General features: G+C 42.1%; 48 protein-coding genes, 1 tRNA gene and 2 pseudogenes (1 of these 51 only partly in view). 10 read left to right on the top strand and 41 right to left on the bottom strand.

Annotation, left to right across the window (positions count from 1 at the left end):
• Positions 1 to 27 precede the first annotated feature (27 nt).
• Positions 28 to 912 (top strand): endonuclease/exonuclease/phosphatase family protein, encoded by an 885-nt coding sequence (locus ACQY3F_RS00520; protein WP_428352988.1) that lies wholly within the window; start codon positions 28 to 30, stop codon positions 910 to 912.
• An 80-nt stretch (positions 913 to 992) separates the two neighbouring features.
• Here ACQY3F_RS00520 and ACQY3F_RS00515 read toward each other — a convergent pair whose 3' ends face one another.
• The 4 genes from ACQY3F_RS00515 to ACQY3F_RS00500 form a co-directional block, all read right to left on the bottom strand.
• A complete protein-coding gene (locus tag ACQY3F_RS00515; RefSeq protein WP_428352987.1) occupies positions 993 to 4,151 on the bottom strand; it encodes an efflux RND transporter permease subunit in 3,159 nt (1,052 codons plus the stop codon).
• Positions 4,145 to 5,611: an efflux RND transporter periplasmic adaptor subunit gene (locus ACQY3F_RS00510; protein ID WP_428352986.1), complete on the bottom strand. Its 1,467-nt coding sequence runs from the start codon at positions 5,609 to 5,611 to the stop codon at positions 4,145 to 4,147. The genes ACQY3F_RS00515 and ACQY3F_RS00510 overlap by 7 nt, the downstream gene beginning before the upstream one ends.
• Before the next feature lie 14 nt (positions 5,612 to 5,625).
• Positions 5,626 to 6,870, bottom strand: a complete 1,245-nt coding sequence (locus tag ACQY3F_RS00505; RefSeq protein WP_428352985.1) for a TolC family protein — start codon at positions 6,868 to 6,870, stop codon at positions 5,626 to 5,628.
• Between the two features lie 609 nt (positions 6,871 to 7,479).
• Positions 7,480 to 8,178, bottom strand: coding sequence for a urate hydroxylase PuuD (locus ACQY3F_RS00500; protein WP_428352984.1), 699 nt, complete (start codon positions 8,176 to 8,178; stop codon positions 7,480 to 7,482).
• A gap of 727 nt (positions 8,179 to 8,905) precedes the next feature.
• Between ACQY3F_RS00500 and ACQY3F_RS00495 the strand changes: the two genes are divergently transcribed.
• The 4 genes from ACQY3F_RS00495 to ACQY3F_RS00480 are packed head-to-tail and all read left to right on the top strand — an operon-like array spanning position 8,906 to position 14,559.
• The gene (locus ACQY3F_RS00495) at positions 8,906 to 9,736 is read left to right on the top strand and encodes a DUF4912 domain-containing protein (protein ID WP_428352983.1); all 831 of its coding nucleotides are present in this window, start codon (positions 8,906 to 8,908) and stop codon (positions 9,734 to 9,736) included.
• A complete protein-coding gene (locus tag ACQY3F_RS00490) occupies positions 9,736 to 11,361 on the top strand; it encodes a glycoside hydrolase family 57 protein (RefSeq protein WP_428352982.1) in 1,626 nt (541 codons plus the stop codon). The genes ACQY3F_RS00495 and ACQY3F_RS00490 overlap by 1 nt, the downstream gene beginning before the upstream one ends.
• Before the next feature lie 58 nt (positions 11,362 to 11,419).
• A complete protein-coding gene (locus ACQY3F_RS00485) occupies positions 11,420 to 12,925 on the top strand; it encodes an endonuclease/exonuclease/phosphatase family protein (protein WP_428352981.1) in 1,506 nt (501 codons plus the stop codon).
• Positions 12,926 to 12,957: 32 nt separating this feature from the next.
• The gene (locus ACQY3F_RS00480; RefSeq protein WP_428352980.1) at positions 12,958 to 14,559 is read left to right on the top strand and encodes a phospholipase D-like domain-containing protein; all 1,602 of its coding nucleotides are present in this window, start codon (positions 12,958 to 12,960) and stop codon (positions 14,557 to 14,559) included.
• Between the two features lie 79 nt (positions 14,560 to 14,638).
• On the opposite strand, the gene ACQY3F_RS00475 is transcribed toward ACQY3F_RS00480, so the two are convergent.
• The 34 genes and pseudogenes from ACQY3F_RS00475 to nrdR form a co-directional block, all read right to left on the bottom strand.
• Complete coding sequence (locus ACQY3F_RS00475; protein WP_428352979.1) at positions 14,639 to 15,370, bottom strand: hypothetical protein; 732 nt, start codon at positions 15,368 to 15,370, stop codon at positions 14,639 to 14,641.
• Between the two features lie 3 nt (positions 15,371 to 15,373).
• A complete protein-coding gene (gene rlmB / locus ACQY3F_RS00470) occupies positions 15,374 to 16,117 on the bottom strand; it encodes a 23S rRNA (guanosine(2251)-2'-O)-methyltransferase RlmB (protein WP_428352978.1) in 744 nt (247 codons plus the stop codon).
• Positions 16,118 to 18,454 carry a ribonuclease R gene (rnr, locus tag ACQY3F_RS00465; RefSeq protein WP_428352977.1) on the bottom strand — a complete coding sequence of 779 codons (2,337 nt, stop codon included), beginning with the start codon at positions 18,452 to 18,454 and terminating at the stop codon, positions 16,118 to 16,120.
• 403 nt (positions 18,455 to 18,857) lie between these two features.
• The gene (locus ACQY3F_RS00460; RefSeq protein WP_428352976.1) at positions 18,858 to 20,219 is read right to left on the bottom strand and encodes an IS1380 family transposase; all 1,362 of its coding nucleotides are present in this window, start codon (positions 20,217 to 20,219) and stop codon (positions 18,858 to 18,860) included.
• 370 nt (positions 20,220 to 20,589) lie between these two features.
• The gene (locus tag ACQY3F_RS00455) at positions 20,590 to 20,916 is read right to left on the bottom strand and encodes a hypothetical protein (protein WP_428352975.1); all 327 of its coding nucleotides are present in this window, start codon (positions 20,914 to 20,916) and stop codon (positions 20,590 to 20,592) included.
• Between the two features lie 330 nt (positions 20,917 to 21,246).
• The gene (locus ACQY3F_RS00450) at positions 21,247 to 21,858 is read right to left on the bottom strand and encodes a paraquat-inducible protein A (protein ID WP_428352974.1); all 612 of its coding nucleotides are present in this window, start codon (positions 21,856 to 21,858) and stop codon (positions 21,247 to 21,249) included.
• 280 nt (positions 21,859 to 22,138) lie between these two features.
• Positions 22,139 to 22,699 carry a hypothetical protein gene (locus ACQY3F_RS00445; RefSeq protein ID WP_428352973.1) on the bottom strand — a complete coding sequence of 187 codons (561 nt, stop codon included), beginning with the start codon at positions 22,697 to 22,699 and terminating at the stop codon, positions 22,139 to 22,141.
• A gap of 558 nt (positions 22,700 to 23,257) precedes the next feature.
• The gene (locus ACQY3F_RS00440) at positions 23,258 to 24,619 is read right to left on the bottom strand and encodes an IS1380 family transposase (protein ID WP_428352972.1); all 1,362 of its coding nucleotides are present in this window, start codon (positions 24,617 to 24,619) and stop codon (positions 23,258 to 23,260) included.
• Positions 24,620 to 24,689: 70 nt separating this feature from the next.
• Positions 24,690 to 26,828, bottom strand: coding sequence for a DEAD/DEAH box helicase family protein (locus tag ACQY3F_RS00435; RefSeq protein WP_428352971.1), 2,139 nt, complete (start codon positions 26,826 to 26,828; stop codon positions 24,690 to 24,692).
• 80 nt (positions 26,829 to 26,908) lie between these two features.
• Entirely contained in the window at positions 26,909 to 27,451 is a 543-nt protein-coding gene (locus ACQY3F_RS00430) for an REP-associated tyrosine transposase (protein WP_428357574.1), read from the bottom strand.
• A gap of 68 nt (positions 27,452 to 27,519) precedes the next feature.
• Positions 27,520 to 27,675, bottom strand: coding sequence for a type II toxin-antitoxin system VapC family toxin (locus ACQY3F_RS00425; RefSeq protein ID WP_428352970.1), 156 nt, complete (start codon positions 27,673 to 27,675; stop codon positions 27,520 to 27,522).
• A gap of 673 nt (positions 27,676 to 28,348) precedes the next feature.
• On the bottom strand, positions 28,349 to 29,110 hold the full coding sequence (locus tag ACQY3F_RS00420) for a Fic family protein (protein WP_428352969.1): 762 nt from the start codon (positions 29,108 to 29,110) through the stop codon (positions 28,349 to 28,351).
• 82 nt (positions 29,111 to 29,192) lie between these two features.
• Positions 29,193 to 29,795, bottom strand: coding sequence for a hypothetical protein (locus ACQY3F_RS00415; RefSeq protein ID WP_428352968.1), 603 nt, complete (start codon positions 29,793 to 29,795; stop codon positions 29,193 to 29,195).
• A 34-nt stretch (positions 29,796 to 29,829) separates the two neighbouring features.
• A pseudogene (locus ACQY3F_RS00410) lies at positions 29,830 to 31,435 on the bottom strand (putative transposase).
• A gap of 107 nt (positions 31,436 to 31,542) precedes the next feature.
• Complete coding sequence (locus ACQY3F_RS00405; protein ID WP_428352967.1) at positions 31,543 to 31,677, bottom strand: hypothetical protein; 135 nt, start codon at positions 31,675 to 31,677, stop codon at positions 31,543 to 31,545.
• Between the two features lie 182 nt (positions 31,678 to 31,859).
• Positions 31,860 to 32,060, bottom strand: coding sequence for a hypothetical protein (locus tag ACQY3F_RS00400; protein WP_428352966.1), 201 nt, complete (start codon positions 32,058 to 32,060; stop codon positions 31,860 to 31,862).
• A complete protein-coding gene (gene istB / locus ACQY3F_RS00395; protein ID WP_428352965.1) occupies positions 32,057 to 32,833 on the bottom strand; it encodes an IS21-like element helper ATPase IstB in 777 nt (258 codons plus the stop codon). The genes ACQY3F_RS00400 and istB overlap by 4 nt, the downstream gene beginning before the upstream one ends.
• Complete coding sequence (gene istA, locus ACQY3F_RS00390) at positions 32,830 to 34,356, bottom strand: IS21 family transposase (RefSeq protein ID WP_428352964.1); 1,527 nt, start codon at positions 34,354 to 34,356, stop codon at positions 32,830 to 32,832. The genes istB and istA overlap by 4 nt, the downstream gene beginning before the upstream one ends.
• A 49-nt stretch (positions 34,357 to 34,405) precedes the next feature.
• Positions 34,406 to 34,822, bottom strand: coding sequence for a hypothetical protein (locus ACQY3F_RS00385; RefSeq protein WP_428352963.1), 417 nt, complete (start codon positions 34,820 to 34,822; stop codon positions 34,406 to 34,408).
• Positions 34,823 to 35,134: 312 nt separating this feature from the next.
• Positions 35,135 to 35,383 (bottom strand): hypothetical protein, encoded by a 249-nt coding sequence (locus ACQY3F_RS00380; RefSeq protein WP_428352962.1) that lies wholly within the window; start codon positions 35,381 to 35,383, stop codon positions 35,135 to 35,137.
• 159 nt (positions 35,384 to 35,542) lie between these two features.
• A pseudogene (locus ACQY3F_RS00375) lies at positions 35,543 to 36,328 on the bottom strand (site-specific DNA-methyltransferase); the annotation flags it as partial.
• 60 nt (positions 36,329 to 36,388) lie between these two features.
• A complete protein-coding gene (locus tag ACQY3F_RS00370; RefSeq protein WP_428352961.1) occupies positions 36,389 to 36,835 on the bottom strand; it encodes a hypothetical protein in 447 nt (148 codons plus the stop codon).
• 945 nt (positions 36,836 to 37,780) lie between these two features.
• Positions 37,781 to 38,494 carry a TVP38/TMEM64 family protein gene (locus ACQY3F_RS00365; RefSeq protein WP_428352960.1) on the bottom strand — a complete coding sequence of 238 codons (714 nt, stop codon included), beginning with the start codon at positions 38,492 to 38,494 and terminating at the stop codon, positions 37,781 to 37,783.
• 57 nt (positions 38,495 to 38,551) lie between these two features.
• Positions 38,552 to 39,160: a DUF2780 domain-containing protein gene (locus ACQY3F_RS00360; protein WP_428352959.1), complete on the bottom strand. Its 609-nt coding sequence runs from the start codon at positions 39,158 to 39,160 to the stop codon at positions 38,552 to 38,554.
• A 159-nt stretch (positions 39,161 to 39,319) separates the two neighbouring features.
• The gene (locus ACQY3F_RS00355; protein ID WP_428352958.1) at positions 39,320 to 40,330 is read right to left on the bottom strand and encodes a rhodanese-related sulfurtransferase; all 1,011 of its coding nucleotides are present in this window, start codon (positions 40,328 to 40,330) and stop codon (positions 39,320 to 39,322) included.
• A 433-nt stretch (positions 40,331 to 40,763) separates the two neighbouring features.
• Positions 40,764 to 41,270 (bottom strand): hypothetical protein, encoded by a 507-nt coding sequence (locus tag ACQY3F_RS00350; RefSeq protein ID WP_428352957.1) that lies wholly within the window; start codon positions 41,268 to 41,270, stop codon positions 40,764 to 40,766.
• Between the two features lie 45 nt (positions 41,271 to 41,315).
• A complete protein-coding gene (locus ACQY3F_RS00345; protein WP_428352956.1) occupies positions 41,316 to 44,105 on the bottom strand; it encodes a DNA translocase FtsK in 2,790 nt (929 codons plus the stop codon).
• Positions 44,106 to 44,213: 108 nt separating this feature from the next.
• Positions 44,214 to 45,674 (bottom strand): phosphomannomutase, encoded by a 1,461-nt coding sequence (locus ACQY3F_RS00340; protein WP_428352955.1) that lies wholly within the window; start codon positions 45,672 to 45,674, stop codon positions 44,214 to 44,216.
• A 74-nt stretch (positions 45,675 to 45,748) separates the two neighbouring features.
• Positions 45,749 to 46,186 carry a transcription antitermination factor NusB gene (gene nusB, locus ACQY3F_RS00335; protein ID WP_428357573.1) on the bottom strand — a complete coding sequence of 146 codons (438 nt, stop codon included), beginning with the start codon at positions 46,184 to 46,186 and terminating at the stop codon, positions 45,749 to 45,751.
• The gene (gene ribH / locus ACQY3F_RS00330) at positions 46,186 to 46,662 is read right to left on the bottom strand and encodes a 6,7-dimethyl-8-ribityllumazine synthase (protein ID WP_428352954.1); all 477 of its coding nucleotides are present in this window, start codon (positions 46,660 to 46,662) and stop codon (positions 46,186 to 46,188) included. The genes nusB and ribH overlap by 1 nt, the downstream gene beginning before the upstream one ends.
• A gap of 66 nt (positions 46,663 to 46,728) precedes the next feature.
• Positions 46,729 to 47,835, bottom strand: a complete 1,107-nt coding sequence (gene ribBA / locus ACQY3F_RS00325) for a bifunctional 3,4-dihydroxy-2-butanone-4-phosphate synthase/GTP cyclohydrolase II (protein WP_428352953.1) — start codon at positions 47,833 to 47,835, stop codon at positions 46,729 to 46,731.
• Between the two features lie 4 nt (positions 47,836 to 47,839).
• Positions 47,840 to 48,493 (bottom strand): riboflavin synthase, encoded by a 654-nt coding sequence (locus ACQY3F_RS00320; protein WP_428352952.1) that lies wholly within the window; start codon positions 48,491 to 48,493, stop codon positions 47,840 to 47,842.
• A 24-nt stretch (positions 48,494 to 48,517) separates the two neighbouring features.
• Positions 48,518 to 49,624, bottom strand: coding sequence for a bifunctional diaminohydroxyphosphoribosylaminopyrimidine deaminase/5-amino-6-(5-phosphoribosylamino)uracil reductase RibD (gene ribD, locus ACQY3F_RS00315; protein WP_428352951.1), 1,107 nt, complete (start codon positions 49,622 to 49,624; stop codon positions 48,518 to 48,520).
• The gene (nrdR, locus tag ACQY3F_RS00310) at positions 49,617 to 50,081 is read right to left on the bottom strand and encodes a transcriptional regulator NrdR (protein ID WP_428352950.1); all 465 of its coding nucleotides are present in this window, start codon (positions 50,079 to 50,081) and stop codon (positions 49,617 to 49,619) included. The genes ribD and nrdR overlap by 8 nt, the downstream gene beginning before the upstream one ends.
• A gap of 110 nt (positions 50,082 to 50,191) precedes the next feature.
• Here nrdR and ACQY3F_RS00305 point away from each other — a divergent pair, with 110 nt between their 5' ends.
• The 4 genes from ACQY3F_RS00305 to ACQY3F_RS00290 all read left to right on the top strand — a co-directional run bounded on the left by ACQY3F_RS00305 (position 50,192) and on the right by ACQY3F_RS00290 (position 53,646).
• Positions 50,192 to 50,824 carry a class II aldolase/adducin family protein gene (locus ACQY3F_RS00305; protein WP_428352949.1) on the top strand — a complete coding sequence of 211 codons (633 nt, stop codon included), beginning with the start codon at positions 50,192 to 50,194 and terminating at the stop codon, positions 50,822 to 50,824.
• 78 nt (positions 50,825 to 50,902) lie between these two features.
• On the top strand, positions 50,903 to 51,409 hold the full coding sequence (locus ACQY3F_RS00300) for a cytochrome P460 family protein (protein WP_428352948.1): 507 nt from the start codon (positions 50,903 to 50,905) through the stop codon (positions 51,407 to 51,409).
• A gap of 400 nt (positions 51,410 to 51,809) precedes the next feature.
• On the top strand, positions 51,810 to 53,477 hold the full coding sequence (ettA, locus tag ACQY3F_RS00295) for an energy-dependent translational throttle protein EttA (protein WP_428352947.1): 1,668 nt from the start codon (positions 51,810 to 51,812) through the stop codon (positions 53,475 to 53,477).
• Between the two features lie 93 nt (positions 53,478 to 53,570).
• Positions 53,571 to 53,646 (top strand) — tRNA-Arg (locus ACQY3F_RS00290).
• Between the two features lie 427 nt (positions 53,647 to 54,073).
• Here ACQY3F_RS00290 and ACQY3F_RS00285 read toward each other — a convergent pair.
• Entirely contained in the window at positions 54,074 to 54,223 is a 150-nt protein-coding gene (locus ACQY3F_RS00285; RefSeq protein ID WP_428352946.1) for a hypothetical protein, read from the bottom strand.
• Between the two features lie 577 nt (positions 54,224 to 54,800).
• Between ACQY3F_RS00285 and ppnN the strand changes: the two genes are divergently transcribed.
• The gene (gene ppnN, locus ACQY3F_RS00280) at positions 54,801 to 56,171 is read left to right on the top strand and encodes a nucleotide 5'-monophosphate nucleosidase PpnN (RefSeq protein ID WP_428352945.1); all 1,371 of its coding nucleotides are present in this window, start codon (positions 54,801 to 54,803) and stop codon (positions 56,169 to 56,171) included.
• 110 nt (positions 56,172 to 56,281) lie between these two features.
• Here ppnN and ssb read toward each other — a convergent pair whose 3' ends face one another.
• Both ssb and ACQY3F_RS00270 read right to left on the bottom strand, forming a co-directional pair.
• Complete coding sequence (ssb, locus tag ACQY3F_RS00275) at positions 56,282 to 56,767, bottom strand: single-stranded DNA-binding protein (RefSeq protein ID WP_428352944.1); 486 nt, start codon at positions 56,765 to 56,767, stop codon at positions 56,282 to 56,284.
• A gap of 273 nt (positions 56,768 to 57,040) precedes the next feature.
• Positions 57,041 to 57,671 carry the 3' portion of a beta-propeller fold lactonase family protein gene (locus ACQY3F_RS00270; protein ID WP_428352943.1) on the bottom strand. It continues 329 nt past the right edge of the window, so only the last 631 of its 960 coding nucleotides appear in the window; the start codon falls outside the window, past its right edge; its stop codon occupies positions 57,041 to 57,043.

The raw sequence follows: 57,671 nt of genomic DNA, 5'->3' as shown, positions 1-57,671 counted from the left end.
CCTTAAACCTAGATAAATAGAAATAAAATGCTCAGGAAACACCTTCTCTTTAACTTAGTAGCTCTGGTCATACCGCTTCTTATCAGTGGATGTTTTTCTGTATCCGACCAGGAACAGCTACTATCTAGTTCAGGAATAATCCGCACTGATAATCCTGATTGCCTGGGTACAACGCTTTTACCAGAAACTCCTGAAACACTTGATAAACAGGGCTTTACTCTAGTCAGCTGGAATATCTACAAAGAAAACAAAGCAGGATGGCAACAGGATTTATTAGCATTGAGCAATACCAGTAACTTTATTCTCTTACAGGAAGCTTATTTAACTGAAGAACTGAATCAATTGCTTAAAACATCCGGGCAACAATGGGATATGATTTCTGCATTTCAATACCGTGGTATTCATGCCGGTGTCATGACTATAGCGGACATTCCATCACTTGCAAGATGCGCAGAAAGATCGACAGAGCCATTGGCATTTTTACCCAAATCATCATTGATCACCTACTATCCTGTTAAAAATCACCGATACAATCTGCTAGTCGCCAATATACACGCAATCAACTTTACCGTAGGTATTGAGGAATTTACCCAGCAATTAAAGCAAATCAAAGCAGTTCTTGCGCACCATAAAGGCCCCATAGTGTTTGGCGGTGATTTCAACACCTGGAGCGATCGGAGAGAAATAGCATTGGATGAGCTAATTGGTACAGAAGAATTAGGCTTGCTTAAAGTCGAATTTGTCAGTAAAGAAGCCGTGCTGGTCTGGGGGCACCGACTGGATCATATTTTCTTTAGAGGCCTAAAAATTATCAAAGCTGAAATCATTCCCGTAGAATCTTCAGATCATTACCCGCTGAAAGTACAGTTTGAATTTGTATATGAAACAGAAGTCACAAACAATCAGGAGTAAAAAAGCTTTAGCTTTTTTGGATGACAGAAATATATGTTGGCATCGCGTAGCGTTTTCCGTCATACGCCAGACCAATAGGCTTAGCGCAACCGCCAGCCTTTCCAGTACGAATAAACCGCTGGAAAGACAATCAACACCATAATCAGGGCCGAGGCAATCCCGCCGACCATAGGTGCGGCAATGCGCTTCATCACATCTGCTCCCGCTCCGGCACTCCAGAGTATCGGTAATAAACCAATAAACGATGCCAGACTGGTCATTAACATCGGTCGGATACGCTGGCTGGCACCGGCAACTATCGCAGCACTCAAATCCGCCCTAGTTTTTAATCGGTTTTCTGCTCTGTACTGCTCGCAGCTTAAGCCCAGATAAAGCATCATCAACACGCCCATTTCAGCGGCCAGACCTGCCAGGGCAATCATTCCCACCCAGACGGCGATGCTTAAATTATAGTCTAGAAAATACAGTATCCACATAGCTCCAGTCAGAGAAAAAGGGATCGCCAGTAATATAATTAACGCTTCGCCTACTGAGCTATGATTGATATATAACAGTAGAAAAATAATCAGCAATGTGAGTGGACCCAGAACCATTAGCTTGTCTTTGGCTCTTTCGAAATACTTAAATTGCCCCGCCCAGGATATCCTTACTCCTTGCGGAATATCAGCCTGCTCATTGACTACCTGCTGCGCCAGATTGACATAATCAACCACTCCCAATCCATTAACATCGACAAAGACAAAGGAAACCAGTTGGCCATCTTCATTACGCAGCATGGGCGGGCCGGTAACAAATTCTATCTGGGCTAACTGGCTGATAGGGATATGTGCTCCGCCTGGCGTTGGCACTAACACTCGTCGCAGGGCATCTGGAGTATCGCGAAAATCACGCGCATAGCGTAGGTTAATAGCATAGCGCTCGCGCCCTTCTATTGTTCGGGAGACAGTCATGCCACCGACGGCGGTCATCAATACTTCTTCGACATCGTCGATGGTTAAGCCATATCTGGCGATCTTGTCTCGATCTATATTAAAATCAAGAAAGTAACCGCCTGTCAGCCGCTCGGCGTAAATGCTCCGGGTATACGGTTTAGTGCGCGGATCATTTTGCAGCAATTGCTCAATGCTGACTGCGGTTTGTTCAATCGTCGCTAAGTCATCTCCGAAAACTTTAATCCCCAGGCTGGAGCGAATTCCGGTGGCCAGCATTTCAATACGTGTCTGAATCGGCATCCACCAGATATTAGGCATGCCCGGGTACTGTAGCTGTTCATCCATTTCTGCAATTAGCTTATCCCAGGTCATTCCCGCGCGCCATTGCGCTTGCGGCTTTAAAGTAATTACCGTTTCCACCATAGAAAGTGGCGCCGGATCGGTTGGGCTGGTTGATCGACCGACCTTACCAAACACACGCTCCACTTCGGGGAATTGCTTCAACTGCCGATCCATGGTTTGCAATACTTTGCCTGCCTCGGTAATAGACATTCCGGGCAATGAAGTTGGCATATACAAAATACTGCCTTCATTCAAGGGCGGCATAAATTCATTGCCTAGTTTTAAAAAGACCGGAACAGTCACGATTAATGCCAGAACCGATAGTCCAACCACCCAGAGTCTAAAGCGCAAAGCAAGGCGGACTACCGGCTGATAACTCCGCACCAGTAGTTTATTCAAGCTATTCTGGTGCCCGCTTATTTTGCCCCGAATCAACAACACGGCTAACGCAGGTGTTAAGGTAATTGCAAGTATAGCAGCAAAGCCCATGGCATAGGTTTTGGTATAGGCTAGTGGACTGAATAAACGTCCTTCAGTCCCTTGCAATGCAAACACCGGCACAAACGCGAGGGTAATAATCACCAGCGAAAAGAATATACTGGGGCCAACCTGCTGCATCGCCTGAATAATAATTTCCTGGCGACTGACTCCCTCGCGACTGCTTTCCTCGCCTGTTTCAACAGCAGCCAATTGCTTATGGATATTATCGATCATGACTATCGCGGCATCAACCATCGCGCCGATGGCCACTGCAATTCCGCCTAAAGACATGATATTAGCGCTCATATGCTGCATGGACAGCGGAATAAAGGCTAGTAGAATGGCGACAGGCAAACTGATGATAACGATCAGAGAAGAGCGAAAATGCCATAAAAAAACCATGATCACCAGTGATACAATCAGCATTTCTTCAAACAGCGTTTTTTTCAGGGTACTGATAGCATCGTAAATTAGGCCTGAGCGATCATACGCGGTAACAATCTCCACACCGGCAGGTAAGCTACTTTTAACTTCAGCCAGTCGTTGCTTTATCCGCTCGATCACATCTAGCGCATCTTCACCATAACGCATAATGACGATGCCGCCCACGGTTTCACCCTCGCCATCCAGCTCAGCCAGTCCTCTGCGCATTGCAGGCCCCAGACTGACCTGGGCAATATCACGCACGCTCACAGGCACACCCGATTCACCTACAGCTAAAGCAATACTTTCAATATCCTGTACGGTTTTTATATAACCCCGGCCACGGATAAAATGCTCATGCCCTGCTATTTCCAGTACGCGCCCACCGACATCGTTATTGGATCGGCGTATCGCTTGTGCTACCTGTTTAAGGCTTAGGCCATAATCAGCTAGTTTATTAGCATCTACGGTCACCTGATATTCTTTTTCAAAACCTCCGATAGAGGCGACTTCAGCCACGCCTTCAACAGATTCCAGCCAGTAACGTAGCTTAAAATCCTGCAGGCTACGCAGATCCGCCAGATTATGCTGCCCTGATTTATCGACCAATGCATATTCAAACACCCAGCCGACACCTGTGGCATCGGGCCCTAAAGTTGGCCGTACGCCTTCGGGTAAATCCGCTGCGGCAGTATTCAAATACTCCATGACCCGGGAGCGCGCCCAGTATATATCCGTATTATCTTTAAAAATAACATAGACAAAACTCAGGCCCATAAAGCTTTGCCCACGAACAAATTTAACATTCGGTGCGGCAAGTAATTTTCGGGTTAATGGGTAAGTAATCTGATCTTCCACCAGATCGGGGCTACGTCCTGCCCATTCGCTATAGATAATAACCTGCACATCGGATAAATCAGGAATCGCATCCAGAGGTGTTTGCATTAATGAGCGATAGCCCCATAGCGCAAAAAGCATCGTAATAATAACCGTTAATACGGCATGCCTGGCGCAATAAGCAATAATATGCGCAATCGGCCCTTTATGACTTTGCTCTACCATTGAGCCAATCCAGACTTGAATTTACTTTCTGCGGCAATCAGAAAATTGCCCGAAGTCACTACCACGTCGCCAAATTCTAGTCCTTCCAGTACTTCAATAAAACCTTCATTACGCACCCCGGTTTTTATTTTTCTGGGTTGTAAGCGCCCCTCCCCTTTATCTAAAAAAACCACCCGCTGCTCACCGGCATAAATCACGGCTTGTTCGGGAACAACAAGGCGCTCACCCAGATCGACCTGTAAATTTAAACGGGCATACATACCAGGCTTTAATATGCCTTCCGGATTGGGCACCGCCACACGTACTTTAGCAGTGCGTGTTTTCGGGTTGAGTACTGGCTCTATAAAACTAACCACGGTGTTATAGGTCTGCTCTGGCATTTCAGGAAAACTGACTGTTGCCGCCATGCCTACTTTAATCCAGGGTAATTCTGCCTCATACACTTCGCCTTCTATCCAGACGCTGGAAAGATCAGCCAGACGCAATAAACGCGTGCCTGCTTTAACGGCAGCACCTGCAACTATATTTTTTTCAATAATAGTTCCATTCATCGGCGCTAGAATCGGTAAATATTCACTTACTTTTCCACGCTTTGCCAGCGCCCGGATTTCGGCCGAACTAATATCCCAACGTGCCAACCGGGTGCGTGCTGCCTTTTGCAAACTATATGGCCCTGCATCTTTACGGCGTAAACTACTCAGATACTCATCCTGGGCAGACACCAGTTCGGGGTTATAGACAGTAAATAATTGCTCTCCTTTGTTAATCTGCTTGCCTACAAAATCGGCATTTAGCGTGCCGATCCAGCCATCATACTTCAGATTAATATCCGCAAGCCGGGATTCATCATAGTTGACCCGAGCCGCAGCACGAATGGTTTTAAGCATATTTTGACAGAGCACTTCACTAGTGGTCACGCCTATCAACTGACGACGGTAACTATCCACGGTAAATGTGTCTAACTGCTCAGCAGCACTTTCCGCTTGCGCTGCTTGCGGAGCCAGGGCACTCGCGGTTGCGCCTGTGAGTTTCAGGCCTGCTCGACTGGTATTCATATCAAAACCCAGCTCAGCCTTACCTAGCGCAGTAGAATTAATGGTAACCGTAATCGGCCAGCTACCATTCATCGGTAAGCTGAATTGACCTTGATAGAGCCCTGCTCCGCTAGCTTCGATTTCCACAGTCTCGCGCATTTCTGGCATGGTGCCCATAGCAGGCATCACTGCCACGGCTTCTATCTGTGCATTGTTAACTGGCTGATCCTGCTCATTACGGACTTGAAAGGTCACCTGGTTGTTACCGATTTTAGGTTTTTCAGGGTTTAATTTTAATTGTACTTTATAGGGCCCCGCATAATGCGTCACCCCGATGTTTGCTACGACAGGTTTATCGACAGGCTGTGACAGAAAATACACGCCTAAACCTGCCAATATAACTAGCGGCAGTAAAATTAATAGCATGATTTTTACTGCTTTCATGGTAGTGTCTCTCTGTGCTGACCTTCAAGCGACATAGCTTCAACACTGCCCACAGTATATTCAAGCTCGGCAAACCGACGATAGGTATCTGCCAGCGCCTGCTCAGTCTGTAATTGCGTTTGCATACGGTTTTTTTCGCTACTAATCAGAGTCAGAAAATCACTCTTTCCTGTCTGGTAGTCTGCTTTGGCAGCATTCAGGTTTTCATCTGCCAATGGGTTTAATTGCTCTCGATAGAGTTTAAGCACATGTAGGCTTTCTTCAACCCGGGCATAAGCAATCTGCAACTCTTCCTGTATCTTGGCCTCCAACTCGGTTTTCTGCCATCTGGCTTGCTTCATTTTTGCCCGCGCATGCTTTTCGGCGGCTTCACGCTTAGCCTGTCCGAGGGGTAAATTAATCCCCACGCCAATAGTGAAGCGCTTATCCTCATTATCCCAGAGACTGTTGTAGCCAGCAGAGACATTAAAATCAGGATAATATTCCAGTTCTGCGAGTTCCACTTGAGTTTTATTGGCATCAATCGTGGCTAACATCACTTTGAGTTCCGGGCGTGACAGTAATGCTTTAGTACGCAGACTTTGTAATTCCGGTAACGTTGTTATTTCCGCTAAGCGACCTGGCGGAGGGATAAACGCATCGGGAGGGCGATTTAACAGGGTATTCATTCTGGCAAGAATGGTTAGCTGCTTACGGTGTAACACGATCGCCTGATGCTTAAGTAAATTACGTTCTACATCGGCACGTAAAGCATCCTGTTTACTAGCAAGCCCTGCTCCATACCGAGTAACCGCAATCTTACGAAACTCATCGAACAAAGTTTGGTTCAGTTTGTTGATCCTAATCGCCTGATGAATAAAATACCAGTCAGCAAACAAAGACTTTGCCGTGCTTGCCAGCACTAGCTTCACTGCTGCAATGTTTTCAAATTGAGCATTGGCCTGATGGTCTGCCACTTCGCCACGCAAACGCAACTTCCCTGGCCAGTCTATTTGTTGTGATAATTCAAAGCGCTGCCCATAGCTGCTTGCATTACTACCAATGGTTAGTGGTGCCATAGTATAGCGAAACTGCGGGTCGGCCCAGGCGGATTGTGGTTCAGATCTCGCTGCAGAGGCTTCCCATACGGCTTGCACTACTTGCATTTGTGGATTGGCTTTGAGTATGTCTGAAACGAGCTGAGTAGCTTTTAGGGTATTATTGGAGTACGCCAGCGTTGGTTCGTTAGCTAATATATTCAAGGGTTGTAAAAGTAGAAAACTTAAAACAATCCGAATCGTGCTTACATCAAATTTGATAAATATACCTATAGTCCATTACTCAAATATTTATACTTATTATAGCAACCCTTATTTAGGACATGAACTTATACTTCGCGCGGTCACGACTGCGGATTTCTAGCGGCTGAGTTTTTGCCGATAGCTACCTTTCTGAAACCTATACGTAGCTAGCTATACGCCTGTTTCAGCGCCCTTCTATTGACAAAAACCAGCTCACTATATTCTCAGTAACTGTAACCGCGCGAAGTATAGCTCTACATTTCCTATTCAAAACTTGCTCCCTCAATGGCCTTTCTTTATTGATATTGAACTATATCTTAGCAACACACCATCGAGTGTGGTGCATTGTTAAGAGTCAATTTTTGATTAAAGCGCGGGGGTCACAAAGAACGCCCCCGCACATATACTTCGCGCGGTGACGGTTGCTGATTTTATAGAGAGTTTATTTTGATCGAGAGCAAGGCGCTGAAACAGACGCATAGCAAGCTACACAACTGTTTCAACACCGCACTCTCGACAAAAATAGGCCGCTAGAAAACAGCAACCGTGTCCGTGCGAAGTATATTACCGCTATAACAAATCTAAAATTAAAAACAAAATCACGGTTAATCCTAGGCCGCATTGGATAACGCCTTTAACACTAGCATATAGCTTCATATTGCCACCTTCAGGTAGCTTTTTAAATGCATCTATATGTTTAATAGCAGGGTAGGCACCATTGAACTGAAGAGCAACAATAACAGCAACAGCGACAATAAACGCCAGAATGCTAAAGCTATGTGGATAATGCGCAGAGGCGCCCATGAAAAATAGCATAGGAATAGAAAACAAGGTATTAGTTCTTGAAGCTAGTCCTGCAGATGCTAATGCCCCCGCCGCTTCGGGCAAGGGCTCACCACCCTCTGCAACCTGTGTAGCTGAAGCAATGACAATTTGCTGTTTAGGCCAGATAATTAACCAAACATTTAAGAACATAAACAAGCCTAACAATGCACCGACATATATATCCATCGACATTCCGCCACCACGTATAGCGAATATACCTAGGCCGGTAATTAAAGTAAACATCGCGCCCCACCGGAACCACCATAAGGCTTTGGGGACTAGTTTTTGGATGGCGTCAGACTTAGCTGCCGGATCTGCTTCTTTAAAATATTCAGTCTGAACAAAGTTAAAATAATACAGTAAACCTATCCAGGTAATACCCGCCATAAAATGGCCCCAGCGCAGTAACATCTCAATACCGAGCGTTGTTGTAATTAAATCCATATTTATTCCTCATTTATTATAATTATTGTAAAACCACACCCTTCTAAAAAGTATGAACTCTCAATCTAAGCACGGGCAAGTATTTTTCGTCAATCAATAATGGTAAATCAAAATGGCATGTTTTTTAGGGGTTTTAGCAAATAAGTTGCCGATTAAAGGCTAAGCCCACTTGCAACAGAAAATAAATAAATTGAGGGCACAGTCATCGATGACTTATAAACCACCTAAAAAATTGCTAAAAATCACTCTAAGCAATGTTTTTATATCGTTAAAGCTTTTTCTTTAGCAGCTGCCACGGGCAGAGGTTTTTTAACCTGACTACTCTCGTCTCCATGCCGCTACTTGCATACGCTTAAGTAACTTGTATAATCTATGTTATCCAGTGTAAATTATGCGCGTTTACAGTGCAGGGAATGCTAGATCATTATTCCAGACACTAAGGAGCGAGAATTCAATAATACCCGAGTCTGACTTGTTCCTGCCTACGCAGGAATGACGTTTCTTTTGACTCCACAGTCGCACTAGAAAAACAGTTGCGTAGCCTGCTGCGCCTGTTTTCCTAGCACGCCTGTGATGCCAAAATCCTGCGTCATACTTGCGAATATTATTAAATCCTCGCTCGTAACTATGCTTTAAATACTTTTTTATCTGCAAATTCCTTAACCTAAGGAAGGTTATATGAACCTACCCTAGTAAAATGTAAGGCACGCATACAGGTTTATTAACAATGAAGCTATGGCAATCCAGATACAATCCTCAATGCAAACTTTCTCAACAAGGGTTGTTGGATATTAGCGAGGAAATAACTCAATCCTACGCACCTCACGACAATCACCATCAGCCTGAGCTTGTACTCATGCCGGTTGACCCTAATCATCTTTATGCCTACTGGAACCTGCAAGTAAACGAAACTGACCAGACGACTGAACACGTCAACAAACCGCTGGCCTTACGAGTGTATTCTATACCTGAACTCAGCGCAGACCCCAGCAATATAAAATTAAGCTTTGATATCGAAATACAGGACTTTCAGAAGCAGCAAAAAATACCATTACCTGCAGCCGCATCGGCTTATTCCGCAGTTATTGGTGAGCTTAACCCTGATAATAGCTTCAGTGCTTTAGTTTCCTCCGATACAATTCATGTCCCGCGTGAAAATCCAGTATCTGAAAGCAATTCAGCTGAATTTGAGAATAATTTGCATAGTGAGCAGAGACAAGAAAATGTGTTGCATACAGAGTCTCCGCCACAAGCAAGTCAGCTAGAAGACTACAAACATAACCTTGGTGACAATACTCAAACTATTGAGCAAGCTAAAGAACACAATCTCGTTACAGATATAAATTTAGAAGACATGGGGGCTGAGATCACGATTCTGGAAAATTTTAAAGGCTATGGTTACGATTTAAAAGTCTTTGGGCAAAATAATAACTCATCAACAAAAGACCATTTGACCCAATCTACAAAGGTAAAACAAGTCAGTAAAAATCATTCTGGCGCGAAAGAAAATAGTACTCATAATAAAAAGAATAGTTCTGGACTAGGCCATTTGTCATAGTGTCGAATAAAAAAGGTTTTCTTGGCATTATTCTACATGCGCACTTGCCCTTTGTTCGCCATCCGGAATACGACAGCTTCTTTGAAGAAATCTGGTTATTTGAGGCGATTACCGAATGTTATGTGCCGCTAATTCGTTCACTGCAAAGCTTGCAACAAGACCGTGTCAGCTATAGATTAACGCTTTCACTTTCACCGCCGCTTATTTTAATGTTAAGCGACCCACTCTTGCAGTCGCGCTATCTCAGCTATATTAATAATCGCTTACAGCTAGCTGAAAAGGAAATTATCCGCACCAAAAAAAAACCTGAGTATCAAAAATTAGCCAGACTCTATCGCCGCTTATATCTGGATACTATTGATATTTTTGCCCGGCAGTACGACTGTAATTTAATAACTGCCTTTAAACAATTTCATTCTACTGGAAACCTGGAATTGATCACCTGTGCAGCTACCCACGGTTTTTTACCCTTATTAAATAAAAGCGAAGCCGCAGTACGCAATCAAATCAATACCGGTGTTGAAACTTTCATTACGCATTTAGGTTTTCCCCCGAGTGGTTTCTGGTTGCCAGAATGCGGTTACTATCCTGGTCTTGAAAAGCACCTGAAAAGTGCGGGTATTAATTATTTTTTTGTCGATTCACATGGCATCGAAAATGCCAGTGTAGCACCCAGAAACAGTGTCTATGCACCATTAAATTGTGGCAATGAGGTAATGGCTTTTGCGCGTGACCCAGAGTCATCACGCCAGGTCTGGAGTTCCCATGAAGGCTATCCGGGAGATTATGATTACCGGGAATATTATAGCGATATCGGTTTCGACCTGGATTTGGATTATATTGCCCCGCATATTCTGGATGAGCATATTCGCATCAATACCGGCATTAAATATCACCGGGTTACTGGTGGGGATCTTGCCAAAGAAATATATCAACCTAGGCAGGCCTTATATAAAACGCAACTACATGCACAGGACTTTATCAACAAACGTCAGCAACGTATCAACCAGCTGAGTATTGATATGGATCGCCCACCGTTCATAGTTTCACCGTATGATGCCGAACTATTCGGACATTGGTGGTATGAAGGGCCGTTATGGCTAGAATGGGTGCTACGCTTTGCGGATAACAATTCTAATAGTGTAACAACAATCAGCTGTGGCGATTATTTACAGCAAGTCGTTGCTCATCAGCAAGCCACTCCTTCCGCATCTACCTGGGGTGATCAAGGCTATTCCAGCTTCTGGATTAATGAAACCAATGACTGGATCTACCCCTTATTGCATAAAGCAGGGGCTGATATGGAAAAACTCGCCGTCACTTTTCAAGGCGTTAAAGCCAGTGAATTGCAAGAAAGAACACTCAATCAGGCGGTACGTTCATTATTATTGGCACAGGCTTCAGATTGGCCTTTTATTATGCAAACAGGAACCACCGTAGAATATGCCACAAAACGTATTACTGATCATTTAGCCAGGTTTAATTATTTACGTGATAGTATCCGAAATAATACGATTAATGAACGTTATTTATGCGCATTGGAAATTTTAGATGATTCTTTTCGGGATGTAGATTTTCGCAACTTTAATGCCCCTCAGCCTAAACAACAAAATAAAACAGTGTAAATACCTATAGATTCTGAATACAATTAGCATTAGACTGGACCTAGGAGTACTGATTAGCATGAACCAAATTAAACTGCTCTATGTAGAAAATGTCATTATTCGCAAGGCAAAGCATGTCCAGCAAAAATTAACCTTTTTTTTGGCGCTAGAGAATATCGGCTATGACAAACAGGTTGATATTTTCTGGGCTGGGGAAGATAGCAACTGGCAGACTCTCCCTGCACAATACCACAGCATCTTAGGCAATGATCAGGAATATTGGTCTGCCAGCATCACCACAGACCTCACCCAGGAACAATCATTACCAGGAAACATCCAATTTAACTTACGTTACCGGGTGGCAGATCATGAATATTTTCTCAATAATGACGGCCAGAATTATTACAGCGAAGCGGATTCAGGGATTCAACTACTAGATAACCACCCCATTCTAAATGTTGCATTCGAGAATCAGTTACAGGGTGGGCAGCAAACGATTACCCTGACAGCCGCAGTTGATCAGCACTTTGGCGCTAATAAAGTGACCATTCGCTGGACGACTAATGACTGGAAAACCACTAAAGAAACAGTTTGCGAGTGTCAGCGCAACTACTGGAATAAAGCTTTACACAGTAACGCCCGCAACCCAAATCAATATGGCACGCAAATCTGGACGGGGAAAATCCATCATTCAGAGTTGTTTAAAATAAAATATGCCATCGGTTGTGAGAATAGTCAGGGAACCGTCTGGGATAATAATAAGGGGCATAATTATTCCTTTCAACGCGAACAACTCAAAGTCCTGATATTAAACCTGCATTGCTATCAGGAAGAAAATCAGGACGCAAAGTTTTCCACTATTGCTAATACAATTAATGAGCTAGACGTGGATATCGTTTGTTTACAGGAAGTAGCAGAATACTGGAATGATGGGCAAGGAGACTGGGAATCTAATTCTGCACGAATCATCAATGATCGCCTAACCCAGCCTTTTTATATCCACCACGACTGGTCGCATTTAGGCTTTGATCAATATAGGGAAGGCGTTGCACTTTTAAGTCGATTTCCCATATCAAACCAGGATTCGGGTTATGTATCAGATAGCCATGATATTTATGATATTAATTCCAGAAAAGTAGTCACGGCGCGTATTTATGTACCCTATATTGGCTTTATCAATGTATTTTCTGCGCACTTAAGCTGGCTGGAAGGAGGCTTTCAGGAGCAATTTCACAGATTACGCGAATGGGCGGGAAACATTAAGACTAACGATATTAAGGCAACTTTATTATGTGGTGACTTTAATATTACTGCGGGCTCAAATGGTTATAAGCAGGTGGTCGCCTCAAAGGAGTATGAAGATCAATATCTAGCGGTGAATAAACAGGGTGTGTTTGATAAAATTTTTAAAGTAAACGATGCGCACTGGCAAGACTTACTGGCGGATGACTACCGGATTGATTATATCTTTATGAATAAAAATAGTCAGTTACGAGCTACTTCCGCAAAAGTTATTTTTACAGATGAAGATTATGGTCGAGTTTCTGATCATTGTGGTTATTTAATGACATTTGAAACCCTTTAACCTAGAAAAATCAATAATAAAAAGGAAATGGTATGCAACAAATAGCTGAGCATTTTGCCAAACCAACACATGGCGAACTAGGTGGATCCTTTGCAAGAGTCAATGATTTTAATCATCAATTTTTTCTGCGCTGGGGGAAAATTGAATTTGACATGTATCATGGCGAGCAGGTCAACCTGAAGGTCATACTCAAAGTCTATCGTCAGCATCATGTCTGCGAAACCTATGTGGTCGATACTGATGCCTATGATATTAAATGGAATAGTCATAAACGGCGTACCCGGGATTTTTACATCCACCCTTACTCCAATTCATTCGGAGTCATTAATTGTGTAAAATTTTCTTTTCTTATTCATAAAGATGAGCGCTCTATCCCCTCAGAAAAAGAATATATCTATATGGACTGGGGGCAATTGCATGCCGATTCCGACACCCCCCAATATAGAGAAATAAATGGCCTGCATTCCACTCATAACCACTATCGCACTTATGAGTTACAAGCGCATGAATTACAATCTGATGTGGACTGGATTAACCATCATTTTGAATCTTTGCACCTGGTGCCAAAGTTCACCAAAGGTCAGCCTAATCACCCCTATCACCCCAAGCGCTATATCCACGACTTGATCGATAAGGTCATTGGTAACAAACATGAGTTCCAGGAAAAATTCTGCACCATAAAAGTCAGTGTTGATTGTATAGATGATGCAGATTTTGCCAGTCACCTGATTCACGCCAGCGAACAGGGCGTACTCGTTCAGTGCCTAGTCGATTGGCGCAAAATGACCATGACCAATAGTGATAACTATGCGCGCCTAAAGCGAGCCGGTGTTGAATTGATTGGAGTGGTCTGTAGCCCGGATCACCATTTGATTGAAGTCGAACCTGATATGCATACAAAATTCATCATTTTTAACGATGAAGATTGCATCCTGGGATCATTTAATATTACCTTTGAGCGCTGGTGGGCCAACTGGGAATCTGGCATGACTTTTCATTCCCAAGGCATGTGTCGCTTACTGGATAATATTTTTCAAAGCCAACGGGGTGGTGTAATCCAACCTTATGGCATAGACCCGTACAGCCAGTTCAATTTACTCTACACCTTTGGTAGACATGCCATGCAAAGTGGTGAAATTTATCTGCCGCATCATGCAATTCTGGCGGAAATTAACCGCGCCCAGCACTCAATTAAGATCAGTTTATTTTTAATCGGCGAGTTATTGGGAAATTATAATGACAGTGTGATTTGTGCCTTGATAAATGCCAAAAACAGAGGCGTATATGTGCATATTCTGTTTAACGGGCATCTAGCCAGACAAGGCAAGATTGGGGTTGAGCGTAGTATGGAAGAGGAATTGAACCGCCCCTTATTACCTGTTATAGAACGCCTAAGGAACTCTGGTGTGCATGTGGGATTAGTTTACGGACAAGATGATCACGCCGTGCCTTATTCTCCCATCCACTCAAAATATTGTATTATCGATGAATATATCGTTATAGACGGCAGCTTTAACTGGTATAACACCTCGGTATTCTCACATGATTTAGTCATTATCGCGGCTAATCATGAAGTAGCAAAACCGTATCTATACGAGTTTGAACAAATACAGCAATCGTTCAGAATATATTAAAGCGTTTACTGATATAAAATTCTATCGATGTAGGCAACCCGAGAAAGTGCAGCCTTTATCATAAGAGGCTTAAAGTCCCTCACCAAAAAGATCGCCGTTCAGTTCTTTTGATAGCAGCTAATTTTTTACGTAAGGCTTCACGGGCTGCATCGGTAATATCAGGTTTAATAAATTCAGAATCTTTGCGTAGTAAATAGCGTGTCACACAATCTAAAAAGTCATGATCAATGTCATCCACCTGCCATGATTCAGTATATTTAGAAAAATGGGCATAATTATTAATGATGACTTTAATCAATGATTTTTCATAATCTACTTCAAAACGTAAACGCACTGGAATTTTACGCAAGACTACAAACTTAAGTGCATCTTCATTTTTATGCCCTGGGACTCTTTGTGTCTTACTGGTTAAGCGTTTTGCATGCAAAAAAGCAATTTCATTTTCAATATCGACTTTACTACGCACCACATATTCAAATTCCCCCTCGCCTGTGCAATAAAATGTAATATTAATATGTTTGAGTTTATCAATATCTGCCAGACCGCCAAAACCATCAGTGCTAACCCGGTAATCCTTTTGCATTAAAGAACCCAGAAGAGGGTAACGAGAGCTATAATCCTCGACCTGTACAGGTACTTCAAGATAATTTAAATATTTCACCAATTCCTGCATATATTTAAATATTTCCTGCATTTTAGGCAGCACGTCTACTTTATAGCGCTGTGCCTGTATGTGCTTTAAATCAACTTGCTGTTGTTCGGCAGACTTTTTCTCATCCGCCTCTTGTCTTAATTGATCAAGAATGCCCACTTGCTACGCACCCAACCTTTGTCTTAAAACCTCATAAATCAATACGCCCGCAGCAACTGAAACATTCAAGCTTTCTACGCTGCCTTGCATAGGAATTTTTAGCAGAAAATCACATTGCTCGCGCGTTAACCTGCGCATACCTTTTTCTTCTGCACCCATGACTAAAGCCAGCGGCATATTGACATCCATCTCATAAATAGTCTTTTCCGCTTCCCCTGCTGCACCCGCAATCCATATACCTTGCTCTTTTAACCAACTGATAGTGCGACTTAAATTAGTCACCTGATACACCGGTACTGTTTCTGCTGCGCCGCTAGCTACCTTACAGACCGCCGGTGTAATTCCTACCGCCTGATCTTTGGTAACAATCACGCCTTGCACCCCTGCCGCATCAGCCGTTCTTAGACATGCACCCAAGTTTTGCGGATCTTGAACATGATCTAAAATCAACCAGAATGGCATTTGCTTAGCACTTTCAACCACCGCTTTTAAATCGCTCTCTGAACGCATCGCAGGCATTTCAACTTCTAATATAATGCCTTGATGATTACTGCCTTTAGATAAGTTATCCAGCTTTTTACGGTCTGCTTTTTCAGGCTTGATATTATGTTTTTGTAAGCCCTTAACTAAAGACAACAGTCTTTCATCTTGTCTTTTCTGGTCGACCCAGGCCTGCTTAATTTTTTTTGGCGAATAGTCGAGTGCCGACTGTGCAGCGTGTACGCCAAATATTTTCGCCAGGTTCATTTACACACCTTTTTTAGATGACTTTGGCTTAGTTTTACTTTTGCTCTTTTTAAACTTGGACTTATTCGTCTTTTTCTTATCATCATGTTTTCGGCTAGACTTTTGAGATTTGTTCTTTTTAGCTGGCGCTGCTGCTCCGCCCGGTATACCTAGCAAGTCAAAGTCAATTTTCTTATCATCCAGATTTACACTAGCAACGGTAACCTTAACACTATCTCCCAATCGATAACGTACCCCCGTACGCTCTCCTTTTAGCTGATGACTCGTTGGATCAAACTTAAAGAAATCCTGCCCCAAAGCAGTCACATGCACTAGACCTTCAACATATAGATCAGATAGCTCGACAAAAAAGCCAAAACTAGTAACCGCTGAAATAACGCCTGCAAAAGATTCGCCAATTTTATCCTGCATATATTCGCATTTCAGCCAACTAACGACATCTCGCGTTGCCTCATCTGCACGTCGTTCATTCGATGAACAATGCTCACCCAGAGTTGTTATTTCTGGGAAGCCACAGTAAAAGCTTTCTGGCGACTTGCCTTGTATACAATGGCGAATAGCACGGTGAACCATTAAATCAGGGTAACGCCGTATCGGTGAGGTAAAGTGCGTATAAGCCTCTAGTGCCAAACCAAAGTGGCCTTTTTTCTCAGGGCTATATACGGCTTGAGACATCGAGCGTAATAATACCGTCTGAATTAAATGCGCATCCGGTCTATCTTTGATACTGCTGGTTAAATGCATATAGTCGACGGGCGTAGGTTTATCGCCCCCGCCCATATGCAAGCCGACTTCACCGAGAAAAGTTTTTAATGTACGAATTTTTTCTTCTGAAGGACCTTCATGAATACGTAATAAGCGCGGCATCTTTTTACGATTTAAGTATCGCGCTGCGGCGCTATTCGCCGCAATCATAAACTCTTCAATCAGCTTATGCGCATCATTGCGCTGTACCGGAACAATTTTTTCTATTTTTCGATCTTCGCCAAAAACAATCTGCGTTTCCTGCGTATCAAAGTCCATAGCACCACGCACCTCTCTCTGGCCCCGCATGGCTTTATATAACGCGTACATTTGCTCTAGATGTGGCAGTACTGCCTTATATTTTTTGCGCAATGGGGTATCATTATGCTCCAGCATAGCGGAAACCTTATCGTAGGTTAACCGCGCATGAGAGCGCATCACTGCATCAAAGAACCTGGCGCGCGTGACTTGTCCTTGTGCATTAATGAGCATCTCACAGACCATGCTCAGGCGATCTTCATCCGGGTTTATCGAACATAAGCCATTCGATAACACCTCTGGCAACATAGGAATGACTTGTTCAGGAAAATAAACCGAGGTACTGCGATTTCTCGCTTCCAGATCCAAAGCACTGCCGGGTTGCACATAATGCGACACATCAGCAATCGCAACCAGAAGCTTCCAGCCTTTAAGCGTTTTACTGGCAAACACGGCATCATCAAAATCACGCGCATCTGCTCCATCTATTGTGACTAAAGGGACATCTCGTAAATCAACCCGACCTTGCTTGGCATCTTCGGCAACGACCTTTTTAAACGGCTTAATTTGCTCAGTAACCTCTTCAGGCCAAGTGCTGGGTAAGTTATAAGTACGAATAGCAACATCTATTTCCATTCCAGGCGCCATATGCGCGCCCAGTATTTCGCTGATCTTGCCTATGGGCTGACTTCTTAAAGTGGGTTGCTCTGTAATAGTAGCGACCACCATCTCGCCTTTTTTAGCACCATTCCCCTTGCCTTTGGGAATCAGAATATTCTGGGTAATTTTTTTATTGTCCGGCTGCACAAATTGCACACCATGTTCTTTAATAAATCGTCCAACGACTTGCTGGGTATTACGTTCCAGCACTTCCACGATTTTGCCTTCTCTACGCCCTTTTCTATCGATACCTGAAACACGCACCAGAGCACGGTCATTATGCAAGACACGATTCATTTCACGTGGAGACAAAAACAAATCTTCTCCCGCATCATCCGGCTTTAAGAAGCCAAAGCCATCGGCATAACTTAAAATGCGTCCAGGAATCAAGTCATGACTGTCTACCAGACAATATTGCTGGCGACGATTAAACAATAACTGTCCATCTCGCTCCATTGCTCTTAAGCGCCTGCGTAAAGCTTCTAATTGATCATCTGTCTCTAAGCCAAATGCTTCTGCTATTTGCCTACGTCCTGTTGGCCGCCCACCTTTCTCAATCAGTTGTAAAATCAACTCTCGACTAGGTATCGGCTGTGCATATTTCTCAGCCTCACGCTGCGCATAAGGATCGGTTATGGCACTAAAGTCCAAACCATTTTCTGAGTCTTCGCTCATATATTTAATATTATTTTTTATTCAAAGTTTTTTGCATCAGCAAAATGTTATATAGATCATCATAACCCAAGAGCCACAGTACTGTGCAAAAGTTTTATTTTTTTAACTATACTTCGTACAGATTAAGGAACGCGCATTTATAGTGCAAGATATTGAATTAATGTATCACCTAAATCCTGCAAGCCCATATTTTGACTCTCATTAACCTGTCTAGCTAAGTGGTTATTAGGTTTTTACTGCCGCTTTGCCAGCCCTCTTTGTCCAACCGATCAAAATATCCAGATTTAAATCATAAATAGAGGAAATTTTTTGTATCGTATGGATATCCCCCGAGCCCAAGGCAATAAACACCCTGCCAACGTGCCATGACCTTTTAATCAAAGTGACTTAACTTCGGTTAATGTTAAGCGAGTAACCCCACCTTAACCCAATCATCCCATTCCTGTGGATAGAGCGGACCTGCAGGTGTTCTGACTCTCAGCTGATTATTGCCTGTGAGTAATTTTCCAGCCACCCGAATCAGATAAGTACGAAGTGTATCCGGCTCCCATTGGCACAACGTTTTGTTGCCACTCAATTGAGCCATCCAGCGCACGGTATTGTAGGCAAGAACGGCGCAATGAAATAATGCGGCATTAGCCAGAAATTGATTCGTTCTGATTTTACCTAAACCCATTTGTGATTTTGCTTCTTCAATCCATGTTTCGCACGTCGCTCGTTCACCATACTTCTTATGTGTTTGCCAAGGCGATAGAGGTTCAGTTGTTACATAACAAAAATAGTCATATTCTGCCGTATCCCAAAGCTCGGACTGAGGTCCTGTCACTTGTTTAGGTTGCTTTATCCTGACCGCGACAAACTGACGAGAGCGAGACCAGCCACCACAACGATATTGAAACTCGCTCTGCTCCCAACCGGGTCGGCCTTGTATGGCTGTCCAGGCCTGTTTGGCCAGCAATGCGTTCAAATTCTTAAGTTTAACCTTTATTAGATACCCATGCCCTCTGGTATCGAGAAATTCAAGCAAATCACCGACAAAATAACCACTGTCACCGCGAAAAATAATGCGCATCCGATTGGGCAAGTGTGCAAGTAACTGTTTGGTAAATTCTACAACACCATTGCTTGTAAAGGCATTGCCTGTCCGGAACCAGGCTTGTAAAATTTCTTTTGTTTCCGCTAGAAAAGCGAGTTGTGGATGGTATGAACGGGCACCTTTCTTTTTGGGGTTGAAGCCTTTGGCACTTCCTTCTTGTCGACCACAAACGGTGTCCACAGTTGAATCGACATCGACCCACTGGACGGATTGTATGCCAGTTTTCGATTTTCCGGAACGAAGCAATCGCCGCCAGTGTTGACCACGCAAAGTATGCGTGAGCGTTTCAAACTGGCTTATCTGCCTATCACTTACTTCTTTAAAGATCCGTAAAATTGTGGTTTCAACAGGAATCTTTATCCAGCCAGCTACTTTGCGCAGTACGCTATCTGCCCATACGGTCGTCACCTTTGCCATTGATGTTGCTCCCCCCATCATGCCAACCAACGTCAATAGAACCACATCAGATAAGTGATGGTCTGCATTTTCACCCCGCCGATGTGGAACGCTTTGTTTTACGGTTTTTTCAAAACCTATCCTGTCTAAATATTTCACGACGGGAATCAGTCCCGCCTGGCTTGTCAATCCATGTGCTGTAGATGTCATTTTTACCGTTCGGGTACGGTTTCTTACGTGAGATGAGGATTTTGATACTTTAGAGGGCTTCATTAAAACAATGAGATAGTGAAATCAGGAAAATGATATTATATCATTGTTTAATAAGGAGTTTTGTGGATTATTATGTATAATGCTTGCAGGATTTAGGTATCACTTTCAAGAAGTTTTAGCTTCACCCATAGGTTAAGCGGACATTTTTTGGAAGTGCGGTGGAATCAAGAGCTGTGCTAAAAACCGTGAGCAACTGATTTTTCTAGGTTTATCCAGAGGTCAGGCTAAATTTGTATTTATTAGCTCAACAGGCCGAACCAGGAAACTTCACCTATGAATTCGCGCACAAACTATTTAGTTCAAAAAAACGTAACTACTCAGAGAAGCTGAGTAGTTACAAAAAACTTTCTTTATTGAGTTGCGAGGGTGTTTAATTTGCCCATTTATCAAACATTTCGATAAATTGCACATTATCAAGATCTATTTTTAAATAAGCGCTTAAATCACCGCCTTTAGCGCTGTTATAGCCTAACACAGGGAACGTTTTATAAAGTTCGGACTCTAAATATTGCTCTACTAGTTGTTCAGGAATAAATATCTGCACAAGTTGGCTTTCTATTTGATTAGTTGAGTTTATTTCAATACGGCTGCCGTTCTTACAACACAGATAAACCTCACCATCCTTAAAATTGTATTCACCATAAAATGCATGCGCAATAATATATTTAATTATGGCAAACGCTGTAAAAGCTTTCATATTCACATCCCCTATATAGGTTCTTATTCTATATAGAATCTGCATGCAAAACCTTGAACTGATTGGCAATAACAAACACAATCACTACAATTGCTATGAAACATGTACTTTACGCTGTACCGATTGTAGCTGTATTGAGAGCTAGTTTGTGACGAAATCCAGGTTAAAATACTGGTTTAACAGAGGCCCTGCCTTGCACCTTAACGCTGTTGACTTATGAATAAGCTCCTTCTCCAGAGGGAGAAGGTTGGGATGAGGGGATTATAAATGCTTGATTTTTCCCCCCTCACCCAACCCTATCCAACAAGAGAGGCTAAGGCATCTGATTAATTACTCTACCTGACCATTCCAAAGAGACATTAATTGACCCGCAACTATCGCTAACAGGCAATAACAAGCAAAGAAATAAAAACCAGGACCTAGCGTGGCGCTCATTTGAATGGCACTTATCTCTTGTACATTCGCATTTATGCTAAAAAAAGCAACCAGAATAGCAATAAAAAATACATCCGACATAGACCATTTACTTAACAAACCACTGATTTTCAATAACTGATTTCTGCTTTGCCCCGATGTGAAAAATAACGCACTTAGCGTAAGAATAATTTTAATAAGTGGAATAATGATGCCAAGTAGGCCTATCAGCAACCCGATAGTAACATAATCATGAGCAATTAATTCACACATGGTTTCCCATAAACTGCGAGTCGATTCAAAAGCGGGTACGGAACCTTCAAAATTAACTTCCTGTATTATAGAATTGAGCATAGCATGCATAAAGTCGCTACTCTGCTGCTGAGGGGGCAAAAGTTCTTTTGCTGCAATATCAAATAGCGCTTGCTTGCCAATATCTGCTTTGATAGTCATAAAAGGTTGAGTGATGCCTGGAATCAAAACGGCTATAGACAGAATAAACAAAAGGGCTGGAAGGTATTTTTTCATATTGAACTATTATCGATTAATGGGGGGGCACCCAAGGCTAATTTATTCTGCCTATAAAAGGTCGGCATCGCAATCAGTTTCACCCTATACTGAACAAACCTATGAAAATTACAAAAAACACCAAAAATCCTTGTGCCGCATAAGGTTCAGGCTATGAACAAATTAACCCTGAGTCAAATGCAGGTTTAGTATTGAAAAAACTTATATCATAGTTTTCAAAACTGTAGATGCCTGTACCGGAGATATAGTATAAATAACCTCCTTAATGGATTGCAATAGCTTAACCCGCCACCTTATCCATAAACGTATCAAAACTATCTGCAACAGTAAAATTAACATCACCTCCAAGCGCTTTAAAATGTGCCTTTCCACAATCTATCTTCGCTTGCTCTTTAGGGCGCAGTAGCTCGTCTAAAATACTGCCTTTTGTTTCCACTACAAAATAAAGCCGCTCTTCATCATTATGATCCACCAGCACAGCCCAATCGGGGTTATAACTGCCTAAAGGGGTGTCAATCTTGAACCAGATCGGTAGCTTTGCATACACCTTAACATTCTGGCTTTTTTCAAACGATTGAGCGAATTTTTGCTCAACATCAGAATCATAGATGACATGCTTATAAACTGACTTATTGGCTTCCAGCATATTCTTATTAAGATAGCCGTTTAACTCCTCATCCTGAAATAGTTCCTGAGCATAATAATGCTCATCCCCTAGCTTTTCATATTTAATGCCATTCACAATAAAGTAACGCATCTGTTTCTTTATGATGGCACTGACTTCATCGACAAACTTCTGTGGATTATTTTTAAAGTCTTGCAGTCTGCCACATTGGGTCAATATGGCGACTAGAGTCCTACGGGTTAAATTAGTCTCATTCTGAAGGTAGCTAATAATATCAGGCAGGCCAAAATCTTTAACATCATAGATATGAGTTGATTCAGATACTTCATCGCTTGTGATACCATCACGACCGATTTTAGCTTTCCCTTTTCCGTAAATGAATTTTGTTTTGCCAACGATTAAATTTTGCTTAATATCATCAACACACTTTTTGATTAAGGCATTTACATCAAAATCAACATTAAACTTTGTTTTGTACTTAACACGCTCCCAGAGCAGTTTAAAGTCTTCGCCTAAGTAGACGGCTTTATTAAGTGTTACCTAAATCCTGCAAGCCCATATTTTGACTCTCATTAACCTGTCTAGCTAAGTGGTTATTAGGTTTTTACTGCCGCTTTGCCAGCCCTCTTTGTCCAACCGATCAAAATATCCAGATTTAAATCATAAATAGAGGAAATTTTTTGTATCGTATGGATATCCCCCGAGCCCAAGGCAATAAACACCCTGCCAACGTGCCATGACCTTTTAATCAAAGTGACTTAACTTCGGTTAATGTTAAGCGAGTAACCCCACCTTAACCCAATCATCCCATTCCTGTGGATAGAGCGGATCTGCAGGTGTTCTGACTCTCAGCTGATTATTGCCTGTGAGTAATTTTCCAGCCACCCGAATCAGATAAGTACGAAGTGTATCCGGCTCCCATTGGCACAACGTTTTGTTGCCACTCAATTGAGCCATCCAGCGCACGGTATTGTAGGCAAGAACGGCGCAATGAAATAATGCGGCATTAGCCAGAAATTGATTCGTTCTGATTTTACCTAAACCCATTTGTGATTTTGCTTCTTCAATCCATGTTTCGCACGTCGCTCGTTCACCATACTTCTTATGTGTTTGCCAAGGCGATAGAGGTTCAGTTGTTACATAACAAAAATAGTCATATTCTGCCGTATCCCAAAGCTCGGACTGAGGTCCTGTCACTTGTTTAGGTTGCTTTATCCTGACCGCGACAAACTGACGAGAGCGAGACCAGCCACCACAACGATATTGAAACTCGCTCTGCTCCCAACCGGGTCGGCCTTGTATGGCTGTCCAGGCCTGTTTGGCCAGCAATGCGTTCAAATTCTTAAGTTTAACCTTTATTAGATACCCATGCCCTCTGGTATCGAGAAATTCAAGCAAATCACCGACAAAATAACCACTGTCACCGCGAAAAATAATGCGCATCCGATTGGGCAAGTGTGCAAGTAACTGTTTGGTAAATTCTACAACACCATTGCTTGTAAAGGCATTGCCTGTCCGGAACCAGGCTTGTAAAATTTCTTTTGTTTCCGCTAGAAAAGCGAGTTGTGGATGGTATGAACGGGCACCTTTCTTTTTGGGGTTGAAGCCTTTGGCACTTCCTTCTTGTCGACCACAAACGGTGTCCACAGTTGAATCGACATCGACCCACTGGACGGATTGTATGCCAGTTTTCGATTTTCCGGAACGAAGCAATCGCCGCCAGTGTTGACCACGCAAAGTATGCGTGAGCGTTTCAAACTGGCTTATCTGCCTATCACTTACTTCTTTAAAGATCCGTAAAATTGTGGTTTCAACAGGAATCTTTATCCAGCCAGCTACTTTGCGCAGTACGCTATCTGCCCATACGGTCGTCACCTTTGCCATTGATGTTGCTCCCCCCATCATGCCAACCAACGTCAATAGAACCACATCAGATAAGTGATGGTCTGCATTTTCACCCCGCCGATGTGGAACGCTTTGTTTTACGGTTTTTTCAAAACCTATCCTGTCTAAATATTTCACGACGGGAATCAGTCCCGCCTGGCTTGTCAATCCATGTGCTGTAGATGTCATTTTTACCGTTCGGGTACGGTTTCTTACGTGAGATGAGGATTTTGATACTTTAGAGGGCTTCATTAAAACAATGAGATAGTGAAATCAGGAAAATGATATTATATCATTGTTTAATAAGGAGTTTTGTGGATTATTATGTATAATGCTTGCAGGATTTAGGTGTTACATTTTCCTTATCAGCTGCATTTTTAATATTCAGGCTACCTGCTACTTTCTTTAGGGTACGAGTGATCTGTTCAACTTGCTCATTCAGTTCATCAGGCAGATTGACAGTATTATTTTTAATATCCGTGCGTAAGGAATCCTGAACTTTCCCACGCTTATCAATATAGTCATTTTTGAGTAAATGCTCCCAGAGCTTTTCAGAACTGTCAGCCCCTAAATAAACCGCTTTTCCCTCTTTGGTTTCTACGACAATATTAGCGAAAGAATGTTTTTCAACAACACCAAACTTAATGCCTTCGTCATCTTCAATTTCCTTTTGTAACTGACTGACAAAATCATCATAAGATTCATTAGCCATGACGGTTAAGGTATTTACATCAAAACCATGTACCCGTTCACCTTCCTGGTTAACGGCAATACGTAAACCACGGCCAATTTCCTGACGTTTCTTAATTACTGAATTGGTTTCATTCAGAGTACAGATTTGAAAGACATTAGGGTTATCCCAGCCTTCTTTCAAGGCTGAGTGAGAAAAGATAAATTTTAATTTAGAACTAAAACTTAACAGCTTTTCCTTATCTTTCATAATCAGGCTATAAGTATCCTCATCAACACCTGTAACACCACTGGTATCTTTATAACGCCCCTTGTTTTTACCTGACTTGTCCGCTGAAAAATAACCATCATGCACTGCATCCACTAGGCTAGTGGTATCGACTTCATCAAAAAGTGAATGATACTTAGGCTTTTTAATCAGCTGTTGATATTCCTCTTCAAACATCAAGGCGTATTTGCCTTGCTGTGCATTTCCTTCATCATCATAGTAGCGATAATTAGCGACCCTATCGATAAAAAATAAACTCAGTACCTTAATGCCACGGGGCGTTAGTTTCAGTTCTTTTTCCAGGTGCTCTTCAATGGTTTTTCTAATTTGTAAGCGTTTGAATTCATCAGGGTGAACATCGCCAATAACACCACCTAAACGAATAATCTCAGGCATACTGGTAAAATCAATATATTCATTTTCAGGTTCGCAATAAATATCATTGACCACGTAGCCATCATAAACAGAACGACCACCTGAAAGAGAGAGTAAGTCATCCCCACTACGCACTTTTTTGGTAATGCGTTTAGTCTGCCCCTTTTGCGTGGCATCCAGTTCAATCTTTGCCGTAATTGGACTCTTCTTGTTATCAACACTAATTAATCGAATATACGCTTTATTATGCCCATCCTTGACGTGTATAGAAGCCACTTCAATCTGCTTTACCAGCTTACGCTCATAGGCATCTATTGAATCCAGTTTATACATCAGGTGATGTTTATCTTTATGTGTTGCTGAATAACGAATCGTACACAATGGGTTTAATGAGGCAATAGCCTCTTTTGACTTCGCAGTGGTATCAACACTTTGCGGTTCATCAATAATTAAAATAGGCTGGGTATCACGAATAAACTCAATCGGCTTCATGCCATTCATGCGATCATTAGGCCGATGAATAATATTAGCTTTAGTTTGCTTTGATGGATCTGTAAAACTTTTACGGAATGCATCAATATTAATGACCATGATTTGAATTGAATCATTCGTCGCAAAGCTTCTGACTTTGCTTAAATCCTGAGAGTTATAAACAAAATAATCATAAGGGGTATTATTGTACAAGGACTTAAAGTGCTGCTCAGTCATTTGCAATGACTTATACACTCCTTCTTTAATAGCGATAGAGGGCACGACAATAATAAATTTAGTGAATCCAAAACGTTCGTTTAATTCAAAAATAGAGCGTAAATATACATAGGTTTTCCCTGTACCCGTTTCCATTTCAACGGTGAAATCTTTAGCTTTAGAATCGAGTTGTTCTGATTGCTTTAAGCCTTGTCTTAACTGACAGGCACGAATATTATCTAATAAATCTTCATTTAATAAATTTAGCTTGTTCCCAGTACCTAAATCAGTTTGATTGGCAAATAAATCATCTTGTGCATTATTGGCAACACGAGTCACTGTAAAATTAGTTTGCAGTGTCTCCTGGCCTTCAAAAATATCACTAATGGCTTTTATCGCATCGTGTTGAAAATCAAGCTCAGGATCAAATTGTATTTTCATGCTATTCCATTTTGTAGGGTACGCATTGCGTACCATTTAACTCCATAAGGTATGCAATGCATACCCTACTCAAGATTATCTCATTCATTAAAATCAAAATAAGCTTCATATTTTGATCCCCAGTTTTCTTGATAAATACCCTGCTCAACACAACGGTGAAAACTGGAATAAGGGTATTCTGATAAATGTTTCACCACCCCATGTTTAATTGGGTTGTAATGTAAATAATCAAAATGCCGATTATAATCATCCTGATTTCGCAATGTATGTTCCCAAAAACGGCGTTGCCACACTCCACGCCGACGATAACGCTGTTTTGACTTGGAAATACCTATTTCAAAGCCACCTTGAGCTAACCATAATTGGGTAAACTGTTTTTTAATGATTCCCCAGCGTTTTGAATAATCAAAATCATCATCAGGCAATGTCCATATCGCGTGGATATGATTAGGCAGCATCACCATTGCATCAATTTTAAATGGATACTCTTTCATACAATGTTGAAAAGCAGAACGCAAACACTCTCTAGCCTTATCATTATTTAAAATATTGATACGTTTTTCCGTTACCACAGTAAAAAAGTACGCCCCGCCTTGCACATAATTCCGACGGTAATCTGACATAAACACCTCGTAGGGTAGGGTACGCAACGCATACCTTCATGTTGATAAAAAGGTACGCGATGCGTACCCTACAACTGATGCTTAATCTGCATTTCCCAAACACTTGCAAGACTTAAAAACACCTCATTATTAATATCCTGGTAAGCCTGGATAATATCAACTGGGATTTTGTCAGGCGCATTTCTCAACCATAAAAAAACATGTGTATCAATTAATAGCTTCATGACTTACCAAGCCAAAATTCATCACCCAAAGGCGCATCAAAATCATCAGCAATATGGATTTTCCCTTTGTATTCGCCAACTGTTCTCTTTCTTACGGTAGCTTGTAAGTACCCAAGCATAATTAATTTAACATTTTTCTTGTCTTTTTTCTCATTTTCAGCGTTGCATAAAGAGTTGCGTAGCCAGCTATGCGCCTATTTATGCGCCTTGAAAATGAAAAAAAATCCTGCGTAAAATTTGTTAAATTAATTATGCTTGGGTACTTAGTTGTTGTTTCTGTAAAAAATGAACAAAATCGACAACCTGTTTTTGTAAATCAGGGGCTAATACTTCAACGTCATTAATTAACTGTTGTGTATTCATGATAACAATCTCCTGAGTGTTATTATTAGAGGCATAAACAGCCTGTTGATGTGCTGTTTTAGTAATACCTTTTTAGCATGAATGCCTATCTCAAGGCTATCAATGGGCAGATAAAACTTACTCTGCTCAGCATGAGTAAAATCGGCTATCCACTTAACGCGGAACACAAGTCACCATGAAGAGCATGGAGCTAATGAAGGAAAAAACTAACTCCTTCATTTTCTTCATGTCCTTCATGGTAAAAAACAATCTTCTCCTGAGCCTATATTCTCAGGTATCCCGTCTTAGATTTGTAGCCGTAAAATCATATTCATATTTCATCAGGCGTATCCACAAGTTTTAATAAGCGTTCTAGTGTATCAATAACATAAGCAATAATAAGACGATGAAACTCTGTTTTATCGTGCTCTAAATTACATTTTTCTAAAGTATTATAGTAAGCCAATCGAGCATTGGTTTCACCACTGATATTAGCAATAGGATACCCAGATTGTAATAAAATCAGGTTCATGACTAAGCGTGCTGTGCGTCCATTACCATCAATAAAAGGATGTATCGTGGCTAAGCGTTCATGCAGCTCAGCGGCTAGAATAACAGGGTGCAGGCTCTCTCTATTCTGTTGATAAAACAGAAAGTAATCTTCCATTAATTTATCAAGCTGCCACGGCTGAGGCGGGGTATGTTGACTACCACTTATCATCACAGGTACTTGTCGAAAACGTCCTGCATTGGGTCTATCGATACCTTGTAAAATAAGCCCATGAATAGATAAGAGATTATGCTGATTAAAAGGTTCATCCGATTTAATCAAGTCACGAATAAAGTTGATCGCCTCATAATGATTAATCGCTTCCAGGTGTTCATTCATTGGCTTACCGCCAATGGTTAAACCTTTATGAATCACTAAATCCGTTTCGCGCAGTGTTAAGGTATTTCCTTCGATACGGTTACTATCGTAGGTATATTCAATATTCAGAGCTTCCAGGATTTCGTTTCTTTGCCAGTCTCTATGCTGATCCAGTTTTGCTTTTAAAGCATCAACTCGTTGGAGTAAGGAATTAATATGGGTCATTATTTACCTCATAAACTTTAACTTTATATATGTAGGGTATGCATTGCATACCGCGCCAGCCATCAGGTACGCAATGCGTACCCTACAAGCTTTTTACGTCATCAATACCCTGCTTTTTCAGGTTCTGAATCGCATTGGTTTTGACCACATCATCTTTAAAGCCGTTGTCTTTAAATACCACCCGCATGGTTTCAGGTTCAAATTCTGCTTTTAGCTTTCCGATACCCTCTACCACATCTAAACTAATATCATCAGCCAGGCACACGACTAAAGCACCCAGGCCAATTGCATAAACGGTTTTACCGTTAATGCTTCGTTCTTCAATCGGGACGGTTAAATCGAGACCATATTTTAATAAGATTTCATACAGTACATCGTCTTCTGAGCGTTCATCTTTGATATTTTCCACATGATCCAGCAAGGTGTCTTCCAGGTTATCAAAATCAGCATCCCAAGGTTTAATATTGCTGGAATCTAATTTAAAGACCTTGAAGCCTATATCCAGGTTTTCTATGCCTTCTTTATCGGCATTTTCCTGTAGGATTTTTTCACCAGCTCGGCGGATACGCTCCTTACCTATATCAGCTATGGTATTGTAGCCTGCTTTATAAGCTTCTGATTTTTCACCGCAGGGTTCGGGAAGTTGAACCATAATGTATTTACTACTGCCACTATCTTCAGACATCTTGATTCAGACGAAACTAATTTGAGACCATTTCCTAATTTTTTGCGGATGAAGTCAGCTCATAAATTAAGCGCAGATCGGTTCCTGGATAATTGAGTTCCGTTTGATTGAGTTGTTCAAATAACTTTTCTATTGCTTTATTACTTGCAGGTCGGGAAGTACTATGCACACGTATCCGAAGTTGTTTTTTTACTTCATCGGGTAATATATCTGCTTCTGTCACAAACAGCGTTTGTAATAGTTGCCTTGCCATCGGAAAGTCGATTGTCGGTGAGGTTAGCAGAGCGGCCATTGCTGTTTCTGCCCGATAAGCGATCATGTTGACAGTATCTATCAGCCGCTTTTTCCCTGGCAGAAGCTGTTCGAACTTATCTTCGTCTCTCAACTCTTGCCAGGTAATGTGTTTGGGCGTTTGGCTTAGTTTTTCCTTGATGGTTTTTAGTTCATTTTCATAATGCTCTATTTCTTCGAGTAATTCTGCTCGTTTTCTTTCCCATTTCTTGTATTTCACATCTTCCGTTTCATCTTTTTTAATCACCGGATGAAGTTCCATCGCTGCAAATCGAGATAGACGGTAATTGAGTTTGGATTGTATCGAATTACGCTGTCCTTCCTGTTGGCGCCTATCAGGGTTGGCCACCTTTTGGGTATCGGATAGTGGCTCTATTCCATACTCCTGTAGAATGTCTAGCCCATAGTGGTGCTTCATATATCTAAAAAAGTTATCTTGGCACCACCGGCTAAACATTCGCCCAGAAACAGCCGTCAATTCTAGTTCATAGGCTGTGGTAATAATACTGGTTTGGTGACCAGAATCAGTCAACTTGCGCACTTCTCTCATCCACATCGCCTGTTTTTTGGTTCCAACCAGACTGCCTCGTTCGGCGAGTTTCATGATGACTTTTTCACCACTCGGTAGGGTGATCTCCTGGCCGGAAAAATTGTCCAGTGGCCAATTTTCGGTGGGAAATTTATGATAGGTCATGCAAGCGACACGATGCTTGTTCCACATCTTTCTAAAGAATGCGGGGCTATAGCCTTCTCTATCAAACACCAGGATAAAACGACAGGCTTGTTTGTTTTGCTGTAATGCTTGTGCACTCGGTTGATTCGGAATGTCTTTGAGTAATCGGGGGACGATATCTTCTTCCAGCGTTTTTAGTAAGCCCGGATCCACCGTTTTTTCAACGACAAAGAAGGGACGCCCCGTACCATCATTAACCCAGTAGTCGGTGATACCCCGTAAGCAGAGTTTTTCGCGTGAAACATGCCGTTTGGGAAGTTTAGTCAAGCGTCCATGATAGACACGGACATGACCATCTATGTAGAGTGTTCCTGCTGCCTTTGGTTCTTAAACAACGCACTTCGGGAGCCCGATCCAGGCCAAGTAGTTTTCCGAATTCACCCGGTGCATGCTCGCGAAGTTGTTCGGTATTTTTGATGCGACATAGTCCCATAAAGGCGAGTAGCAATAGGATATGAAAGGTTTGATAATAACCTGTCAGTTTGCCAAGGTGGTGCTCAATATCATTTAATAAGCCATTGCTAAGTAACGCGGGCAATGCACATAACACACCGCCTTTAGGAACATCTAAACAGGATTCGAATTCGATTGAGGCTCCCTTTTCCTGCTCACCCAAAGCCGCCTGGATTCGCTCTTCTACTCGAGTGCAGGCCGTACCGAGTGACTCGGCTGCACTGGCATCAATAATATCACGGGCTGATTTGGTACTGCCATCATTGGGGTCTATTGATACGGCAGACTTTTTTTTAAACGTCCATCACTGATCGCCTTGCGAAAGGTATCTGCCCGGATGCCTAATTCTTTAGCGGCTTCGTTAGGCGTCATACCTTGATCCAGATATTCCTGAGCTTGCTGCAAAACCTCAAGCGTAAAGAGTGGTCCTCCCTTGCGAGTCGGGCGAGGTTCAAAAAACGAATCAGCCCCTTTTTCTCGTAGTTGCCTTAATGAGTGTTAGTGCCGCCCTAAACGCGCAGCTATTTGCCGCAGAATAAATTCAAAAAAAGCACTAAAGCCCGACGGTTATTTTTGAGTGTCAGTGATTAAAAGAATGGTTCATCCTTGAGCTCACCCTCTTCTCTATTTTCCGCCTCTTTTTTCTGTTTAAATGCGATCTCACGATTCATTGTGACAATATCTTCGCCATAGCTTTGCCAGATGGCTATTTTTAGGTCATCAAGCAAGGTAAATATGTCTTCGGCTTGTTCCGTTGTCCAGTGTGTGGTGATTCTTAGTGTTTTCATTGGCTTTTTCCTTTTCTATTTTCTATCTTGGCTTTACGGCGGTTACTGGCTTGTTCCTGGGCTTCTTTCATACGATAGGATTCGCCTTCAATAGCAAGCACTTCGCTGTGATGCACTAAGCGATCAATCAGTGAGACTACACAGGCTGCATTGGGGAATACCTCATTCCATTCGCTAAAGGGTCGATTGGTGGTGACGATGGTTGCGTTTTTTTCATAGCGTCGGTTGATGATTTCAAACAGTAGGTCGGCATGGCGGTTGCTGTAGCAAAGATAACCGACTTCATCAATGAGGAGTAATCTGGGTTTGGCGTAATAACTTAATCGACGCCTTAGCGCATTATCTCCATCTTGTGCAGCAAGGTCATTGAGCATGTTAGCGGCAGTGGTAAATAACACGGTATGTCCTTGCATAACTGCTTTGTAGCCAAGGTTTTGTGCAATAGTCGATTTACCCACACCATTACTGCCAAGGATGATTATGTTGCTGGCTTCGGTTAAAAAGTCGAGTTGCATTAGGCGTTGTACGGCGGGTTGGTCAATTTTACCGGGCCATTGCCAGTCAAACTCGGTTAAGGGTTTAAAACGTCCCAGTCTGGCACTACTTAGTCGTCTATCCAGTGAACGTTGTTTTCGCTCTGCCAATTCCCACGTTAACCAGAGGGATAACAGGGCTTGTTGTTCGTCTGTTATCTCCTGCCAATGGGCTATTAGGCCGTGAAGCTTAAGTTCGTCTGCGTACTGTTTGTTTGTGTTTTCTTGTTCATTCATCATGCTCCTCCTGTTTTTTCTTCTTTGTCTTCTTCACTTTCCCGGGCCTCTTCTTTCCCTAGATTGTCGTAATCGCTGAGTTTGGCGGCTTTAACCTGGTAGTGTTTTACTTTTTCAGGCACACTCAAGGCAATAGGGGGTGGCTGTTGGCGGTGCTCACGGCGCTGTTCTAGAATTTGCTGTACAGCAGCGGGATAAGCGGATTGTTGTTTGATGGCTTCACCCAGTGCAATATGTAGTTCTGTGCTACCGTAGTCATCCAGCAATTGGTTCAGTTGATTCACCGTCGATTTTAATAAATGTCCACGATCAATGGCTTGCTGTAAAAAGTCTTGGCTATGGGATGAGGCCCCTGCTAACCGGTCTTGCCCCCGATGGGCTTTGGCATTGGTTTTTGCTAGCCACAAAGCGGTAATATGCTGTTCATTTTCAATTTGCTCGCCTTTGCTAAAGCTACGTGGGTGTTCGGCTATCAGCTCATCACCGTCAATAATGCGGACTGTTTTTAAGCACGCATTCACCGTTAGATACTTTTGTACTTGCTGATGAGGAATGGAGTAATCATTTAAATCAAAACGGATATAGGGCGTTTTCTGTGCTTTGACGGGTTTGTGTTCACGCGTATTAAACGGATTATCAGGTAAGGCGATTAGACTGGGCTGTTCCTGTAAAAAAGCCTCTCTGACGGTGAGGTCGGTATTTTCAGGGCATCGTCTATCTGCACTGACACCTTGGCACCAGTTATTCGCTTGTTCATTCAGGTCATCAAGACATTGAAAATGCCTTCCTGCAAAGAAGTTATCACGGATATAACGAATGGCTCGTTCAACACGCCCTTTTTCATTCCCCCTTGCAGGGGCTGCGGCTCTGGGTTCAAAGTGATAATGACTGGCCAGGTCCAATAATGTCGGGTTAAATCGTATGGCTTGCCCTTGGCGTTCGAGTACCGCAGACTTGAGGTTGTCATAGAGCAGAGCCTTGGGTAACCCTCTCCAGGCCTCGAATGCAGCAACATGACCGCGTAGAAAATTCTCCATTTGCTGGTTGAGGTAAAACTGTAAAAATATTTGCCGTGACCAACTGAGTACCATGACAAAAGCCATTAATGGGCGATTTGCATGGCCAATTTGAATGGAACCAAAATGCCCCCAATCCACCTGGGCCTGTTCACCTGGTAGCATTTTCAATCGCAAATAGGCTTCAGGAAGCTTTCTGGGTCTAAGTTCACTGATGCGTTGACGAAATTGGCTGGGGCCGCCTGTAAAACCACGTTGCCTTGCCATTTCATAGAGTCTTGCGGCTGTCAGCGTCGGGAATTCATTGAGTGTTTCAATGATAAAGGGAAGATAAGGATCTATTATCGAGGGTCGGCGAGTTCTCTCAATCTTGGGTAGGCCTGCCTGAGCAAGCACCCGATCGACAACGGAATGATGAATACCCAGTTGTGTGGCTATGGTACCTGTGCGCCATTTTTCAACAAAATGATAGCGTAATATTTTTTCTTCAACTGATTTATCAATGGCCATGCGTTACCCTCATTTATTTATGATGATTCCCCTCTATAAAAATGCACCATTAACAGCGACAATTGCCCTGACTGACTCGATGTCGTAAAAAATCATGCCGTAAAAAATAACTGCATTCTTCGCCGCAATGATGACAACGCATAATGACTGCCTGTTTTGGGTAAACCCTTGGGCTTTTAGGGGGTGTAAATTGCCTGGACAGTACATCATGGCAAAGGGTTTGAAGGGAACCGTGATGCGTTACTTTTTGTTTTTGTCGGTGTCTAAACCGTTGTTGCCGTGCCGCATTATTTAAACGTCCCGCACGAGTTGTTTGATATTTTTTACAGGCCCGTTTTTGTGAAGCTATTCTGGCTTGTTTGCTACAACCATTGGCACAGTAGCGCTGACCATGATCACAACGATGACAGATAACCACGGGGACATGGCAGCGGAGACATTGATAAAGACGACTGGATGTTTGCATCGACATAAAGGGTCGATGAGGGCTGGATTTAATCCCAAATTATGTAATACTAAATGGGTCGTGCAACTGCACGGTTTTTTGGGGGGTATGGCGTCGCACTCGACGGCTAATCAGGAGCGGCGTCATACCTATCTCAACGACACTTCCAGTTATAGTTCTTTAATTCGAATCGTGCTCATTTATTGATTCTTTTTGTAACAAAATTGAAAGCCGCCTTAAATTCTGGAATTCAGTTTGAATACTGTTTTTTTTGATAGGAGAATTTCTGATTTTTTCAAACTGCGGCAAATAGTTGCGCTTTTGGGCTGGTGTTTACAATGAGCGCATAACACTACTTTTAGAGACACCAAAGGTTGTAATAATATCGATTGAACGACAGGAACCGGTATTGATGAGTTGAGAGGTGTGAAGTCTAAATAATCTCTTATTGTCAGCCTGGTGAGAATAGATCGGGATACCGCCGAGGAAATAAAACCACTCATCATTTCGGTTATCAACACTGACCTGACCATTTATAATAGTCGTACCCTGAGGAATTATTGGGAGCATGAGTTGCTGCATTAATTGAATACCTCGTATGATATGAGGGCTTAGTTTAACCTAAATGAGTACCATTTTCATTTCTTTAGCTGAAAATATCAATCATTTGACAATAATTCCCTAACCCTTTAATTATATTGCCTAGTTTAAGTTTTAATGGATTTCTTTCAGGATAGCGAATCAAGATGTCTGATCTTGGGCATTAAACCCCATAAGAGCATGAGCAGTAGTGCTGGAACCTGAAAAGAAATCCAAAATAAGAGCATCAGAATCTATGGAAATTTGAAAAATGCGCCTTAACAAGCCCGTTGGCTTAGGATTATCAAATGGTGCAGATGTTTCAAATATTTTTTTTAGTTCTTTTCTTGAACTATCTGTATGTCCAACGTCTTCATAAGACCAGTAACTATTTGGAATTACACCTTGTTGAACTTCATTTAAATATCTTTTTAGTTGAGGAGCCCCAGTACCTTTTTGACCAAAAAACACTCTGCCTTCTGTAATCCATTCAGCCATCTTTGTTTTGTTTGTTAACCAGCAACGCCCTTGAGTTGGAAGAAACTTTTCTCCAGTCTTAGGATTTGTGATTTCATAAAGATAAGCTTCAGAGACAGTTTTAACTGTCAAATTATCTGATCTCCAACGACCTTTTCCATCATTACTGTCATACTTATAAAGTGAATCTTGTTTGTCTGTTCTCGGAAGAAGTAATCGATTAAATTTAGTGGATTTTTGATACACCAAAATATGGTCATGCATAGCAGGTATTCCCTTCGCATCATTAGATGCCGCATACCTTTTATGCCAAATAATATTAGAAACAAAGTTTTCCTCCCCAAAAATCTCATCACATAACTTCCGTAAATTCGCTACTTCATTATCATCAATAGAGATAAATATAACCCCATCATCTGTTAATAAATTCCTCGCCAATTTAAGGCGTGGATACATCATATTTAACCAGTTGGTATGATAGCGTCCTGAAGACTCAGCATTAGTTCCAAACTTATGCCCTTCGTCATCTTTCTACCCTGTATACTGCATATAGGTATCGAGATTATCACGATAATTATCGGGGTAGATAAACTCTTTACCTGTGTTATACGGTGGATCGATATAAATCATCTTCACCTGATTATGATAAGACTTTTGCAGTAGCTTTAAGACTTCTAAATTATCGCCCTCGATAAACAGGTTTTGGGTACTGTCCCAGTGTTTACTTTCTGCTTTGCAGGGGCGTAATGTCCCAGTAGAAACAGTTTGTGCAATACGCTTGGCTTGGGTTTTACCATGCCAGGTAAAATTATAGCGTTCGTCCTGTGTTTCTAATGTTTCACCTAAGGCTTGCTGTAATTTATCAAAATCTATTTTGCCTTCGCTAAACACATCGGGGAATAGACTTTTTAATTTATCGATATTGTCTTGAACAATATCAAAGCTACTACCGTCAGTGTCCTGATTTAATTTTTCCATGTTTTTACTCGCTTAGGATTTCTTTTTACTTGTAAGTGTTCAGCTCCCCTTTCCAGCATTAGCAGCATTAGGGTCAGGTCCCGAATTGCGAATTAAACCAATGCGAAGGGACAGACTCGATTGATTCACTCACAGGAATTTTTGGTAGCAGTAAACTTCTGCTCTCTGATGAAGTATTGAGCAGGTCATCATTCGCCTTCATCGGTTCGACTATTACAGGCAAACATTTTATATTTTTATAATCTCAACAAAGGAAAACAAGTAATGGCTACTTATAGATTACACAATACCAATGGCATTTATGAAATTAATCCAAACAAACAGGAGAACCATTTTTTTATGAATAAAACCAGCTTGCCGATAGCAAGCTTATAGTCGTATGATAACCCCATCAACTTCTTAGACGAAGCTGATACGTTGAGATTAATTATAAGTAAGTTATGCTTATTGGACTATAAATAGGAACAGGTAAACAGAAGGAATTCCCAGATAATTATAACTTATTGATTTATAGAAACAATAAATTAATAATTGAGTTTTTTAAACTTTATATAAACACCCTAGAAAGGTGTTTATATAAAGTTGGTGTTAAAAAAATCGGGTGGAGTGCAATAGGTTCAGCTATTGCTGTTGCGGAAAAAGCTAAAGCTCTTTTACTCCCATCTTTAAGACATTTTAAAAAGGTAGCTCTAATGTATACCGCTACTCTTAACACTCTCTAACAGTGTCAGGCAGAACCTACCCACGCCCACAGGACGTGGTTATTATTTTTAATATCACACTTTCAAAAAATTTTAGCTTCACCCAGAGGTTAAGCGGACATTTTTTGCAAGTGCGGTGGAATCAAGAGCTTGTGCTAGAAAACGTGAGTAACTGATTTTTCTAGGATAAACACGGTTTATTCTAAAAAAACTGCTAATACAATGCGTTACACAGGTACTGAGTTTAAAGCGCTATTTCAGCATCAGGATGCATTTGTGCAAGCTGATGTTTTGCTATTTTAGAAATCAATAAAATCACTAAAACACTCGCAAAAATCCCGCCAAACAATAATATGTTTTGTGGCCCTTCGTAGTTGTCACCTTGCGTTAACTGGTCCGAGAAGTGGGCAGCAAGATATCCGAAGTAAACCAGAGCAGTGTTATAGATAAATAACCCGCTTGTTGCTATCCAGTAAGGTAAAAATCGAGTCTTACTAATCGCAAAAATATAACTAAGCAAAGCAAATGGAATAGGTAATAGGCGCAGTAAAAACATAACCTTGAAGCCATTATCATCGACTAATTGAGAAAACGCTTCAAGTTTAGGATGCTGCTGTAACAGCATTTGAGCTTTTTCTCTAGCAGCAAACCTGCCTAGATAAAAGATAACAGCAGAAGCCAGCATGGTTGCTATCATGACGTAAACAATCGCTTCACTCAGGCTAAATAGCGCACCTGCAATAACGCATAATACATCGACAGAGAAAAAAAATGGCGTGAGTAAAATAAACAAGGCAATAAACCCAATGCTCGCCCAGGGTCCTAATTCTTTTAAACCCGCTTCAATCAGAGTAATATGACTTTCCAGCCAATAGCCGATAAAGATAACGCTAATTATTACAACTAAAGAAGTAAAAATCCGACGAGTTGAATAACTGTGATTATGAAAAGATATCATAGGTAATTACTTAAAAATGGCAATCAACATTGCATAACTCAGGTGACTACTTGCTTGCTAATTTCCATATAAAGCAGATTGCAATATATCACCTGTCATATCACCGCCACTTTGTTTTACGTAATCTACGACCACTGGAACAAATTTATCGACCATATCAGGTGACAAATCTAAAGCACTAAACGAAGATGCTAGCGCAGCAAGGTTACCATAACTACTAGCGTTATCGCCTAACAATGACGATGCACCGCTAATCATACTGGCAGTTGAACCCGAGGTTTTGGGTGCTGCGCCTAATAAACTATCCATTTCAGGAACAGCTGAACTTAACTGTGAAAATTGGCCAGCATCCAGTTGTCCTTGTGCCGCTTTGAAAATAGCCCCTGCTCCACCAGATGCCTGAGCTGATGAAACACCTAACTTATTTACTAAGGTTTCGGTTAAACTACCTGTTGATGGTACAGCTGCTGATACTGCTCCCAGCGTAGATATCTGCTTACCTGTTTCTACTGCTTGTTGGGCGGTTCCCGCTGTATCTTGTACAGTGCTCAAGCCATTACTCACTGAATCAAGACTATAATCTGCAGCAAAGACGCAGGATGAACAGCCTAAGGAAATGGCTAATAAAAGTGGTCTATAGGATTGCACAAGTTGTAGGGTTTGCATGTCGTTTCCTTTCAAAAGTATTGTAATTATTAGCCATCAAGCAAGCATAAAGTTCTAGAACAAAGTCTAGCTTTTGCTAACACATATCTTAACAAAATCTGTCCAGAAAATATTCAAACAATAAATATCTTGCGAACATTATTACCTATTATTTGTAGATTATAACGCGGTATCCTGATATTTAGCTGCTTCTCTTTTTTCTCTTTGCTGATCTTTTTCCTGATATTTCAATGCCCGTCGTTGGGATGAAATATCATTTGCCAGTGAACCGATATGTTCTTCGCCACGTTGTTTCGCTAACTGGACTTGCTTTTCCCGTTCTGCAAATCGCTGCCTTTGCTGTTCGCTCACCTTATTATAGCAATGAGGACAGCTAACGCCTTTTTCATAGTGTTCACTTTGCTTATCATCCTCGGTGATAGGGTATCGGCAAGCATAACACTGGTCGTATTGACCTTTTTCTAGATCATGATTTACCGCAACCCGGTTGTCAAAAACAAAACACTCGCCTTCCCAGAGAGACTTTTCTACGGGCACTTCTTCAAGATATTTCAGTACCCCACCTTGCAGATGATAGACATCATCAAAGCCTTGCTCTTTTAAATAAGCGGTAGATTTTTCACAACGTATACCGCCAGTACAATACATAGCCACTTTTTTGTGCTTTGCCGGATCCATATGTTGCTTAACATATTCAGGAAACTCACGGAATGTCTCTGTTGCCGGATTAATCGCATTCTTAAAGCTACCTATTTGCACTTCATAATCGTTACGCGTATCAATCAAGAATACTTCAGGATCAGAAATCAGTGCGTTCCAGTCTTGTGGTTTCACATAAGTACCGACAATCTTCTTCGGGTCTATACTAGCGACACCCATTGTCACTATTTCTTTCTTGAGTTTAACCTTGCTACGATAAAACGGCATGTCCAACTCATAGGATTCCTTGCTTTCTAGTCCTGCAAGACGAGGGTCAGAACGCAACCAGGCCATGACAGAATCAATGCCCTTTCGATCACCGGCTATGGTTCCATTTATGCCCTCTTTGGCAAGTAATAAAGTCCCCTTTACCTGATGCGCTTCCATCAGTTGTAATAAGGGTTTTCTAAGTGCTGTGTAATCTTCCAGCGTGGCGAACTTATATAAAGCGGATACTACAATATTTGACATTTAACACCTGTATGCGAACCGGAACGTAAATCCGGAGCAAAGATTAATAAAGCTGGGTATTTTACAATATATTTGTTTATTTTATAAACACTTACTTAAAATACATTAAATATTTTCTGGTTTTAATATTTAACCTAGAAAAATCAGTTGAGCGCGAATTTATAGTGCAAGATATTGAATTAATATAACACTTCAGGATGGGTAGAACGTAACATCTGTGTTTTTTAGGTGCGCAGAAAAACCCATCAATCTCACTTAAAATGATGGGGTTCACTACGTGCTCTCACGAGTCGCAAAAAGACGCTCTACCCATCCTACGCAAAACCTTAACACAAAATATTAAAATAATCGTGCCTCCATACTGACTAGAGATACTAACTAGGAAAAATAGGCTTTAACCGTGATAGGCAGATATTATCAGCACTCAAATTACTTACAATCCGGTCATCAATAATATGCCAAAAGAACCAAAATAGGTCAGAATAAAATAAGCCAAGGACAGAAGTGTGCTCGTTCTCCAGCTATAATCAAACAGTCCTTTGATCAAATAGGTAATAATAATAATTGACCATACCACCAATATTACGCCGATATAAATGGGATAGCCCACTGTATCTGAGCCTTTAGCAAAAATAAACCAGAATGCCAAAGGTAAAGCGAAAAAATAAACGACATTTTCACAAACCAGAATCGCTGTTAAAAACCGTTCAAAATTATAGGTAGAGCCATCCTTCCATAACAAAACTGCCATAAAAAGAATGGTAATAAATATTTCGATAAATATTTGTATAAAAGCTTCAATCGGATCGCTTATATTCGCCTGTATAAACAGTCCTAGCAATAAATAAAGACCTAAATTAATAAATAAAAATTTTCTATCTGTGGGTAAATCTTCTGGATATCCACTCAGCCAACACAGTTGTAAATATTCTTTTAACATAACTATCAATAATTTTAAAATTCAACAACGCTGCCTTTGAGGTCCTTATTCTCTATCAAGCACGCGTCTGGAGCCATTGCCCTCAGGTTCACTTACAATATTCTCTTCTTCCATTTGATCAATCATTCTAGCAGCTCGATTATACCCTACCTTAAAGCGTCGTTGTACACTCGAAATAGAAGCCCTCCCTGTTTCCAGAACGAAACTCACTGCGTCAGCATATAATGCATCCACGTCATCTTGTGCATTTACCGCAGCAGATGTATTTTCAGCCGGTTCTTCCTGAGTAATTTCAAGCAGATAATTAGCCTTACCCAATGATTTTAAATAATCAACCACAGCATGTACTTCGTGATCATCCACAAAAGCCCCATGAGAGCGAGTAGGTACACTGGTACCTGAAGGTAAAAACAGCATATCACCATTACCCAGTAACGCTTCAGCTCCGCCCTGATCCAGAATGGTTCGTGAATCTATGCGTGAAGACACCTGAAAAGAAATACGTGTAGGCACATTCGCTTTAATCAACCCGGTAAGTACGTCTACCGAAGGCCGTTGTGTTGCCAGAATCAAATGAATACCTGCAGCCCGAGCCTTTTGTGCCAAACGGGCGATTAATTCCTCTACCTTTTTGCCGACAATCATCATCATATCGGCCAGCTCATCAATAACGATAACAATATTCGGTAAAGTACTTAACACTGGGAAAGTCTCACCTTCCTCTAAAGGATCGATTAACTGAAACAATGGATCACGGATGGTTTCACCCCGTGCTGCTGCATCGGTAATTTTCTGGTTAAATCCGCCAAGGTTTCTCACACCTACCTTTGACATTAGCTTATAGCGTCGCTCCATTTCTGCGACTGCCCAACGCAAGGCATTCTGCGCTTCATTCATATCGGTCACTACTGGCGTCAATAAATGCGGAATCCCCTCATAAATAGACAACTCCAGCATTTTTGGATCAACCATAATCATGCGCACCTGATCCGGCGTTGCTTTATACAGCATACTCAGAATCATGGTATTAATGGCCACCGACTTACCCGAACCTGTGGTTCCTGCCACCAATAAATGCGGCATTTTTGCTAAATCAGCAACCACCGTCTGGCCTGAAACATCTTTACCTAAAGCGAGGGTGATAGGAGACTTTGCTTGCTGGAACTGCTCCGAACTAATGATTTCTCGAAACGAAACCAGCTCCCGTTCCTGGTTAGGAATTTCCAGGCCAATATAAGGTGTCCCTTCGATAATATCAACCACACGTACACTGGTCACCAGCATGGCTCGCGCTAAATCTTTTGCCAATCCGTTTACACGGCTGACTTTAACCCCGGGAGCCAGCGATAATTCAAAGCGGGTAATAACCGGCCCAGGATATGCACCGACCACTTCTGCGCTGACTTTATAATCGTTAAGGACGCGCTCAACACTACGCGACATGATATCCAGTTCCTCACTGGTATAAGCATGTACCGACTGCTCATGCTGCTGTAATAATTCTATAGATGGTAGCTGGTATGCTGCTTGTTGTTGCGGGTTAAATGACCTAGAAAATCTTTGCGAAAAAGAAGAGATAATGCTCGCTGCCGTTTTTTCGGCCTGATCAAATAATGATGGGCTGGAATTAGCTGATTTAGTCTCGTTGTTTGTTATGGCTCCCGCTGCTTTTTCTTTAGCTTCCTGGAGCGCTTTAATCATAAAATCAGGCTCTTTGGGTAAACTAGGCGTTGCTTCGAGCTCTGTTTCTCCGCTGGGCTCTGAATCAATCTGCTCAACCTCTTCACCCTGGCTTACTGATTCTGTTTGTGCATTTTCAACCGCAAGTAATGCTCTGGCTATAAAGTCAGGATCATTTGCCAGAGAATCTGGACTAAAAGCATTTGTTTTCTGAGCCGTATTGGGTTGTTGCACATTTGCAATTGATTCAATCTCGATACTTTCCTCTTCAACCGGTGCATCAAGTTCTAAAGTGCTCTCTATCTCCTGCTTGCCAGCATACAACCCTTGTTGCATATCATCAGCAAAAGCTTCATCACTAACCGCTTGTACATCAACATTCTGTCTGCTTAATGTTTCTTGTGGCTTAATTGCCTCATCATTATCATCAACCTCAAGCACACGGGTATCTTCAGCGCCCCAATTCTCAGTATCAGGAAAAAAGGTTTTTAGCTCTGTTTCTAAATCGGCAAATGAATCCTCTACTTCATCAGCAGGTTGAAGTTTATCTTCTGTAGGAATTGACTCTTGAGTTTGCAATTTCTCAGTGCTTCTTGATAGCGGGGTTGGTGTCGTTGTCTCAACGATACCACTATCGATAGTTGCTGTATCAATGACTGAATCGACTGAAGAAAAATCAGTTATTGCGGTATTATTTTCAGCTTTTGCATCCTGAAAGTCTGAAAACAACGGTTCAGTTGTTAGATTCGGCTGTATTTCTGTGTCCGGCTCATGTTGTTGAACGGGATTGATTTCAACTTGCTTGCGGGGTGTGTTTCTGGGCTTAGTTCTCGGCTTATTTCGGGGAGTAACACGCTGGTTGGATTTGTTTATTTCCAGGCCTAGCAACTGTTTAAATTGGCAGACAAACCAGTCAATAATAGCTAAGGTTTTTTTTCCGACCCATTCCACGCCTGAAATAATGGTAAGACCCGTGATTTTTTGAAACGCAAATAGCGTACCGAATACAACAGCCAGCGGAATAACAATCATGGCTACTATTGCTACAATATCTTCGCCTGCCATTCCCGTACTTGTAACATCGCCGCTACGGCTTATGGCTTGGATAATCCAGATAACAGCAACAAGGAGAAAAATCAACAGCCCAGACCACATTAACCAAGGGCTGGAAAAGCTGGGAATAAGGGCGAAATAATCTTTTTTTACTGGTTTTCTTCTATTCACTGTCTACCCTTCATTTATATCAAAATCTGCTGATATGCCTTAAGCATATGTCACTTTCCAGCGATGCATCTGCTGTATACATAATTCATTCAGCGCTTGCGCCCTGACATAACTGCCTGCTTCGGTGTAACAGCGTAATTCAGGTGCATTACCCGATCCACGCAGATGTACAATTTCATCATTAGCCAGGGTAACTCTCACACCATCAGTAAAATTAAAGCTAACTGCCGGCTCTAACTGCCCGGAAAATAAATTTGAAAATACCGCCGCATCATCACTTAACTGCCCCGTTTGAATCTTTGCTAAAACGGATTGACTCAGCTCAGTAGCAAAGTCCTTGATTCTATCACTGAAAGTATAACGTTCAGGCAAAGTCTTGAGCAATGCGGCAATTGAAAGCTTTGCTTTTTGTGCTGCCAGTAAAATACACAGCGGCACAATAACAGCATCCCGGGTGGGTAACGCCGCCAGTTGCTTAGCACCCAGAGACACAGAAGTATTTAGTAAAAACCCACCATTGGCTTCATAGCCGCCTATCTTCTTGGCATCGCTAATGGATTGCATGGCAGAAATCACATAAGGTGAGCCGATCCGGGTACGTAGCACTTGAGCAAAACTAGCACTTTTTTCTACCGCACTATTGCTACTCACGGGTGTGGCAACAGCATCAAGTTGCAGAAATTGGGCAACTAAAATACCTGCAACATCACCCCGCAACCATTCACCATGCTCATCACTGACTAAAGGCCGATCCGCATCGCCATCGGTAGAAATAATACAATCCAGTGCATATTGCTCTGACCATTGTCTGGCTAATAGTATATCCTCTTCGCGTATTGCTTCGGTATCGACTGAAATAAAATGATCAGCACGTCCCAGAGGTAAAACTTCAGCCCCCAGGCCCGATAAAATGGTAGGTAATAAGTCACGTGCAACCGAAGAATGCTGGTATACACCAAGTCTCAAGCCTGCCAGGGCATTTTCCGGGAAAAAGTCTAAATACCTGGTTATATATTGTTGCTCTGCCAGTGGATTAAACGCTGGCAAATAATCTTCTTTAAATAAACTTTGGTCATTAAACAAAGCATTATTAAGCATAGGATCCTGTGCTAGTATGCCCTGCTCATCCTGCTTTAGTACTTCGCCTTCAGGCTTATTAAATTTGATACCATTGCGATCATCGGGAATATGACTGCCGGTGACCATAATGGTAGGTATGCTCTGACTAATACCGTATAAAGTTAAAGCCGGAGTGGGCAATAATCCACAATTTACTGGCTGATAGCCTGCATCGATCACTGCAGCAGCAACTGCATTCATTATTCTCGGAGTGCTACTGCGTAAATCCCCACCTATGCCAACCGTATGTCCAGCGTGTATCGCATTTATGGATCGCAGATAATCTAAAAAAGCGAGCGTATAGGCATAACAGACTTTATCTGTCATATCACTGACTAAACCGCGTATTCCACTGGTACCAAACTTTACCTTATTTTTCATATCACCCTGTTTTTTAAGATCATCAGATTATAAGAGATTAGATGAAAGGTAGAGGAATTCAGCCCGCTCTACCGTTAATTTTTCTTAAGTTTTGCAGCAATTTCCAGTTTACGCTGTACCTGTGCAACTTTATCCAGCACCCCATTCACATACCGATGACTGCCATCAGCACCAAATGATTTGGCTAGCTCTACCCCTTCATTAATCACTACTCGATAGGGAGTCTCAGGCTTATGCAATAATTCATAAACACCAATTCTTAATATCGCACGCTCTACAGGATCAATCTTTTCAACGTCACGATCTACGAATTCAGCCATCGAAGCATCAATTGCATCTAAATGCTTGGGCACGCCATGAAATATATCTGCAAAATAGCTTTTTTGCGCATTTTTCAAACGCTGGTCTTGTTGAAACTGTCCTTCAATAACGCTCAGGTTTTGTCCTGTCATTTGCCATTGATATAAAGCTTGAACAGCACACTGTCTGGCTTTAGTCTTTGCCGAACTCATCAAGCTTCCAGATTATTAAATAAACTCACCATTTCTATTGCAGATAGTGCAGCAGAAGCACCATTATTCCCTGCTTTAGTCCCGGCACGCTCAATCGCTTGCTCTATGCTGTCGACGGTTAATACGCCAAAGCTCACAGGTATATCATATTGCATAGAAACCTGGGCAATGCCTTTAACACATTCATTGGATACATATTCAAAATGAGGTGTTGCTCCACGAATAACCGCTCCGACCGCTATAATCGCATCATATTTTTTAGATGCTGCCACGCGCTGAACTACCATCGGTAATTCAAATGCACCCGGTGCTTTTACCAAAGTAATATCTTTTTTATCCACCCCGTGACGAACCAGTGCATCTATTGCGCCATTTTCTAATTGTTCAACTATAAAGCTGTTGAAACGCGATGCAATAATACAATATTTGCCGCTCTGCGCTGAAAAATTACCTTCTACTATTCTTACTGCTGACATATTTTCCTCTCTAAACATTTAAACTGTATAACTGGTTAAGCAAGCAAGACCGCCCAACGCATATTTTTATTCGGGTTCGCTTTCAACCAATTCTAAATTAAACCCTGATAAGCCAAAATAGGTTTTATGGGGGCCTAGGACTTTAATCTTATGCACGCCCAGATCGGCAAGAATTTGCGACCCGGTTCCAGTCGTGCGCCAGGTATCTGATTTCTCTACGACTGACGGAATAACCACGCCATTATCTTGCATTTGGTACTGATGTACCAATTCGGCTAACGCCTTATTGTTTTCATCCTGACGGATAATGACTAAAACCCCACGCCCTTCTGCTGCAATAAGTTTCATTGCTTCACGTACCGGCATCTGACAATCACTACGGGTGGATGAAAAAACATCATCCATTAAATTACGCGCATGAACGCGTACTAAAACCGGTTCATCATTACTCACATCGCCCATGACCACAGCGAGGTGCACTTTATTGTCGTTGCGATCCTGAAAAGCCACCAGTCGGAAATCACCATATTCAGTAGGTAGCGCACATTCACTGATGCGTTCCAGCGTACTTTCATTTTCAGTACGATAATGGATCAAGTCAGATATCGTACCAATTTTTAAATCATGTTTTTTAGCAAACACGTCAAGATCTGGACGTCTGGCCATTGAGCCATCATCATTTAAAATTTCTACAATAACACCCGCCGGCTCTGCGCCGGCCAATCTTGCCAGATCACAACCCGCTTCAGTATGTCCGGCACGGTTAAGTACTCCGCCATCGCGAGCACGAATTGGAAAAATATGCCCAGGCTGAACTATATCTTCAGGCTTTGCATCTTTGCCAACAGCAGCATGAATGGTTTTAGCCCTATCAGCCGCAGAAATACCCGTGGTCACACCGACCGATGCTTCTATGGAAACAGTGAAATTAGTTGAAAATGCAGCATTATTATCCCTGACCATCAGTGGTAAACGTAATTGCTGACAGCGCTCTCCGGTTAAAGTCAGACAAATCAATCCACGCCCAAAACGCGCCATAAAATTAATATCTTCAGGACGCACATGCGCTGCCGCCATCACTAAATCGCCTTCATTTTCACGGTCTTCATCATCCATAATAATGACCATTTTACCCTGGCGAATATCTTCAATAATTTCCTCAGTTGTATTCATCTAACTAAATAAACCCGCTCTCTTTTAATAAAGTTTCTGTCACACCAGACGTACAGTTTTCTGCCGCCTCGCCTTTCATTAAACGCTCCATATAGCGCGCCAGTAGATCAACTTCTATATTGACCTTGTCATTCACTTCGGCAAATCCCAAGCTGGTTTCCTTTAAGGTATGCGGCACAATATTGACACTGAATACCGCACCATCAATCGTATTAACCGTTAAGCTAATACCATTGATACAAATTGAGCCTTTTTCAGCAATATATTTAGCAAGCTCATTAGGCACTCTAAATTTGAAGTGCACTGAACGACCATCGGGCTTTTTTTCCAGTACTGTCGCCAAGCCATCCACATGCCCGCTAACAATATGCCCGCCTAAACGGGTTTGCGGTGTTAAAGCCAGCTCTAGGTTTACCGGGGTACCAATAGTCGCCTGTTTTAAATTAGTCCTTGCCAGCGTTTCATTAGAAACATCGGCGACAAAGCTATGTTCGGTCAAGGCTACGGCGGTTAAACAAATGCCATTAACAGCAATGCTGTCACCCAGACACGCATCTGCCAGAGACAGCTTGCCGCTATCTACGCTTAAGCGCACATCTCCCGCTTTTTGCTCAATGCCGGTAATTTTACCTATGGCTAAAATAATGCCTGTAAACATATTATGTTGGTACCTGCTTATGTATTATTTGATTGTAACTTTATAGTGTAAGCGTATATCCATGCTGATTTTACGCATATCAACAAATTGTAATTGAATTTTATCCGCCATCTCGACCACATCCGGCATTGCAAATAAACCACGACCACTAGCACCTAAAATACTCGGAGCCATATACACGATACATTCATCTATCAACCCCTGTTGTAGCATAGCGCCATTGAGAACACTGCCCGCCTCAATCAAGACATCATTTACCTGCTGCTGCGCCAAAAATATTAATACTTCCTGTAAATCTAGACGACCCTTAGTATCGGCCTCTAAGTGATAAACTTCAGCACCTACCTGTTCCAGTGCTTCTATCTTCAGTTGCTCATTGGCACAGGTCAAAATAATAGTACGTCCGGCTAATGCTAATAGCTTTGCAGTAACCGGCGTCCTGAGTGATGAATCCAGGATAACGCGAATAGGTTGCTCTACATCAACATTCTCCATGCGTACGTTCATACTCGGGTCATCAGCTAAAACCGTATCGATACCCGTTAAGACTGCACCGCTTGCCGCACGCAGCTTTTGTACATCCTGTCTTGCTTCAGGCGATGTAATCCATTTACTTTCTCCTGAGGCCATTGCTGTACGGCCATCTAAACTCATCGCTAGTTTGCTGGTAACATAAGGTTTACCACTTAGCATACGGGTGATAAAACCCTTATTTAACTGTTGAGCTTCCGTTTCCAGAACACCACAGCATACGCTTATGCCCGCTTGCTCCAGTAATGCCTGGCCCTTTCCTGCAACTAAAGGGTTGGGGTCCTGCATGGCGATTACAACTCGCGTCACTCCTGCTTTAATCAAAGCCTCAGCGCATGGCGCTGTTCTACCATAATGGCTACAGGGCTCTAGAGTCACATAAGCCGTTGCGCCTTGTGCATTTTTAGTTTGTTTTAACGCTTCAACCTCGGCATGTCCCTGCCCTGCCCGCTTATGCCAGCCTTCGGCAATAATTGTATTATTTTTAACTAAGACGCATCCAACACGCGGATTAGGCTTAGTGGTATAGTTGCCTTTTTTAGCCAATAACAAGGCTCGCGCCATATACTCACAATCTTGTGCTGTCGCTTGCTCACGCATTATCTTGTTTGCTTTGTAAATCAGCGATCATGTCGGTAAATTCGCTAACATCCTGAAAACTACGATAAACGGAAGCAAAACGTACAAACGCCACATGATCTAAAGCGCTTAATTCTGTCATCACCTGCTCACCGACCTGCATGGCTGCAACTTCTCTATCACCGCTAGCCATCAGTGCTTTTTTAATGCGCGTAACCGCAGCCTCTATCTGATCACTGCTGACTGGCCTTTTTTCCAACGCACGTAAAATTCCCGCACGTAACTTTTGCTCATTAAATGGCTCACGTAAACCATCACGCTTTACGATCCTTGGCAAATTAAATTCAGTCACTTCATAGGTTGTAAACCGCTCTTTACAGGCCACGCATTCACGCCGACGACGCACTTGATCGCCTTCATTTGCTAACCGGGAATCAATGACCCGGGTATCTTGAGCAGTACAGAATGGACAACGCATAAAATCTCTTACTGTGCTATAAATAATGTGAATCGAGCATCACAAGAAAACAGCTAATTTTACAATAAATTAGCACTTAAAGCTGAGTTAATTACTATTCCCCCTCTCATATGCTTAAACAAGAAACCGAAGGCGTTATTAAATATCACTTAAACCATGAATTCACTGCCGCTAACCCTAAATGGGATATTGTCGCTATCAATACCTGGCGAACCCTACTTTATCAATTAAAATTGATAGGCCAGCATGCAGATAGATATATGGGCTACGGTTATGGAAATATCAGTCAGCGTACAGAGGGGGAACAGTTTCTTATTAGTGGTACGCAGACTAGCGGTATTGCAAAATTAACGCTAGAAAATTATTGCCTGGTAGAAGCGACTGACTTAGCTAGTAATACACTATATTCCAGTGGCCCATGTAACCCTTCTTCAGAAGCCTTAAGCCATGCCAGTGTTTACCAACATGATAAAAGCATCCAATGCGTTATCCACGCACATAACCCTGATATATGGCACGCCACTAAAGATCTAAAATTACCCTGCATTGCTCAAGGTGTTGCTTACGGCACGCCTGATATGGCCCATGCAATTAATCAACTATTTCATTCGGGTCGTTTAAAACACCAGTCATTGTTTACCATGCTAGGCCACAAAGACGGAGTGTTTTCTTTTGGTCAGGATTTCCCCCGGGCGGCCTTCACGATGATTAATACTTTGGCTAGTGCCAGGCAATTGAAATAAGCAAATTCAAACTATCGAATTATTTGTTGCTATGGTAAAAGTATATTCCCTCCCTTACTTTCTTAAAGAAAAATGCAGATGAAACAATTAGTCCAACTGATAATACTTAATTTTTTAATTTTTCTACCCTCTATCAGTCATGCCGAAACAGTGCAAGCTGCGCCGAACGGTATAGAATATCCTCAAGGCTTAACCAACTGGCGTGTTATTGGTACATCAATACGTAACGATAATAATACCCAGCGGGTCATCCTGGGGAATTCCATTGCTATAAAAGCAGCACGCGCCAACACGAATAAGCTGCAATGGCCGAAAGGAGCCATTCTTGCCAAATTAGTCTGGAAAAATAGCACGTTGGCGACCTGGCAGGCAGCAACTGTACCCGGAGACTTTGTGCATGCAGAAATCATGGTTAGGGACACAAAAAAATATGCTGCAACAGGTGGCTGGGGATATGCTCGCTGGACTGGTCTGGAATTAAAACCCCATGGACAGGATAGCTCGTTTGTCGAGACTTGCGCAAACTGCCATAAAGCGGCTGAGAGTACAGGTTTTGTCTTTACCCGACCTGCAAAATTACCCTAAGGAACGCGCACGAAATAAGTTGAACATCTAGCGCAGTATTTTTATTCGTATTCAAAGCCTGCCCCGTGCTTGATACGGGGGCGTAGAAACAGGCGCATAGCCAGCTACGAAACTGTCTCTACAACGCTGAAGACGGATAAAAAGACAAGTTAGTTGCTTAAGTTATTCCGTGCACGTTCCTAAGCAAGCTATAATGCCCAATATTAAAGCTTAAGGAGCGAGAGTTTAATAATATCCGAAAGTATGACGCAGGGTTTTGGCTTCACAGGCGTGTTAGGAAAACAGGCGCATAGCAGGCTACGCAACTGTTTTTCTAGCGCGACTGTGGAGTCAAAACACAAGTTAGACTCGGGTATTATTGAATTCTCGCTCCTTAACATTCAATAATCGATTAAACACCATGGCACAATACATTTTCTCTATGAACCGGGTGGGCAAAATTGTCCCGCCTAAAAAATATATCCTAAAAGATATTTCGCTATCCTTTTTTCCAGGTGCAAAAATTGGCGTACTGGGCCTAAATGGCTCGGGTAAATCTACTTTACTACGCATTATGGCAGGGGTAGATACTGAGATTGAAGGCGAAGCAATTCCCATGAAAGGCATTAACATCGGCTACCTTTCGCAAGAACCACAGCTTAACCCGGACAAAGATGTCCGTGGCAATGTCGAAGAAGGACTGGGGGAAATGCAGAAAATTGTTAACCGCTATAATGCTATTAATGATGCCTTTGCCGATCCGGATGCTGATTTTGATGCCTTATTAGCCGAACAGGCCGAATTACAAGAAAAAATCGAAGCAGCTAACGCCTGGGAATTAGACCGGGAATTAGAAATCGCAGCCGATGCATTACGCCTCCCTCCCTGGGATGCCGATGTTACGAAACTTTCCGGTGGTGAGAAACGCCGGGTAGCGCTATGCCGTTTATTGCTGTCTAAACCAGATATGTTGCTATTAGACGAACCGACCAACCATCTGGATGCAGAATCAGTCGCCTGGTTAGAGCGCTTTTTACTCGACTACCCAGGAACTGTAGTTGCTGTAACCCATGACCGATACTTTCTGGATAATGTTGCTGGCTGGATTTTAGAACTTGATAGAGGTCAGGGAATTCCATGGGAAGGCAATTATTCATCTTGGCTAGAACAAAAAGAAGCCCGTCTGGAACAAGAAGATAAACAGGAATCTTCACGCCAAAAAGCCATGAAAGCGGAATTGGAATGGGTACGCTCCAATGCCAAAGGTCGTCATGCTAAGAGCAAATCTCGTCTGGCACGTTTTGATGAACTTTCCTCACAGGAAGCGCAGAAACGTAATGAAACTCAGGAGCTTTTTATCCCGCCTGGCCCTCGCCTAGGTGATGTAGTGATTGATGCAGAGCATGTTAACAAAGGCTTTGGCGAGCGTTTATTAATTAATGACTTAAGCTTCAAATTACCACCCGGTGGAATCGTGGGTATTATTGGCCCAAACGGAGCAGGTAAAACAACCTTGTTCCGTATGATGTCCGACATGGAAAAAGCAGATTCAGGTGAAATTAAACTAGGCTCAACGGTACAACTTTCACATGTTGATCAGTCACGAGATGACCTGGACGATAATAAAACAGTCTGGGAAGAAATTTCCGATGGGCTGGATTTAATAACGGTCGGCACCTACGAAACACCCTCGCGCTCCTATTGTGGCCGGTTTAATTTCAAAGGCGGTGATCAACAAAAACGTATTGGTGATTTATCCGGCGGAGAACGTAACCGTGTGCATTTAGCCAAGCTATTGCGTAGTGGCGGAAATGTCCTACTACTGGATGAACCAACCAACGACCTGGATGTTGAAACCCTGCGCGCGCTGGAAGAAGCGCTGTTAGCCTTTCCTGGCTGTGCCGTGGTTATTTCACATGATCGCTGGTTCCTAGATAGAATTGCGACACATATGCTGGCTTTTGAAGGTGATAGTAATGTAGTCTGGTTTGAAGGCAACTATGCTGATTACGAAGCCGATCGTCATAAGCGCCTTGGTACAGATGCAGATACCCCGCACCGGATTAAATACAAAAAGATCAGCCTCTAAACAATGCGGTACCCAAAGCGTACCGTAATATTTACTGTAACCAAAGCTATTTTTCAGAGTAGTTCACTGATTAATTGTTATAATACTCACACAGTCCCCGTTGCATAACTGGATAATGCAGTCCCCTCCTAAGGGATAGCTGGCGGTTCGAGTCCGTCCGGGGACGCCATATAAAAAAGCCTTATCGGTATTAGCCTCTACCTGCGATACGATAACTTCCTTAAGCAATGTACAGGAAACAAATTAGTCAAGCTGGAAGCGGGATCTTTAGTCCCGCTATATTCTATGCGGGACTAAAGATCCCGCTTCCATTACTTGTTGTAGATTTTATTTCGTGCTCGTTTGTAAGCTATAAATTAGCGAGTCGCTGATGCTATCAAGTTAGGTATGACTTTAAAAAAATAAGGGTAGGTCTTCTGTTGCTCTCGAATAAAAACATACTTTACTCGACTTCTTTCGCAAAGAAGACCGCTGCCTTTTTTAATATTTCGCGCTCCATACGCAATTGCTCAACTTCCTTACCTAACCCGACTAATTCGAACTGACCAGATAAGCTCGGTGTTGATTTTGTTTCGATTATTGGTCCTCGTTCTGCTCTAACCTAGCGCCCAATCGAACTTAAGGGTACGGCCTAAGCTGTCTGCAGCTTGTTGGTGGGTATACCCTTTGTCCATAACTAATTTGACTGCATCTTGTTTAAATTCAAGATTATATTTAGGTCTTTTTGGTTTAGCTTGCTTACTCATATTCACCTCTAATCGACATTATAAATCTGTCTTTAGAAGTGTCCTGTTTTATTAAACCATTTCAATATTTTGGAACCCACACAATATGATATTGGCAATGCCATACCACATGTGATAATTTACGAAATCTACTCATGCTTTTTCTCCTGGTTTTTGTTGTGGCGACAACATGACTAGAATGCATGAGTAGACTTTATTTCTCCAGGCGGAGCCTTTCGACCAACTCCACGTCCTAAGGGCGTGGTTTAATTTTTAAAGGGCGTATAAGGTTAGCTCCTCTTGATACAATATATGGGATTGAAACAAGCCAATGAAGCTCCCTGTAACACATTAATTATTATAGAGTTACATGAACAATGATAACCAAAATTACGATCAACGGTACCACAATATATAGTGGGTACAGGAGCTAACCGTATACCCCCTATTTTTAATTAAATTAAAACTATACATTTAACATTTGAAACTATGGAAATACGTATTCGATAGTGTTGTAATACTTCGATAAAACACCTTATGCCTACCTTTCTAGACTCTGTAATGTACTAAATATTTTAATAGGACTTATTCAGAATAAATGCAAACACATACTATAGATATACGAATTTCACCAGAAGTACATTTGGCCGTATTATCACGTACCGAAGTCAACAAATTGCTGGATACAAGTCAGGGCGGCTTATACCAGATATTACATAATTGTGCGCTAGCCGTTTTAAATTCTGGCAGTGAATCTGATGATGGTAAGGAATTACTGGAACGGTACAGCGATTTTTCAATTAAAGTTATTCAGGAAGAACGTGGCATTAAACTTGACCTAAAAAATGCACCTGCCATTGCTTTTGTCGATGGCGAAATGATTAAAGGTATACGTGAGCATTTATTTGCCGTATTACGTGATATTGTTTATGTCAGCGACGAGATTAATGACAATCCGAAATTTGACCTGCAAAGCTCTGAAGGCGTTAGCAATTCAGTGTTCCACATTTTACGCAACGCCAACATCATTCATCAAAGTACCGAACCCAAACTCGTTGTATGCTGGGGCGGCCATTCAATCTCACGAGAAGAATATACTTACACCAAACAAGTAGGCTATGAAATTGGCTTACGCGACATGAATATCTGTACAGGTTGTGGACCAGGCGCGATGAAAGGTCCCATGAAAGGGGCCACTATTGGCCATGCTAAACAGCGTATTGATCACGGGCACTATATCGGCATTACAGAGCCTGGCATCATCGCTGCTGAATCACCTAACCCTATCGTGAATGACCTAGTCATATTACCGGATATTGAAAAGCGCCTGGAAGCGTTTGTCCGCATAGGTCATGGAATCATTGTCTTTCCGGGTGGTGCGGGCACTGCAGAGGAAATACTCTATTTACTGGGAATTTTACTACATCCTGAAAATGCAGAAATGCCCTTCCCTGTTATTTTTACCGGGCCTGAGTCATCAGCGGAATATTTTAAACTAATTAATGCGTTTATAGGCGAAACATTAGGTTTCGAAGCGCAACAACGATATAAAATTATCATCGATGACCCGGCAAGAGTCGCGCGGGAAATGAAACTCGGAATTCGTCAGGTTCGTGAATTCCGTAAGAGTAAAGCGGATGCTTATTATTTTAACTGGAGTTTGAAAATCGCTGCCGAATTTCAACAACCTTTTATTCCTACCCATGAAAATATGGCCGAACTGCAACTACATAAAAATCAGGAGAAACACCAGTTGGCCGCAAATTTACGCCGCGCTTTTTCTGGCATAGTTGCTGGGAATGTTAAGGATGAAGGTATCCGTGCCATTGAGCGGCACGGACATTTTGAAATAAGCGGGGATAAAGAAGTAATGCAACCCGTTGATGCCTTACTTGCAGCTTTTGTCAGCCAGAAACGCATGAAACTTCCTGGTACGACTTATGTGCCTTGTTATAAGATTGTTTCTTAGGATTACATCACTCGCTAAGTCCATTTCATAGGGCGTGGATTTAGCCTGCCGGTTCATGCGACCTGGGGAAAAGGCGGGCTAAAGCCACACCCTACCCTTTTTTGCAAGACCTAGAACGGAATATCATCATCAAAATCTTCATAGGCCGCTGGCGGTGGTGAATTGGGCGCGGGTTGCGACTGAGCAGGCGCTGAATTACTCTGTGGATTCGGATTCGCTGCTGGTGCACTTGCTGTGGATGCATTAGCTAAAGGCGCGGTACCACCTGTACGACTACCCAGCATATTCATTTCTGTTGCAACAATCTCTGTTGTATATCTGTCCTGACCACTTTGGTCTTGCCATTTGCGTGTTTGCAAGCGCCCTTCTACATAGACTTGACTGCCTTTTCTTAAATATTCTCCAACAATTTCTGCTAAGCGATTAAAGAAAACAACACGGTGCCATTCAGTTTTTTCTTTACGCTCACCCGACTGCTTATCTTTCCAGCGAAAAGTTGTTGCTATCGTAATATTAGCGACTGCCCCTCCAGCAGGCATATAACGCACCTCTGGATCAGCTCCTAAATTTCCTATTAAAGTTACTTTGTTGAGCATAGCTTATTCCACCTAGTTGAATTGATGAATCGTTGTAACTACTTAGCCCGTAAAAATAGACAAATAAATTATCTATTTATCAATTATTTGGGGCGCAGGCTTTATAGCCTGCATTTTTCTTGTTATCCATGCAGGCTAAAGCCAGCGCCCCATTAAATAAATACGCTGAGTAATTACGAATAGTTTACCATTAAATAAATGGCGTTCTGATTTAAAGTATTTAGCATCGCTGGAATATCGGCGTGCTAAAGCCGCGCCCTACATTTGAGATTATTACTGACTAATAAAATCACCAAATGCGCGACTACCATCGCCTGTTTCTATGGTATCGACAATGCTTAATATTTGTGCATCGATCACTGAGACAGTACCATCAAACCAGTTTGCTACATAAACATGACGGTCATCGGTATGCGTGCTAATTCCTTCAGGCTTCCCGCCTACTTCAATTTGTCTGATTTCTTTTTGCGTCTCGGTATCAATAACCGAAACAGTATCGTCATCCTGATTGGTAACAAATAATAATTTTTCATTGAGGGCTAATGCTAATGCATAAGGTCGCCCCCCTACTTTAATACGTGTCACTCGTTTTAAATTTTTTGTACGCAAAACTGACACATCATTACTTTCTACATTTGCGCTATAAAGGGTCTCACCTTTTTTATCCAGACTGATACCAAAGGGATGTGCTCCAACCTTAGTGGTATTTCTAATTTTTAAGGTCTTTAAATCAATTTGTGATACAGTGTCATCCATACGATTAGCGACGTACAGCCATCGATTATCTGGGCTGATAACTACGCCAGAAGGTGACTGTCCGACGGTGAGTTTTTTTACTAATTTTAGTTGCGCGCTATCAAATATCGATACGCTGTTCTCATACCAATCGGCAACAACAATGCGC

The sequence above is a fragment of the Methyloprofundus sp. genome (genome assembly GCF_965251085.1).
GTDB lineage: Bacteria > Pseudomonadota > Gammaproteobacteria > Methylococcales > Methylomonadaceae > Methyloprofundus.
The sequence above is the reverse complement of the archived record's forward strand: the minus strand, read 5'-3'. Positions and strand labels throughout refer to the sequence as shown.

Coding starts and splice junctions, on each gene's coding strand:
- ACQY3F_RS00520 (WP_428352988.1), top strand. CDS start 28: ATGCTCAGGAAACACCTTCTCTTTAACTTAGTAGCTCTGGTCATACCG.
- ACQY3F_RS00515 (WP_428352987.1), bottom strand. CDS start 4,151: ATGGTAGAGCAAAGTCATAAAGGGCCGATTGCGCATATTATTGCTTAT.
- ACQY3F_RS00510 (WP_428352986.1), bottom strand. CDS start 5,611: ATGCTATTAATTTTACTGCCGCTAGTTATATTGGCAGGTTTAGGCGTG.
- ACQY3F_RS00500 (WP_428352984.1), bottom strand. CDS start 8,178: ATGGATTTAATTACAACAACGCTCGGTATTGAGATGTTACTGCGCTGG.
- ACQY3F_RS00495 (WP_428352983.1), top strand. CDS start 8,906: ATGAAGCTATGGCAATCCAGATACAATCCTCAATGCAAACTTTCTCAA.
- ACQY3F_RS00485 (WP_428352981.1), top strand. CDS start 11,420: ATGAACCAAATTAAACTGCTCTATGTAGAAAATGTCATTATTCGCAAG.
- ACQY3F_RS00480 (WP_428352980.1), top strand. CDS start 12,958: ATGCAACAAATAGCTGAGCATTTTGCCAAACCAACACATGGCGAACTA.
- rlmB (WP_428352978.1), bottom strand. CDS start 16,117: ATGAACCTGGCGAAAATATTTGGCGTACACGCTGCACAGTCGGCACTC.
- rnr (WP_428352977.1), bottom strand. CDS start 18,454: ATGAGCGAAGACTCAGAAAATGGTTTGGACTTTAGTGCCATAACCGAT.
- ACQY3F_RS00460 (WP_428352976.1), bottom strand. CDS start 20,219: ATGAAGCCCTCTAAAGTATCAAAATCCTCATCTCACGTAAGAAACCGT.
- ACQY3F_RS00455 (WP_428352975.1), bottom strand. CDS start 20,916: ATGAAAGCTTTTACAGCGTTTGCCATAATTAAATATATTATTGCGCAT.
- ACQY3F_RS00450 (WP_428352974.1), bottom strand. CDS start 21,858: ATGAAAAAATACCTTCCAGCCCTTTTGTTTATTCTGTCTATAGCCGTT.
- ACQY3F_RS00440 (WP_428352972.1), bottom strand. CDS start 24,619: ATGAAGCCCTCTAAAGTATCAAAATCCTCATCTCACGTAAGAAACCGT.
- ACQY3F_RS00435 (WP_428352971.1), bottom strand. CDS start 26,828: ATGAAAATACAATTTGATCCTGAGCTTGATTTTCAACACGATGCGATA.
- ACQY3F_RS00430 (WP_428357574.1), bottom strand. CDS start 27,451: ATGTCAGATTACCGTCGGAATTATGTGCAAGGCGGGGCGTACTTTTTT.
- ACQY3F_RS00425 (WP_428352970.1), bottom strand. CDS start 27,675: ATGAAGCTATTAATTGATACACATGTTTTTTTATGGTTGAGAAATGCG.
- ACQY3F_RS00420 (WP_428352969.1), bottom strand. CDS start 29,110: ATGACCCATATTAATTCCTTACTCCAACGAGTTGATGCTTTAAAAGCA.
- ACQY3F_RS00415 (WP_428352968.1), bottom strand. CDS start 29,795: ATGTCTGAAGATAGTGGCAGTAGTAAATACATTATGGTTCAACTTCCC.
- ACQY3F_RS00400 (WP_428352966.1), bottom strand. CDS start 32,060: ATGAAAACACTAAGAATCACCACACACTGGACAACGGAACAAGCCGAA.
- istB (WP_428352965.1), bottom strand. CDS start 32,833: ATGATGAATGAACAAGAAAACACAAACAAACAGTACGCAGACGAACTT.
- istA (WP_428352964.1), bottom strand. CDS start 34,356: ATGGCCATTGATAAATCAGTTGAAGAAAAAATATTACGCTATCATTTT.
- ACQY3F_RS00385 (WP_428352963.1), bottom strand. CDS start 34,822: ATGCAAACATCCAGTCGTCTTTATCAATGTCTCCGCTGCCATGTCCCC.
- ACQY3F_RS00380 (WP_428352962.1), bottom strand. CDS start 35,383: ATGCAGCAACTCATGCTCCCAATAATTCCTCAGGGTACGACTATTATA.
- ACQY3F_RS00370 (WP_428352961.1), bottom strand. CDS start 36,835: ATGGAAAAATTAAATCAGGACACTGACGGTAGTAGCTTTGATATTGTT.
- ACQY3F_RS00365 (WP_428352960.1), bottom strand. CDS start 38,494: ATGATATCTTTTCATAATCACAGTTATTCAACTCGTCGGATTTTTACT.
- ACQY3F_RS00360 (WP_428352959.1), bottom strand. CDS start 39,160: ATGCAAACCCTACAACTTGTGCAATCCTATAGACCACTTTTATTAGCC.
- ACQY3F_RS00355 (WP_428352958.1), bottom strand. CDS start 40,330: ATGTCAAATATTGTAGTATCCGCTTTATATAAGTTCGCCACGCTGGAA.
- ACQY3F_RS00350 (WP_428352957.1), bottom strand. CDS start 41,270: ATGTTAAAAGAATATTTACAACTGTGTTGGCTGAGTGGATATCCAGAA.
- ACQY3F_RS00345 (WP_428352956.1), bottom strand. CDS start 44,105: ATGTGGTCTGGGCTGTTGATTTTTCTCCTTGTTGCTGTTATCTGGATT.
- ACQY3F_RS00340 (WP_428352955.1), bottom strand. CDS start 45,674: ATGAAAAATAAGGTAAAGTTTGGTACCAGTGGAATACGCGGTTTAGTC.
- nusB (WP_428357573.1), bottom strand. CDS start 46,186: ATGAGTTCGGCAAAGACTAAAGCCAGACAGTGTGCTGTTCAAGCTTTA.
- ribH (WP_428352954.1), bottom strand. CDS start 46,662: ATGTCAGCAGTAAGAATAGTAGAAGGTAATTTTTCAGCGCAGAGCGGC.
- ribBA (WP_428352953.1), bottom strand. CDS start 47,835: ATGAATACAACTGAGGAAATTATTGAAGATATTCGCCAGGGTAAAATG.
- ACQY3F_RS00320 (WP_428352952.1), bottom strand. CDS start 48,493: ATGTTTACAGGCATTATTTTAGCCATAGGTAAAATTACCGGCATTGAG.
- ribD (WP_428352951.1), bottom strand. CDS start 49,624: ATGCGTGAGCAAGCGACAGCACAAGATTGTGAGTATATGGCGCGAGCC.
- nrdR (WP_428352950.1), bottom strand. CDS start 50,081: ATGCGTTGTCCATTCTGTACTGCTCAAGATACCCGGGTCATTGATTCC.
- ACQY3F_RS00305 (WP_428352949.1), top strand. CDS start 50,192: ATGCTTAAACAAGAAACCGAAGGCGTTATTAAATATCACTTAAACCAT.
- ACQY3F_RS00300 (WP_428352948.1), top strand. CDS start 50,903: ATGAAACAATTAGTCCAACTGATAATACTTAATTTTTTAATTTTTCTA.
- ettA (WP_428352947.1), top strand. CDS start 51,810: ATGGCACAATACATTTTCTCTATGAACCGGGTGGGCAAAATTGTCCCG.
- ACQY3F_RS00285 (WP_428352946.1), bottom strand. CDS start 54,223: ATGAGTAAGCAAGCTAAACCAAAAAGACCTAAATATAATCTTGAATTT.
- ppnN (WP_428352945.1), top strand. CDS start 54,801: ATGCAAACACATACTATAGATATACGAATTTCACCAGAAGTACATTTG.
- ssb (WP_428352944.1), bottom strand. CDS start 56,767: ATGCTCAACAAAGTAACTTTAATAGGAAATTTAGGAGCTGATCCAGAG.